General features: G+C 64.2%; 45 protein-coding genes, 1 pseudogene and 1 riboswitch. Of the genes and pseudogenes, 24 read left to right on the forward strand and 22 right to left on the reverse strand.

What is annotated here, in order from left to right; genetic code table 11:
* Positions 1 to 144: 144 nt before the first annotated feature.
* From EOA23_RS03465 to EOA23_RS03480, 4 genes are all read right to left on the reverse strand, one after another.
* On the reverse strand, positions 145 to 1,404 hold the full coding sequence (locus tag EOA23_RS03465; protein WP_127302877.1) for a glycerate kinase: 1,260 nt from the start codon (positions 1,402 to 1,404) through the stop codon (positions 145 to 147).
* Entirely contained in the window at positions 1,401 to 1,904 is a 504-nt protein-coding gene (locus EOA23_RS03470) for a heme-degrading domain-containing protein (RefSeq protein ID WP_127302878.1), read from the reverse strand. The genes EOA23_RS03465 and EOA23_RS03470 overlap by 4 nt, the downstream gene beginning before the upstream one ends.
* Before the next feature lie 217 nt (positions 1,905 to 2,121).
* Positions 2,122 to 3,438, reverse strand: a complete 1,317-nt coding sequence (gene guaD, locus EOA23_RS03475; protein ID WP_127302879.1) for a guanine deaminase — start codon at positions 3,436 to 3,438, stop codon at positions 2,122 to 2,124.
* Positions 3,439 to 3,440: 2 nt separating this feature from the next.
* Entirely contained in the window at positions 3,441 to 4,667 is a 1,227-nt protein-coding gene (locus tag EOA23_RS03480; protein WP_127302880.1) for a urate hydroxylase PuuD, read from the reverse strand.
* A 144-nt stretch (positions 4,668 to 4,811) separates the two neighbouring features.
* On the opposite strand from EOA23_RS03480, the gene EOA23_RS03485 reads away from it, so the two are divergent.
* From EOA23_RS03485 to EOA23_RS03495, 3 genes are all read left to right on the forward strand, one after another.
* Positions 4,812 to 5,732 carry a LysR family transcriptional regulator gene (locus tag EOA23_RS03485; protein WP_126063139.1) on the forward strand — a complete coding sequence of 307 codons (921 nt, stop codon included), beginning with the start codon at positions 4,812 to 4,814 and terminating at the stop codon, positions 5,730 to 5,732.
* 896 nt (positions 5,733 to 6,628) lie between these two features.
* Entirely contained in the window at positions 6,629 to 7,594 is a 966-nt protein-coding gene (locus tag EOA23_RS03490; protein ID WP_127302881.1) for an LLM class flavin-dependent oxidoreductase, read from the forward strand.
* Positions 7,591 to 8,841, forward strand: a complete 1,251-nt coding sequence (locus EOA23_RS03495; protein WP_127302882.1) for an LLM class flavin-dependent oxidoreductase — start codon at positions 7,591 to 7,593, stop codon at positions 8,839 to 8,841. The genes EOA23_RS03490 and EOA23_RS03495 overlap by 4 nt, the downstream gene beginning before the upstream one ends.
* A gap of 63 nt (positions 8,842 to 8,904) precedes the next feature.
* On the opposite strand, the gene EOA23_RS03500 is transcribed toward EOA23_RS03495, so the two are convergent.
* The 5 genes from EOA23_RS03500 to uraH form a co-directional block, all read right to left on the reverse strand.
* Positions 8,905 to 9,735: a PhzF family phenazine biosynthesis protein gene (locus EOA23_RS03500; protein WP_127302883.1), complete on the reverse strand. Its 831-nt coding sequence runs from the start codon at positions 9,733 to 9,735 to the stop codon at positions 8,905 to 8,907.
* A 471-nt stretch (positions 9,736 to 10,206) separates the two neighbouring features.
* Positions 10,207 to 11,289, reverse strand: a complete 1,083-nt coding sequence (gene xdhC, locus EOA23_RS03505; protein WP_127302884.1) for a xanthine dehydrogenase accessory protein XdhC — start codon at positions 11,287 to 11,289, stop codon at positions 10,207 to 10,209.
* 62 nt (positions 11,290 to 11,351) lie between these two features.
* Entirely contained in the window at positions 11,352 to 13,700 is a 2,349-nt protein-coding gene (gene xdhB / locus EOA23_RS03510; RefSeq protein ID WP_127302885.1) for a xanthine dehydrogenase molybdopterin binding subunit, read from the reverse strand.
* Complete coding sequence (xdhA, locus tag EOA23_RS03515; protein WP_127302886.1) at positions 13,700 to 15,181, reverse strand: xanthine dehydrogenase small subunit; 1,482 nt, start codon at positions 15,179 to 15,181, stop codon at positions 13,700 to 13,702. The genes xdhB and xdhA overlap by 1 nt, the downstream gene beginning before the upstream one ends.
* A gap of 3 nt (positions 15,182 to 15,184) precedes the next feature.
* Complete coding sequence (uraH, locus tag EOA23_RS03520) at positions 15,185 to 15,559, reverse strand: hydroxyisourate hydrolase (protein ID WP_126063147.1); 375 nt, start codon at positions 15,557 to 15,559, stop codon at positions 15,185 to 15,187.
* Between the two features lie 169 nt (positions 15,560 to 15,728).
* Here uraH and puuE point away from each other — a divergent pair, with 169 nt between their 5' ends.
* From puuE to EOA23_RS03540, 4 genes are all read left to right on the forward strand, one after another.
* Positions 15,729 to 17,153 carry an allantoinase PuuE gene (gene puuE / locus EOA23_RS03525; protein WP_127302887.1) on the forward strand — a complete coding sequence of 475 codons (1,425 nt, stop codon included), beginning with the start codon at positions 15,729 to 15,731 and terminating at the stop codon, positions 17,151 to 17,153.
* 93 nt (positions 17,154 to 17,246) lie between these two features.
* Positions 17,247 to 18,137 carry a bifunctional allantoicase/(S)-ureidoglycine aminohydrolase gene (locus EOA23_RS03530; RefSeq protein ID WP_127302888.1) on the forward strand — a complete coding sequence of 297 codons (891 nt, stop codon included), beginning with the start codon at positions 17,247 to 17,249 and terminating at the stop codon, positions 18,135 to 18,137.
* A complete protein-coding gene (locus EOA23_RS03535; RefSeq protein WP_127302889.1) occupies positions 18,134 to 18,625 on the forward strand; it encodes an ureidoglycolate lyase in 492 nt (163 codons plus the stop codon). Before EOA23_RS03530 ends, EOA23_RS03535 begins: the two co-directional genes overlap by 4 nt.
* Positions 18,626 to 18,636: 11 nt before the next feature.
* Positions 18,637 to 19,230, forward strand: a complete 594-nt coding sequence (locus EOA23_RS03540; protein ID WP_127302890.1) for a nucleoside deaminase — start codon at positions 18,637 to 18,639, stop codon at positions 19,228 to 19,230.
* 10 nt (positions 19,231 to 19,240) lie between these two features.
* Here EOA23_RS03540 and EOA23_RS03545 read toward each other — a convergent pair whose 3' ends face one another.
* Both EOA23_RS03545 and EOA23_RS03550 read right to left on the reverse strand, forming a co-directional pair.
* A complete protein-coding gene (locus EOA23_RS03545) occupies positions 19,241 to 19,546 on the reverse strand; it encodes a BrnA antitoxin family protein (protein WP_127302891.1) in 306 nt (101 codons plus the stop codon).
* Positions 19,533 to 19,787, reverse strand: a complete 255-nt coding sequence (locus EOA23_RS03550) for a BrnT family toxin (protein ID WP_127302892.1) — start codon at positions 19,785 to 19,787, stop codon at positions 19,533 to 19,535. The genes EOA23_RS03545 and EOA23_RS03550 overlap by 14 nt, the downstream gene beginning before the upstream one ends.
* A gap of 185 nt (positions 19,788 to 19,972) precedes the next feature.
* Here EOA23_RS03550 and EOA23_RS03555 point away from each other — a divergent pair.
* The 9 genes and pseudogenes from EOA23_RS03555 to EOA23_RS03595 all read left to right on the forward strand — a co-directional run bounded on the left by EOA23_RS03555 (position 19,973) and on the right by EOA23_RS03595 (position 31,231).
* Positions 19,973 to 21,958: pseudogene (locus tag EOA23_RS03555) on the forward strand (CocE/NonD family hydrolase).
* A gap of 148 nt (positions 21,959 to 22,106) precedes the next feature.
* Positions 22,107 to 23,696 (forward strand): ABC transporter substrate-binding protein, encoded by a 1,590-nt coding sequence (locus tag EOA23_RS03560; protein ID WP_127302893.1) that lies wholly within the window; start codon positions 22,107 to 22,109, stop codon positions 23,694 to 23,696.
* Between the two features lie 97 nt (positions 23,697 to 23,793).
* Positions 23,794 to 24,753, forward strand: coding sequence for an ABC transporter permease (locus EOA23_RS03565; RefSeq protein ID WP_042645241.1), 960 nt, complete (start codon positions 23,794 to 23,796; stop codon positions 24,751 to 24,753).
* Between the two features lie 75 nt (positions 24,754 to 24,828).
* Positions 24,829 to 25,650 carry an ABC transporter permease gene (locus EOA23_RS03570; protein WP_126079911.1) on the forward strand — a complete coding sequence of 274 codons (822 nt, stop codon included), beginning with the start codon at positions 24,829 to 24,831 and terminating at the stop codon, positions 25,648 to 25,650.
* Positions 25,650 to 27,305: an ABC transporter ATP-binding protein gene (locus tag EOA23_RS03575; protein ID WP_127302894.1), complete on the forward strand. Its 1,656-nt coding sequence runs from the start codon at positions 25,650 to 25,652 to the stop codon at positions 27,303 to 27,305. Before EOA23_RS03570 ends, EOA23_RS03575 begins: the two co-directional genes overlap by 1 nt.
* A 100-nt stretch (positions 27,306 to 27,405) precedes the next feature.
* Entirely contained in the window at positions 27,406 to 28,245 is an 840-nt protein-coding gene (locus tag EOA23_RS03580) for an alkaline phosphatase family protein (protein ID WP_127302895.1), read from the forward strand.
* Positions 28,246 to 28,525: 280 nt separating this feature from the next.
* Positions 28,526 to 29,092, forward strand: a complete 567-nt coding sequence (locus EOA23_RS03585) for a sigma-70 family RNA polymerase sigma factor (protein ID WP_127302896.1) — start codon at positions 28,526 to 28,528, stop codon at positions 29,090 to 29,092.
* Positions 29,089 to 29,754 carry an anti-sigma factor gene (locus EOA23_RS03590; RefSeq protein WP_127302897.1) on the forward strand — a complete coding sequence of 222 codons (666 nt, stop codon included), beginning with the start codon at positions 29,089 to 29,091 and terminating at the stop codon, positions 29,752 to 29,754. Before EOA23_RS03585 ends, EOA23_RS03590 begins: the two co-directional genes overlap by 4 nt.
* Positions 29,744 to 31,231, forward strand: a complete 1,488-nt coding sequence (locus EOA23_RS03595) for a S8 family serine peptidase (RefSeq protein WP_127302898.1) — start codon at positions 29,744 to 29,746, stop codon at positions 31,229 to 31,231. Before EOA23_RS03590 ends, EOA23_RS03595 begins: the two co-directional genes overlap by 11 nt.
* A gap of 539 nt (positions 31,232 to 31,770) precedes the next feature.
* Here the strand turns inward: EOA23_RS03595 and EOA23_RS03600 are convergent.
* Both EOA23_RS03600 and EOA23_RS03605 read right to left on the reverse strand, forming a co-directional pair.
* Positions 31,771 to 33,117, reverse strand: a complete 1,347-nt coding sequence (locus tag EOA23_RS03600) for an FAD-binding oxidoreductase (RefSeq protein ID WP_127302899.1) — start codon at positions 33,115 to 33,117, stop codon at positions 31,771 to 31,773.
* 144 nt (positions 33,118 to 33,261) lie between these two features.
* Positions 33,262 to 34,284 (reverse strand): substrate-binding domain-containing protein, encoded by a 1,023-nt coding sequence (locus EOA23_RS03605; protein WP_126063160.1) that lies wholly within the window; start codon positions 34,282 to 34,284, stop codon positions 33,262 to 33,264.
* 358 nt (positions 34,285 to 34,642) lie between these two features.
* On the opposite strand from EOA23_RS03605, the gene EOA23_RS03610 reads away from it, so the two are divergent.
* The 5 genes from EOA23_RS03610 (at position 34,643) to ugpC (ending at position 41,175) form a co-directional block, all read left to right on the forward strand.
* Positions 34,643 to 35,998: an ABC transporter substrate-binding protein gene (locus tag EOA23_RS03610; RefSeq protein WP_126063161.1), complete on the forward strand. Its 1,356-nt coding sequence runs from the start codon at positions 34,643 to 34,645 to the stop codon at positions 35,996 to 35,998.
* 191 nt (positions 35,999 to 36,189) lie between these two features.
* Positions 36,190 to 37,203 (forward strand): sugar ABC transporter permease, encoded by a 1,014-nt coding sequence (locus EOA23_RS03615; protein WP_042637357.1) that lies wholly within the window; start codon positions 36,190 to 36,192, stop codon positions 37,201 to 37,203.
* Position 37,204: 1 nt separating this feature from the next.
* Positions 37,205 to 38,359 (forward strand): carbohydrate ABC transporter permease, encoded by a 1,155-nt coding sequence (locus EOA23_RS03620; protein ID WP_127302900.1) that lies wholly within the window; start codon positions 37,205 to 37,207, stop codon positions 38,357 to 38,359.
* Positions 38,360 to 38,363: 4 nt separating this feature from the next.
* Positions 38,364 to 40,028, forward strand: a complete 1,665-nt coding sequence (locus EOA23_RS03625) for an alpha-glucosidase (RefSeq protein ID WP_127302901.1) — start codon at positions 38,364 to 38,366, stop codon at positions 40,026 to 40,028.
* A 34-nt stretch (positions 40,029 to 40,062) separates the two neighbouring features.
* Positions 40,063 to 41,175 (forward strand): sn-glycerol-3-phosphate ABC transporter ATP-binding protein UgpC, encoded by a 1,113-nt coding sequence (gene ugpC, locus EOA23_RS03630; RefSeq protein WP_127302902.1) that lies wholly within the window; start codon positions 40,063 to 40,065, stop codon positions 41,173 to 41,175.
* Between the two features lie 75 nt (positions 41,176 to 41,250).
* On the opposite strand, the gene EOA23_RS03635 is transcribed toward ugpC, so the two are convergent.
* Positions 41,251 to 41,484, reverse strand: coding sequence for a DUF680 domain-containing protein (locus EOA23_RS03635; RefSeq protein ID WP_127302903.1), 234 nt, complete (start codon positions 41,482 to 41,484; stop codon positions 41,251 to 41,253).
* Between the two features lie 69 nt (positions 41,485 to 41,553).
* On the reverse strand, positions 41,554 to 41,760 hold the full coding sequence (locus EOA23_RS03640) for a DUF680 domain-containing protein (protein WP_042637362.1): 207 nt from the start codon (positions 41,758 to 41,760) through the stop codon (positions 41,554 to 41,556).
* A 489-nt stretch (positions 41,761 to 42,249) separates the two neighbouring features.
* Positions 42,250 to 42,452, forward strand: a riboswitch (cobalamin riboswitch).
* Positions 42,453 to 42,560: 108 nt separating this feature from the next.
* On the opposite strand from EOA23_RS03640, the gene EOA23_RS03645 reads away from it, so the two are divergent.
* The gene (locus EOA23_RS03645) at positions 42,561 to 43,808 is read left to right on the forward strand and encodes an aromatic ring-hydroxylating dioxygenase subunit alpha (protein ID WP_127302904.1); all 1,248 of its coding nucleotides are present in this window, start codon (positions 42,561 to 42,563) and stop codon (positions 43,806 to 43,808) included.
* Positions 43,809 to 43,828: 20 nt separating this feature from the next.
* Complete coding sequence (locus EOA23_RS03650; protein ID WP_127302905.1) at positions 43,829 to 44,929, forward strand: hybrid-cluster NAD(P)-dependent oxidoreductase; 1,101 nt, start codon at positions 43,829 to 43,831, stop codon at positions 44,927 to 44,929.
* Between the two features lie 57 nt (positions 44,930 to 44,986).
* Here the strand turns inward: EOA23_RS03650 and EOA23_RS03655 are convergent, their stop codons facing one another.
* From EOA23_RS03655 to EOA23_RS03680, 6 genes are all read right to left on the reverse strand, one after another.
* Complete coding sequence (locus tag EOA23_RS03655) at positions 44,987 to 45,733, reverse strand: ferredoxin reductase (RefSeq protein WP_127302906.1); 747 nt, start codon at positions 45,731 to 45,733, stop codon at positions 44,987 to 44,989.
* 39 nt (positions 45,734 to 45,772) lie between these two features.
* Positions 45,773 to 46,384, reverse strand: a complete 612-nt coding sequence (locus tag EOA23_RS03660) for a molybdopterin-dependent oxidoreductase (protein WP_127302907.1) — start codon at positions 46,382 to 46,384, stop codon at positions 45,773 to 45,775.
* 124 nt (positions 46,385 to 46,508) lie between these two features.
* Positions 46,509 to 48,053 (reverse strand): DegQ family serine endoprotease, encoded by a 1,545-nt coding sequence (locus EOA23_RS03665; protein WP_127302908.1) that lies wholly within the window; start codon positions 48,051 to 48,053, stop codon positions 46,509 to 46,511.
* Between the two features lie 186 nt (positions 48,054 to 48,239).
* Complete coding sequence (locus EOA23_RS03670) at positions 48,240 to 48,986, reverse strand: MBL fold metallo-hydrolase (protein WP_127302909.1); 747 nt, start codon at positions 48,984 to 48,986, stop codon at positions 48,240 to 48,242.
* 11 nt (positions 48,987 to 48,997) lie between these two features.
* The gene (locus tag EOA23_RS03675; RefSeq protein WP_127302910.1) at positions 48,998 to 50,164 is read right to left on the reverse strand and encodes a diphosphate--fructose-6-phosphate 1-phosphotransferase; all 1,167 of its coding nucleotides are present in this window, start codon (positions 50,162 to 50,164) and stop codon (positions 48,998 to 49,000) included.
* Positions 50,165 to 50,277: 113 nt separating this feature from the next.
* The gene (locus EOA23_RS03680) at positions 50,278 to 51,039 is read right to left on the reverse strand and encodes a L,D-transpeptidase (protein ID WP_127302911.1); all 762 of its coding nucleotides are present in this window, start codon (positions 51,037 to 51,039) and stop codon (positions 50,278 to 50,280) included.
* A 243-nt stretch (positions 51,040 to 51,282) separates the two neighbouring features.
* On the opposite strand from EOA23_RS03680, the gene EOA23_RS03685 reads away from it, so the two are divergent.
* Positions 51,283 to 51,906, forward strand: a complete 624-nt coding sequence (locus tag EOA23_RS03685) for a LysE family translocator (RefSeq protein WP_126079933.1) — start codon at positions 51,283 to 51,285, stop codon at positions 51,904 to 51,906.
* 33 nt (positions 51,907 to 51,939) lie between these two features.
* Here the strand turns inward: EOA23_RS03685 and EOA23_RS03690 are convergent.
* Positions 51,940 to 52,969: autotransporter outer membrane beta-barrel domain-containing protein (locus tag EOA23_RS03690; protein ID WP_127302912.1), on the reverse strand; the 1,030-nt coding region annotated here is incomplete at its 5' end.

A 52,969-nucleotide genomic window follows, 5' to 3' on the forward strand; every position in this document is an offset into this window, starting at 1 on the left:
GTAACCCTTGTTGGTCAGCGGTCATCGAAATCGACCGCACTAAAGGCCGAATACATGACCGCTCCAGACTTACGCCGTCGTCGTCATTTTGCCTCTTGCCCAAGAGGGGCCGTCCATACATGACGACCTCTGTGGAGTTCCGCGCTACCTAACCAGAATCGCCCTCAGATCATTCACATTCGTGCCGGTTGGCCCCGGCACGAAGAGGTCGTCGACGGCATTGAAGGCCGTCCAGGCGTTGTTGCCGGCGAGCATTGCCTTGGCATCGACGCCTGCCGCACGCATGCGCGCCACGGTCGAGCCGTCAGCAAAGGCGCCTGCATTGTTCTCCGAACCATCTATGCCGTCGGTGTCGGCAGCAATGGCATGAATGCCATCGACGCCATCGATGCCGATGGCGAAAGCGAGGAGGAATTCCGAGTTGCGGCCGCCTTTGCCCTTGGCCCGCAGCGTCACGGTCGTCTCGCCGCCGGACAGGATCAGCACGGGCTTGGCGAAAGGCCGGTTGCGGGTGGCTACCTCGCGGGCGATCGCGGCGTGGACGCCGCCGACCTCGCGGGCCTCGCCCTCGATCGCGTCCGACAGGATAACGGCCTCGATGCCTTGCCGCTTGGCTTCGGCGGCCGCAGCCTCCAGCGACACACCAGCCGAGGCGGTCAGATGCACTTCGTTGCCGGCAAAGCGCGGATCGTCGGGACGCGGTGCGTCGGCGGCGGGCGACTGGATATGCGCCATGACCGAGGCCGGCAGCTTCATGCCATAAGCGGCGATCGAGGCCAGAGCATCCTGACGGCTGCCGGTATCGGGAACCGTCGGTCCCGAGGCAACCAGCGCCGGATTGTCGCCTGGGATGTCGGAGACGACCAGCGACACGACCCGCGCCGGGTGCGCGGCCGCGGCAAGCCGTCCGCCCTTGATGGTCGAGACATGCTTGCGGATGGTGTTCATCGCCGCGATCGGCGCGCCGGAGGCAAGCAGCGCCTCGTTGACGGCGATCTCGTCGGCCAGGGTCAACCCGGGTGCGGGCGACGGCAGCAGCGCCGAACCCCCACCGGAAATCAGCGCCACCACCAAATCGTCGGAGGTCAGGCCCCGCACCTTCTCCAGCAGCCGGCGCGAGGCTTCGAGGCCGGCGGCGTCCGGCACCGGATGCGCCGCCTCGATGATCTCGATGCGCTCGCATCTGGCGCCATAGCCATAGCGCGTGACGACCAGGCCGTCGACCGGACCGTCCCAGACCTTCTCGAAGGCCGCCGCCATCTGCGCCGAGCCTTTTCCCGCGCCGATGACGATGGTGCGGCCCTTGGCCTTCGCCGGCAAATGATTGCGGATCGTCTTTTCCGGGTCGGCGGCGGCGACGGCGGCGTTGAAGATCGAGGTGAGGAAGGTTTTTGGATCGGTCATTTGTCTTCCGGCGGCAATCTGAGCTTGCTCGCATCGACGCCGAGATGCGCGCAGATCGCATCGACCACGACGCCGTGGTCCTCGCGCTCCGGCAGGCCCGAAACGGCGATGACCCCGATGACGCCGGCGCCCTTCACGGTGACCGGAAAGCCGCCGCCGGCCAGCACATAATCGGCGATGTCGAGCGCTTCGCCGACCTTGAACGTGCGGTCGGGCCGCTGCTGCTCCAGCACAAGGCGATAGGTGCTTCTGAGATACCGCTTCACGACGTTGATCTTGCGCCGCGCCCAGTCCGGATTGGAGGCGTTGGAGCCCGGCATCGCGGCATAGAAGAGCGGCCGGTCGAAGGTCCTGATGTCGACGATGATCGGCAGGTCTTCCTTCAGCGCCCGATCCCTGATGGCGGAACCGATCTTGAAGGCGACGGCCTCGTCGAAGGCCGGGAAGACCAGCGTGGCTTCCTGTTTCTTGATCAGAGCGATGTCGTCGGCGGTGGCCATGTCTCTTTCTCCGAAATCCCACCGTCGTTTGTACGACAAGCTCCGTGTGGTCAAGCATCCATCGCGGACGCCCCCTCATCCGGCCGCTTCGCGGCCACCTTCTCCCCGAGGGGAGAAGAGACTGGCGCCAACGCCGGCTCACTCCTCTCCCCTCGGGGAGAGGTCGGATTGCCCCGAATTGCCCCTCGCAATTCGGTCGGCAATCCGGGTGAGGGGGTCACCCTGGGACAATCGCGCTTTTCGCCGGACGGCCCGCCAGATAGACCTCGCGCACAACCCGATCGTCGCCCAGCGTCTGCAAGAGGAACAGCTCCTCTGCCAGCGTCTCGACCGTCTCCATCCTGAGCCGCATGCCCGGCGTGGCATGGGCATCGAGCACGACGATGTCGGCATCGGTGCCCTCCTCCAGCGTGCCGACCTTGTCGGCCACCGACAGCGCCTCGGCGTTGCCGCGCGTCAATTGCCAGAAGGACTGGAACGGGTTCAGCTTCTCGCCGTTCAGTGCGATCACCTTGTAGCCCTCGTCCATGGTGCGCAGCATCGAATAATTGGTGCCGCCGCCGACATCGGTGGCGGCGGCGATCCGCACACTTTTTTCGCGCCGACGATAGCGCTGGTAGTCGAACAGGCCGGATCCGAGGAAAAGATTGGAGGTCGGGCAGAATACCGCGACCGAGCCCGAGTGCGACAGCGCATCCGCCTCGCGCTCCGACAAATGGATGCAGTGGCCGAACAGGCTCTTTTTGCCGAGCAGGCCGTAATGCTCATAGACGTCGGTGTAGTCGTGCGACCAGGGGTAAAGCTCCTGGGTGAAGGCGATCTCGGCGTGGTTCTCCGACAGATGCGTCTGCATGTGCAGGTCGGGATGCTCGCGGCAGAGCGCGCCGGCCATCTCCATCTGCTCGGGCGTAGACGTAATGGCGAAGCGCGGCGTGATGGCATAGAGCTGGCGGCCCTTGCCGTGCCATTCGGCAATCAGCGCCTTGCTGTCGTCGTAACCAGTTTGCGGCGTGTCGAGCACGCCATCCGGCGCGTTCCGGTCCATCATCACCTTGCCGGCGATGTTGAGCATGTTGCGCTCATGCGACTCGGCGAAGAAGGCTTCGGCGGAAGATTTGTGCACGGAGCAGTAGGCGGCGACCGTGGTCGTGCCGTGCCGCAGCATCTCGTCGAGGAACAGCCGCGCGATGCGGCGGCCATGCTGGGCGTTCTCGAATTTCGACTCCTCTGGAAAGGTGTATTTGTTCAGCCAGTCGAGCAACTCGGCGCCGTAGGAGGCGATGATCTGCATCTGCGGCACATGGACATGGGCGTCGAGGAAGCCCGGCAGGATCAGATGCGGACGATGGTCGATCGTCTCGACGCCGGCGCCCGCCTTCTTCGAGACATCCGCATAGGCGCCGGCGGCGACGATCCTGCCATCGTCAATCAGCAGCGCGCCATCCTCCTCGTAGCGCCAGGCGGAATGGTCGTCGATCGTTTCGGGCCAGCGCAGGAAGGAGAGCGTGCGGCCGCGCAGAATTTTCGCTGTCATGCTTACTTTCCGGCGCCTTCGAACCAGGCGACCAGAAGGGCCCGTTCCTGGTCGGTGATCTGGGTGACGTTGGCGGGCGGCATGGCATGCGCCCGGCCGGCCTGGATGTATATCTCGCGCGCATGCTCGGCGATGCGCTCGTCGGTGTCGAGCAGCACGCCCTTCGGCGCATGGTAGATGCCTTCATAGACCGGCTCTTCCGTGTGGCACATGGAGCAGCGGCCAAGCACGGTGTCGCGCACGGCCGGGAAATGGGCCGAGGCGATATAGACCTGAGAGGCGGCGGAGGCGGCCGAGGTCTTCGGCTCGCCGGTCAGCACCTTCGGCACGGTCGACAGCCAGATGATGATCATGAACAGCACGGCAGCACCCAGCCATGTCCAGGTGGGGTTGCCTTTGCGCGCATGGACCGTGTTGAAATAGTGCCGGATCAGCACGCCGATGATGAAGACCAGCGAAGCGATGACCCAGTTGAACTGCGTGCCGAAGGCCAGCGGGTAGTGGTTCGACAGCATTAGGAACAGGACCGGCAAGGTCAGGTAGTTGTTGTGCAGCGAGCGCTGCTTGGCGATCTTGCCGTATTTCGGGTCCGGCTTGCGGCCGGCGATCAGATCGGCGACGACGATCTTCTGGTTCGGGATGATGACCATGAAGACGTTGGCCGACATGATCGTGGCGGTGATGGCGCCGAGATGCAGGAAGGCGGCGCGGCCGGTGAAGAGATGGGTGAGCCCCCAGGCGATAAAGACCAGCACGCCGTAAAGCACCAGCATCAGCCCGGTATCGCTTTTGCCGAGCGGCGAGCGGCACAGAAGATCGTAGACGATCCAGCCGACGCCGATGGTGGCCAGCGACAGAAGAATGCCGACCGGCGCCGAGATGTTGAGCACGTTGGGGTCGATCAGGAACAGATCGGCGCCGGCATAATAGACCACGCAGAGCATGGCGAAGCCCGACAGCCAGGTGGCGTAGGACTCCCATTTGAACCAGGTGAGGTGTTCCGGCATCTCGGCCGGCGCCACCAGGTATTTCTGGATGTGGTAGAAGCCGCCGCCATGCACCTGCCATTCCTCGCCGAAGGCGCCGGCGGGCAGGCCGGGGCGCTGGCGCAGGCCAAGGTCGAGCGCGACGAAATAGAAGGACGAGCCGATCCAGGCGATGCCGGTGATGACATGCAGCCAGCGGACGGCGAAGCTCAGCCAGTCCCAGAAAATCGCGAAATCCATCATTGTGTCGCCCCTGGGAAATCGTCCCTGCCGATGAGAGCGACTTTACGGTGTGCAGCGCAAACGAAAAGAGGCGAGGCGCGCGATGACTTTCAAAAAAAAATGTAAAATACTAGGCTTACCTTTATAGCCGTTTGAGAGCCACGCATGGCCTATCTCGACAACATCGCCGTCTTCGTCCGTGTCGTCGAGCTCGGCAATCTGTCGGCGGCGGGGCGTGACATGCGCATTTCGCCGGCCGTCGCCTCCAACCGCATCAAGGAACTGGAAAAGCATCTGGGGGTGCGGCTGTTCAACCGCACGACCCGTCAATTGATGCCGACCGAGCACGGCACGGTGTTCTACACCGGCGCCAAGCAGGTGCTGGACGCCATCACCGAGGCGGAAGCGGCGGTCGCAGCGCTTTCCGGCCAGCCGCGCGGGACCATCAGGGTTACGGCGCCGCTCGGCCTCGGACGGCGGCTGATCGCCTCGGGCATCCCGGATTTCCACGACAAATATCCCGATATCGAGGTGCGGCTCAGGCTCTCCGACCACAATGTCGACATCATGAAGGAAGGCATCGACGTCGCCTTCCGCCTCGGCATCATCGAGGATTCGAGCCTTCGGATGCGCGGCATCATGGAATGCGAGCGCGTGCTGGTGGCGGCGCCGAAATATCTGGAAGCGCGCGGCGAGCCCGCCGAACCGCAGGAACTGGTCGGCAGGAAGCACGACTGCCTGATGCTGCGCTATGCCGGCGCGCGCGAATATGTCTGGACGCTGCAGACGCCGAGCGGCCAGCAGAAGTTCGAGGTGCACGGCCCTTACGACACAGACGATGGCGACGTGCTGACCGGCTGGGCGCTTTCGGGGCGCGGCATCATCAACAAGCCGCGTTTCGAGGTCGAGCCCTTCATCCGCGACCGCCGGCTGAAGGTGATCCTGCCCCAGACGCCGCCGACGCCGGTGCAGTTTGCCGCCGTCTATCCGCACAAGAAGCTGCAGGACCCGAAGGTGCGGCTGCTGCTCGATTTCATGGCCGAGCGCTGCCAGCGGCTGATCAAGGATATTTTGGCGGGGAAGTAGCGGTGGCTTGTCTAGCGGTTGGCGGAAGCCCGCGAACTTCGTCATCCACGGGCGGAGCGACGCGAAGCGGAGCGCAGACCCGAGGATTCATTCCGTGACCTTAATCGTATGGCGCAGCGGCGCAGAATTCTGCATCGTTGGGCGGCGCCTCGACGTCACGGAATGGATTCTATGGTCTGCGCCGCGTCGCTTCGCTCCTTGCTCCGCCATAGAATGACGACCGCGAGGAGCGTTCACGGCTAATCTCCGAGAGATTGGCCGAAGCCTCCGTGACGTCGTCATCCACGGGCGGAGCGACGCGAAGCGGAGCGTAGACCCGAGGATCCATTCCGTCACTTCATCGTATGGTGCAGCGGCGCAGAATTCTGCACCGTTGGGCGGCGCTTCAACGTCACGGAATGGATTCTATGGTCTGCACCGCGTCGACTTCGCTCCTTGCTCCGCCATAGAATGACGACCGCGAAGGGCGTTCAGGCTAATCGCCGAGGGATTGGCCGAAGCCTCCGTGACGTCGTCATCCACGGGCGGAGCGACGCGAAGCGGCGCGCAGACCCGAGGATCCATTCCGTGACTTAATCATATGGCGCAGCGGCGCAGAATTCTGCATCGTTGGGCGGCACTTCGAAGTCACGGAATGGATTCTATGGTCTGCGCCGCGTCGCTTCGCTCCTTGCTCCGCCATAGAATGACGACCGCGAGGGGCGTTCACGGCTAATCGCCGAAACAAGTGGCCGCCAACATGACATTCGGGCCAAGGCCTCTGCCTCGACGCAGAAGAAGGCTGGCCGGCAAGTGACAGGCTGGTGGCCCACTCGATCCCGTTGCCATGCGCGAAGAGGGGCCTAGGTTGGTGGCCAGACGCCTGCCCGATTTCAGGGCAGCCGAAGGGCCGCACTATGCATCTCGCCATTTCGCTCGACATCGCCGCCGCCAACGGACACGACATCCTGGACCTCGGCCAGATCAGCGCGTTCGTCCGCAAGGCGGAAGCGGCGGGCGTTGACATGGTCATCATTTCCGACTCCGCCGATGAGCCCTCGGCCAGCCCGTTCGAAGCGACCACGCTGCTGGCCGCGCTGGCCACAGTGACGGAGAAGATCGGGCTCGTCGCCAGCGCCTCGACGTTGGCGCACCAGCCCTACAATCTGGCGCGCCGTTTTGCTTCGCTCGACATCATCAGCCATGGCCGTATCGGCTGGAACGCGACGCTGAAACAGAACCCGCGTGAGGCGGCAAACTTCAGCCGGCCGGAAGGGTTCTCCGATGACGATTTTCGCCGTCGTGCGGAAGAGTATATCGGCATCGTCCAGGGGTTATGGCGGGGCTGGGACCCGGATGCCTTGCTGTTCGACAAGGCGGGCGGCCGGTTCCACGATGCTGACAGGATGCATGTGCTCGACCACAAGGGCGAGTTCTTCGCGGTGCGCGGGCCGCTCAATGTCGCGCGTTCGCCGCAGGACACGCCAGTGCTGGTCATGTCGGGTCTGAACGAAACCGATCGCGATTTCGCGAGCCGTGGCGCCGACGTCATTCTGATCGCGGAACAGTCGGCCGAGGCCGCCAATGCTGCGACCGCAGACTTGAGACGCCAGGCGCTTGCCGCCGGCCGCAAACCGGAAGGCGTGAAGGTGCTTCTGACGGTCGCCATTGAATCCGAGCCGCCTGTCGACAGGCTTCGAAGCTTGCTGGCGTCGGCCGGCTGCGACGGCTTCAATCTTGTTTTGCCGGCTGATGTCGCGGCACTTCAGAATTTTACCGACCGTGTCTTGCCGGAGCTCCGGCGCCACGGTCTCGCCGTCGGGGGCCAGCAGGGCGCGACGCTGCGTGCCCGTCTCGGGCTCGGCGAAGGAGGCGCAAAATGAGCACGCGCCAGATGAAGCTCGGCTTGTTCCTGTGGGCGACCGGACACCACGTCGCCGCCTGGCGCCATCCGGACGCGCATGTCACCGCCGGGATCGACATCGACCACTACATACAACTTGCCCGCACGGCTGAAGCGGCGAAGTTCGACATGGTGTTCTGCGAGGATGCCGCCGGCCTGCGCGAGGCCAATGTCAACATTGCCAGCCAGACCTCGCGCTCGATCGGCTTCGAGCCGATCAGCCTGCTTTCGGCGCTGGCCGCGCAGACCGAGCGCATCGGCCTCGTTTCGACGGCATCGACCAGCTACAACGAACCCTATGGGCTGGCGCGTATGTTCGCCTCGCTCGACAATCTGAGCGGCGGCAGGGCCGGCTGGAATCTCGTCACGTCGGCAAGCCCGATCGAAGCGGCGAATTTCGGCGCGACGGGGCTGCGGCCGCATGCCGACCGCTATGCGCGGGCGCGCGAGTTCGCCAGGGTGATCACCGGGCTCTGGCACCGCAAGCCTGCCGGCCATGACGGCGAAAGCTTCTCGGTGCGCGATCCGCTCGACATACCGCCCTCGCCGCAGGGCGCGCCGGTGATGGTGCAAGCCGGAGCCTCGGACGACGGCAAGGATCTGGCCGCGCGCACCGCCGATGTCGTGTTCTCGGCGGCGCAGACCTTCGAGGAGGCCAAGGCCTTCTATGACGATCTCAAAGGGCGGCTCACCGCCTACGGACGCCAGCCGGACGACGTGAAGATCATGCCCGGCGTCGCGCCGATCGTCGCCCCCACGAAGGCCGAGGCACAGGCGAAATACGATGCACTGCAGGAATTGATCCCCGACGATGTCGGCGTGGCGCTGCTCTCCAGCTATCTCAGCATCTCCGATCTTGGGCGCTACCCGATCGACGGACCGCTGCCCGAGCTGCCGGAGAGCGAAGGCATGAAGAGCCGGCAGGCGCTGGTCATCGAGCAGGCGCGCCGCGACGGGCTCTCGATCCGGGAACTGGCGCGATACTTTGCCGGCGCGCGCGGCCATTGGCGGATCGTCGGCACGGCCGGAGAGATTGCCGACGAATTGCAAGCCCGCTTCGAAGGCGGCGCCGCCGACGGATTCAACGTGATGCCGTCCTGGTTCCCGGGCGAGCTCGACGCCTTCGCGACGATGGTCGTGCCGGAGCTGCAGCGGCGCGGCCTGTTCCGCAGGGACTATGAAGGCCGCACGTTGCGCGACCATCTCGGCGTGAAACGGCCGGTTTAAGATTCTTGGTTTCGCAATGCCGGACGGAAAACCGCGGCGCACTTTTCCTGGAATTGCTTCAGCTCAGTCCATTAGCCGCGCTGTTCCAGACACCCGGATCGAGCTGCCAGGCGTCGGCGAAATATCGGCACGGAGCCGCGAGCGCATGCCCATATCCTCGCCCTGGACGATGTCGATGGCGCCGCCATGCGGCCAGCCGAGATCGCGCAGATAGCCGGCAAAGGCCGCGGTCGCCGCCCCCGTCGCCGGGTCCTCATAGACGCCACCGGAAGCGAAGGGATTGCGCGTGTGGAAGAGGCGAGGCGTCTCGGCGTAAGCGAGCAGGATCGTGACAAGACCCTCTCTCCGCATGAAGGACTGGCCCTGCTTCAGATCATAAGCCATGGCGGCCAAGGCATCACGAGAGTTCAGCGCCAGCACGAGATGATCGGCGCCGCCATGGATGAGCGCCGGTGGAATGGTCGGACCGAGATCGCCCGGCTCATAGCCGAACAAGGCGAGTGCCTCGCCTGCCTGTTCCGACGAAGCCGGCCGGCTGCGCGTCGGCGGCGATTGCAGGGCAGCAGCGACGTTGGCGCCGTCGCAAAAACCTTCGACGGTGATGTTCGCCTGATTGAGGATCAGCGTGAAGACCCCGTTGCCAAACTTCCTGACCAGCGCCGCGCCGAGCGCAATGGTGGCATGGCCGCAGAACGGCACTTCCGATTCCGGCGAAAAATAGCGCACGCGCCAGCTTTCGCCTTCGGGCGCCGCGAAGGCGGTTTCCGAAAAGCCGACCTCGGCCGCTACACGCTGCATGTCGGCCGCGTCCGGCAAGGCCTCGCCGATCACCACGCCGGCGGGATTGCCACCGGTGTTGCCGTCCGAAAAGGCTGCTATGCGCAAAACGTCCATGTTTCCTGGCCCCGTTGTCTGTGCGGTGCAACAAACACGTTTCGGGCCGCTTTGAGAAATGAAGAAAACGCTGAGCAGCGGTGAGCGCCAGTCACATCTGCAATCGGGGTCGGGCGCTGTGACTAGCGTGACTGATCAGGCCTCGGCTTGATTGCCACGTGGTTCCCCCAATCCGTCGCTGCTTCGCAGCGCCACCTTTCCCCCCCTCCGGAGGGAAAGGAAGGGAGCGCTGCTGGACGAGCGCTGACGGCAAGAGGGCTTGGCGCCTTTCCTCTACCCCGTCGATCGGGGGAGAGGTGGCTCGGCGAAGCCGAGACGGAGTGGGGGTCGACCAGCGCTGCATTGGACACTGCGCGGGCCAGCTGCCGTGTGCGTTATCGCCAAAGACCAGCCTCTTGGAAATGTGAGCATGTCGTAGCCCACTTGTGGGGGCGAGGGACCCAAGCTTGCCCGCCCACATGGCCGGCTGACTTAGCCGGCCATCGTCTTTTCAGGCGTATCCGAGTTAGCCGGCTGGGCGCGGTGCGATACCAGCGCCGTCATGATCTCGGCGGCGGCGAGCGCGGCAATCACCGGTGGGCGCTTGTCCTTCACGGCACTGCCGCCGATCGGCGATACAAGGCGGTCGAACTCGGCTTCGCTGCCCTCGGCCGACTTCAGGAACCAGCTCCTGAAGGTGGCTTTCTTGGTCTTCGAACCGATCATGCCGACATAGGCGGTGTCGTCGCGCTTCAGCGCCTCGGCGACGATCAGGAAATCCAACGCATGGTCATGGGTGAGGACGGCGAAAGCCGATCCGGCCGGCGCCTCGCGCACCACGGCTTCCGGCATCGGCGTCAGCCGGGTCTCCACCGTTTCCGGCATGCCCTCCAATGCCTCGGATCGGGTTTCGACGACGACCACGTGGATTGGCAGCAGCGCCAGCGACGCGGCCAGCGCCTGGCCGACATGACCGCCGCCGAAGAGATAGACATGCGGACGGTGCGCCTCTTCCGATTGAGCGTTGGCGATCAGCCGCTGTTCCAGCGAGCCGTCGACGAGGCGGATCGACACCTCGACGCGGCCGCCGCAGCATTGGCCGATCTCCGGCCCGAGCGGCACGTTGAGCGTGGCGCAAACTTCATCGACCTCGATGCGGGTTTCCCTCCCCCTTGAGGGGAGGGTGGCGGCGAAGCCGCCCGGTGGGGTCGCCGCGGCAGTGCTCGACGCCTTGGCGGTGCCTTCTGAGGCGGCCCCCTCTGGCCGCTTCGCGGCTGGCCCTTCGCTATGGCTCCGGGCGTTCGTCGCTGAAAAGGCCAAATCATTGGCTTTTTCTCGGCCTTCGGCCGAACGCTTCTCACCCCCCTCACGGGGGGAGAGCATCTGCCGCGCCTTGTCGATCGCCATATATTCGAGCTGGCCGCCGCCAATGGTGCCGAAAATGGCCGATGCCGAGACGAGCATGAAGGCGCCGGCCTCGCGCGGGGTCGAGCCTTTCGTGACCGCGACCTCGACGAGGGCGACCCGGCCGGTTTGGCCAAGGAACGCCTTCATATCTTGCACTTTCGAGTTCATCGTCGGCATTTCCATCCTGGAAATATAGCGTTTTGCGCCTCGATTTGCACGTTTAGGCGTATTCAGGCCGTCTGCGTGGCCTCCCGCTTCAGCCTCTCGATCGCCATCAGGACACGCTCCGGTGTCGCCGGCGCGTCGAGGCGCGGACAGATCCTGTGATCCGCGACGCTCGCGACCGCGTCGGAAAGCGCGTGCAGGACCGACATGCCGAGCGGGAAAGGCGGCTCGCCAACGGCCTTGGAGCGATGCACGGTCGGCTCGTTCGCCTCGGACCAGTCGGCCAGCGTGACGTTGAAGATCTTCGGCCTGTCGGAGGCGAGCGGGATCTTGTAGGTCGACGGCGCATGGGTGCGCAGGCGGCCTTTGTCGTCCCACCACAATTCCTCGGTGGTCAGCCAGCCCATGCCCTGGATGAAGCCGCCCTCGACCTGGCCGAGGTCGATGGCTCGGTTCAGCGAGCGGCCGGTCTCATGCAGGATATCGGTGCGTTCGACCACATATTCGCCGGTCAGCGTGTCGACCGAGACCTCCGAGCAGGACGCACCATAGGCGAAGTAGTAGAACGGGCGACCTTCGCCCTTGTCGCGGTTCCAGTGGATCTTCGGCGTCTTGTAGAAGCCGGCCGCCGACAGCTGGATGCGGGCCATATAGGCCTGCTTGACCAGATCGCCGAAGGGTATCTCCTGATTGCCGATACGGACGCGGTTGGGCAGGAACAGCACCTGGTCGCGCGGTACCTGGTACTTTTCCGAGGCGAAGTTGGTCAGCCGGTCCTTGATCTGACGGGCGGCATTCTGCGCCGCCATGCCGTTGAGGTCGGAACCGGACGAGGCGGCGGTCGCCGAGGTGTTCGGCACCTTGCCGGTGGTCGTCGCGGTGATCTTCACCTGATCGAGGTCGATCTGGAACTCCTCGGCCACCACCTGCGCCACCTTGAGGTAGAGGCCCTGCCCCATCTCGGTGCCGCCATGGTTCAGATGCACCGAACCGTCGGTATAGACATGCACCAGCGCGCCGGCCTGGTTGTAGTGCGTGGCGGTGAAGGAGATGCCGAACTTGACCGGCGTCAGCGCCAGCCCGCGCTTGATGAAGCGGCTGTTGGCGTTGACGGCGCTGATCTCGCGCCGGCGCCGCGCATAGTTCGAGCTCGCCTCCAGCTCGGCGATGATGCGCTGGATGACATTGTCCTCGACCGTCTGGTGGTAGGGCGTGACGTTGCGGTCGCTGGTTCCATAGAAGTTCTTCTTGCGGATCTCGAGCGGATCCTTGCCGAGGGCAAAGGCCACCTCGTCGATGACGCGCTCGGCGCCAATCATGCCTTGTGGGCCGCCGAAGCCGCGGAAGGCGGTGTTCGACACCGTGTTGGTGTAGAGTGGCGCCGACTGGGCGTGCACCGCCGGCCAGAAATAGGCGTTGTCGCAGTGGAACAGCGCGCGGTCGGTGACCGGCCCGGAGAGGTCCGAGGAGAAGCCGCAGCGCGCGGCGAACATGAAGTCGACGCCGAGGATGTTGCCGTCGTCGTCGAAGCCGACCTCGTAGTCGATCAGGAAATCATGCCGCTTGCCGGTCGCGGTCATGTCGTCGTCGCGGTCGGGCCGGATCTTGACCGCGCGATGGTGGCGCTTGGCGGCAATTGCCGCAAGTGCCGCGAACTGATTGCCCTGCGTTTCCTTGCCGCCGAAGCCGCCGCCCATGCGGCGGATTTCCACCGTGATGGCGTTGCTCGGGATGCCCAGCGCATGGCTCACCATATGCTGGACTTCGCTCGGATGCTGGGTCGAGGAATAGATGGTGACGTCGTGGTCCTCGCCGGGCACGGCCATGGCGATATGACCTTCGAGATAGAAATGTTCCTGGCCGCCGAGACGCATCTTGCCCTTGAGCCTGCGGGGCGCTGCCTCGATCGCCGCCGCCGCGTCGCCGCGCCTCAATGTGAGCGGCGGCGTGACAAGCTTGTCCTTGCGCGGGTCGAGCGCGCCGATGTCGGTGACGAAGGGCAGCTGCTCGTACTCGACCCTGGCCAGCCTGGTGGCGCGGCGGGCCTGCTCGCGTGTTTCGGCGATGACGCAGAAGATCGGCTGGCCGTAGAACTCGACCTTGCCATCGGCGAGCACCGGCTCGTCATGACGGCCGGTGGGCGAAATGTCGTTCTCGCCCGGCACGTCCTTTGCCGTCAGCACATCGACGACGCCAGGCGCGGCGCGCACGGCGGAGAGGTCCATCTTCGTGATCGTCGCATGCGTCGCGGCGGACAGACCAAGGCAGCCATGCAGCGTGCCGGCCGGCTCCGGCATGTCGTCGATATAGACCGCCGTGCCGCTGACATGCTTGTGCGCGGAATCGTGCCGCTGGTCGCTGGCGACGCCGCCCGAGATCTTCTGCGCCTTCAGGTTGGGGACATGCTTGGTCATCAGGCCGCCTCGCTGCGCGAAACCTGTAGCGGCGCCTTGGTGCCGGTCGTCTCGACATAAAAGCGCAGCAGAAGGTTCTTCGCCGCCAGCGCCCGATATTCGGCGCTTGCCCGCATGTCGGTGAGCGGCGTGAAGTCACTGGCGTATTCGGCCATAGCCGCCTCCACGGTCGCTTCGCTCCAGACCTTGCCGATCAATGCCTTCTCAACCGCCGCGGCGCGCTTCGGCGTCGCCGCCATGCCGCCATAGGCGATGCGGATATCGGCCACCGTGCCGTCCTTGGCCAACGTCAGGTAAAAAGCCCCGAGCGTCGCGGTGATGTCCTCGTCGCGGCGCTTGGTGACCTTGTAAACGGCAAATTTTTCGCCGCCCGCCGGCACCGGAACATGCACTGCCTCGACAAACTCGCCGGGCTGCCGGTCCTGCTTGCCATAGGCGATGAAGAAGCTTTCGAGCGGGATCGTGCGGCGTTTCTTGCCCTTGCGCAGCGTAAGCTGCGCGCCGAGCGCGATCAGGGGCGGCGGCGTGTCGCCGATCGGCGAGCCGTTGGCGATGTTGCCGCCGATCGTGCCCATGTTGCGCACCTGCTCACCACCGATGCGGTCGACCAGCGGTCCCAAGGCCGGGATGCGCTTCGACAGCGTCTCGAAGGCTTCGGTGTAGGTTACGCCCGCGCCGATGGTGATGACGCCGTCCTTCTCCGAGATGGCGCGCAGGCCGTCGAGAGCGCCGATGAAGATCGCCGGCGAGATGTCGCGCATATGCTTGGTGACCCAGAGGCCGACATCGGTCGAGCCGGCGACGATGGTGGCGCCCGGCACCTTCTCGAGCACGGCGGCGAAGTCGTCGACGCCGGCCGGCACGATCAACCGCGCCTTGCCCGACCCGATCTCGACCCTGGCGCCATCGCGCAATGCCTTCAGACGTGTGGTGATGTCCTTGCGCTCCACCGCCAGCGGATCCTTGGCCGCGTTGCCATAGCTCGAAATGGCATGCGCGGCGCGCATGATCGCCTCATAGCCGGTGCAGCGGCAAAGATTGCCCTGCAGCGCCTTTTCGATCGCGGCGTTGGAGGGATCGGGCGTTTTCATCCAGACCCCGTAGAGCGACATGACGAAGCCCGGCGTGCAGAAGCCGCATTGCGAGCCGTGGAAATCGACCATCGCCTGCTGCACGGGGTGCAACTTACCAGGCTCGCCGCGCAGATGCTCGACGGTGACGACATGGGTGCCGTCGAGCGAGCCCATGAAGCGGATGCAGGCATTGACGCTTTCATAGACCAGGCCGTCGCCGGCAAGCTTGCCGACCAGCACCGTGCAGGCGCCGCAGTCGCCCTCGGCGCAGCCTTCCTTGGTGCCGCGCAGCGAGCGGTTGAGCCGCAGCCAGTCGAGTAGCGTCGCATCGGGCGCGATGTCCTTCAGGGCCACGTCGCCGCCATTCAGGATGAACCGTATCTCGTTGCGGATCTTGGTATCGGCCATGTCTCAGCTCCCCCGATAGGTCGAGTAGCCATAGGGCGAAATCAAGAGCGGGACGTGATAGTGCCGCTCTTCCGCCATGCCGAAGCGGATCGGCACGATGTCGAGGAAAGCAGGCTCAGGCAAGCTGATGCCTTGGCCACGCAGATAGTCGCCGGCGGCGAAGACCAGCTCATATTCGCCGGTGCGGAACTCGGCGCCGGCGAGCAGCGGCCCGTCGCAGCGGCCGTCATCATTGGTGGTGACGGTCTTGAGAAGGGTGCGGCTCTGGCCCTCGATGCGGAAAAGCTCGATCGACAGGCCCTTTGCCGGCCGTCCGGTCGCTGTGTCCAGCACATGGGTGGTCAGGCGCCCGCCATCGGCTTTCGACGTTTCTGCCACTGGCGGCCTCCCGTCTCGGTACAATCTCAGATCAATTGTGCGCCAATTAAAGGCGATGCATAAGCCCTGGTCGAGCGGAGTGCGGCAAAAAGCACTTTCAAAAATTTTCGGGGGAATGCATGCGCACTCCTTTCGATATCTTCATCGCAACCATCGGGCAGGAGCGACAATGCGTTACGATAGGGACATGCGCGGTTACGGGGCCAATCCGCCGGACCCGAAATGGCCTGGCGGCGCGCATGTCGCGGTGCAGTTCGTCGTCAACTACGAGGAAGGCGGCGAGAACTGCGTGCTGCACGGCGACAAGGCCTCGGAAGCCTTCCTGTCCGAGATCGTCGGCGCAGCGCCGTGGGTCGGCCAGCGCCACTGGAACATGGAGTCGATCTATGAATACGGCGCCCGCGCCGGCTTCTGGCGGCTCTACCGGCTGTTCACCGAAGCGCAGGTGCCGGTGACCTGCTACGGCGTCGCCACCGCGCTCGCACGCTCGCCCGATCAGGTCGTCGCCATGCAGGAGGCCGGCTGGGAAATCGCCTCGCACGGCCTGAAATGGATCGACTATCGCGACCATGCGGCCGAGGATGAGAAGCGCGACCTCGATGAGGCGATCCGCCTGCATTACGAGGTGACCGGCGCGCGGCCGACCGGCTGGTATACCGGGCGCACCTCGGTGAACACGGTGCGGCTCGTCGCAGAGGAAGGCGGCTTCGACTATGTCTCCGACACCTATGACGACGAGCTGCCATACTGGTTCGACCGCGATGGGCTGGAGACGCCGCAGCTCATCATCCCCTACACGCTCGACGCCAACGACATGCGCTTCGCGACGCCGCAGGGCTTCAACTCCGGCGACCAGTTCTTCGCCTATCTGAAGGATAGTTTCGACACGCTCTATGCCGAGGGCAAGGCGGGCCGCCCGCGCATGATGAATATCGGCCTGCACTGCCGGTTGGTCGGCCGCCCCGGTCGGGTGGCGGCGCTGAAGCGCTTCGTCGACTATGTGAAGTCGCATGACAAGGTCTGGCTGACCCGGCGCATCGACATCGCCAAGCACTGGCGCGAGACGCATCCCTACCAGGCGCCGGCGCTGCGGCCGTCCAGGATGGAGTTCGAGGAATTCGTGCACGCCTTTGGCGGCGTGTTCGAGCATTCGCCCTGGATTGCCGAGCGCGCCTACGAACTGGAGCTTGGGCCCGCGCATGACAGCGCGGGCGGTCTGCACAACGCGCTCTGCCGGGTCTTCCGCGCGGCGAGCGAAGCCGAGCGGCTTTCGGTGCTCAACGCCCATCCGGACCTTGCCGGCAAGCTGGCGGCGGCCAAGCGGCTGACGCCGGAATCGGCTAGGGAGCAGGCCTCCGCCGGGCTCGACGCGCTGACCGACAAGGAGCGCGAGCTGTTCTCGAAACTCAACGCCGCCTATGTCACCACCTTCGGCTTTCCTTTCATCATCGCTGTCAAGGGCAAGACCAAGGACGAAATCCTGGCGGAGTTCGAGGCGCGGATCGGCAACAGCCGCGGCACCGAGTTGGAAACCGCCTGCAAGCAGGTCGAACGCATCGCGTTGCTTCGCCTGAAAGACATGCTCCCGCTCTGATGTTTGTTTTTACGCAATTCCGGACGGAAGGCTGCGGCGAAGTCGCCGAACCCAGCCCCTTCACACTGGAATTGCTCTGAGGGTCAGGACCCCATGGATATGATCAAGACTGCCGAGCGAACCTATTACGCGCCGCAGGGCGGCCATCCCGGTCAGAACGAGCTTTTGACCGGCCGCGCCGTCTTCACCGAGGCCTATGCGGTCATTCCCAAAGGCGTGATGCAGGACATCGTCACCAGCCCTCTGCCGTTCTGGGACAAGACCAGGGCCTGGATCATCGCAAGGCCGCTTTCGGGCTTCGCCGAGACTTTCTCGCAGTACATCGTCGAGGTCCTGCCGGGCGGCGGCAGCGAGCGGCCGGAACTCGACGCCGCCGCCGAGGGCGTGCTGTTCGTCGTCGAAGGCGAGATCACCGTTTCGCTTGCCGGCAAAAAACACCTGCTTGCCCCCGGCGGCTTTGCCTTCCTGCCGCCGGCGAGTGGCTGGACGGTGCAAAACGAGAGCGGCGCCGCCGCCCGCTTCCACTGGATCCGCAAGGCCTATGAGGCGGTCGACGGGTTGGACGTGCCGGAAGCCTTCTTCTCGAGCGACCAGGACGTCGCGCCGAGCCCGATGCCGGGCACGGAAGGGCGCTGGGCAACGACCCGCTTCGTCGATCCGGCCGATATGCGCCACGACATGCATGTCACCATCGTCACGCTGAAGCCCGGCGCGGTCATCCCGTTCGCCGAAACCCATGTCATGGAGCACGGGCTCTATGTGCTGGAGGGCAAAGCGGTCTACCGGCTGAACCAGGACTGGGTCGAGGTCGAGGCCGGCGACTTCATGTGGCTGCGCGCCTTCTGCCCGCAGGCCTGCTATGCCGGCGGCCCCGGCAATTTCCGCTATCTGCTCTACAAGGACGTCAACCGACACGCCAAGCTTGGCGGTTACCTTGGGGGCGGTTACCTTGGGGGCGGCTATCTTGGAGGCAAGGCGCGGTGAGCCGCATCGTCGCCAAGCCGCTGACCCGCGAGAACTTTGCGCCGTTCGGCGACGTCATCGACATGGGCGGCGACAACCGCTACCCGATCAACGGCGGCAAGGCGATGCGCTATCACGACCTGGCCACGGCGGAAGCGGCCGGCCCGAACGCGCGGGTGCTGATCTCGATGGTGCGCGGCACGCCCTACGAGATGCCGCTGAAGCTCACCATGGTCGAACGCCATCCGCTCGGCAGCCAGGCCTTCATCCCGCTGTCGCCGCGGCCCTTTCTGGTGGTCGTCTGCCATGACACCAAGGACGGCCCGGGTGAGCCGCACGCCTTCCTCGCCGATCCCGGACAAGGCATCAACTACCGCCGCAACCTGTGGCACGGCGTGCTGACGCCGATCGGCGAGGAACAGGATTTTGTCATCGTCGACCGCGCCGGCGACGGGTCCAATCTCGAGGAATTTCACTTCTCGCACCCTTACGAGATCCACCTTTCCTGAAAGCCTTTCCCATGACCGACGTTTCGCTGATCGACCGCCTGCTCGACGTGATCGAGCACGACATCGTGCCGAAGACCGCTGAGGGGGTCGCCCATGGCAACAAACTGTTCGGCGCCGCGATTCTGCGGAAGGACGACCGCTCGCTGGTGCTGGCCGAGACCAACAACGAGATGGAAAACCCGCTCTGGCACGGCGAGGTGCATTGCCTGAAGCGCTTCTACGAGATGCCAAAGGCAGAGCGCGTCGACACCAGGGATGCGCTGTTCGTCGCCACGCACGAACCTTGCTCGCTCTGCCTGTCAGCGATCACCTGGACCGGCTTCGACAATTTCTACTATCTCTTCAGCCACGAGGATTCGCGCGACAGCTTCGCCATTCCGCATGACCTGAAAATCCTGAAGGAGGTCTTCACCCTGGGCCCCGGCGGCTACAATGCCGAGAACGCCTACTGGAAGAGTTTTTCAATCCGCCGACTGGTGCGGGCACTGCCGGAGGCCGAACGTGAGCGGCTGGAGGTGCGCATCGGCAGGATTTCGGAGCGCTATGACGAGCTGTCCGACGCCTATCAGGCGAACAAGGCAGAGAACGACATTCCCTTGAACTGACGCGGATTGCCTATCTTACCTTCGCGTTTTTCAGCACTTCATTTATCCTTGCCTGCCAGCCTTTGCCGGTCGCCTTGAATTTTCGGACGACATCCTGGTCCAGGCGGATCGATATGACTTGCTTTGGTTTCTCCAGGGCCGGCCGGCCGCGGGAACGCCTTATACTCTCGAAAAGCTCCGGGAGCGCTTCCGCGAAAGGCTTGGCTTGCGCCAGCTGTTCGTCAGTCGCCTCCCCATCCTCGGGATCAGCGGCAATCTGTCTTTGAATTTCGGCTTCCTCGGCGTCGGTAAGCCGCCGTGACTTAGTGTTGCTCATACACGGACCTTTCCTTTCGGCTGGCATGACGCATCGAGATCACCGAGATCGCTTCGGAACCAAGCGGCTTGAAGATCACGGCGAGAATGATCTCTCCAAATTCTCCAATCGCCTTCAACCGGCCGGCCTTGGCCGGGAGGACGATTGACGTGGCAAAGAACTCGATATCGAGATCGGCGAAATCAAGACCTCGGTTTTCGAGGTTCGTCACCCGTTTTGGCTCATCCCAAACGATTTTCAGGCGAGATCATCCACTGTGTCTGCGTCGGACCACGTGAATAAACGTAATACATAAATTACCTGGAGGACGCAACAAGAAGCCGGATAGTCGGGGGTGCGTTCACTAACGGCCCAAGTCGCATTTTTTGATGCTCCAGTCGCGAATGGCGATTGAATGTTGCCGTGCCACGGAGCGTTATGCGCCCCATGAAAACCGTCACAGAATTCCCCCGCAAAGTCGTTGAATTTCCCGATATGGGCATCGTCATGCCAGATGGCTGCCGGCTGTCGGCGCGCATCTGGATGCCCGAGGATGCGGCCGACAATCCCGTGCCGGCGATCCTCGAGCATCTGCCCTACCGCAAGCGCGACGGCACCATTTTTCGCGACCAGCTCACCCATCCCTATTTCGCCGGGCACGGTTATGCCTCGATCCGCGTCGACATGCGCGGCAATGGCGATTCCGAAGGGCTGATGGACGATGAATATTCCGAGCAGGAACTGCAGGACGCCTGCGACGTTATCGCCTGGGCGGCGGCGCAGCCCTGGTGCAACGGCAATATCGGCATGATGGGCATCTCCTGGGGCGGTTTCAACTGCCTGCAGGTGGCAGCGAAACAGCCGCCGGCGCTGAAGGCGGTGATCAGCCTGTGCTCGACCGTCGACCGCTATGCCGACGACATCCATTACAAGGGCGGTTGCCTGCTCTTGGAAAATTTCGGCTGGGCCTCGACGATGCTGTCCTACTCGTCGCGGCCGCCGGATCCGGCGATCGTCGGTGGCAACCGTTGGCGCGATTTGTGGCTGAGCCGGCTGGAGAATCAGCCCTTCCTTTAGCCGCTCTGGCTCGGCCACCAGCACCGCGACGCCTATTGGAAGCGCGGCTCGATCTGCGAGGATTTTTCCGCGGTCAAAGCGGCGGTGCTGTCAATCGGCGGCTGGCATGACGGCTACCGCAACACGATCTCCAATCTCGTCACCGGCATCCAGTCGCCGGTCAAGGGCATCGTCGGCCCGTGGATCCACAAATACCCGCACTACGCCGGGCCCAATCCGGCAATCGGCTTCCTGCAGGAAGCGCTGCGCTGGTGGGACCGCTGGTTGAAGGGCGCGGAAACCGGCGTTGAGGCCGATCCGGCTTATCGCGCCTATGTCATGGACAGCGTGCGGCCGGCGCGCTGGCATCCCGAGCGGCCGGGCCGTTGGATCGCGGAGCAGGAATGGCCGTCCTCAAACATCAAGATTGAAGCGATCGAGCTCATTTCGGCAGGCACCAAGCCCTTGATCGTCGCTTCGCCGCAGACCTGCGGCCTCGCCGGCGGCGAGTATTTTCCCTTCACCTTCGGGCCGGAATTGCCCGGCGACCAACGCCCCGACGACGCGCTGTCGGTCTGTTTCGACCAGCCCGAGCTCGGTGAGGCGATCGACATCGTCGGCGCGCCGGAGCTCGCGGTCCGAGTTGCCTCCGATCGGCCGCAGGCCAACATCGCGGTGCGTCTCTGCGACGTGCACCCGGACGGCGCCTCGGAGCTTATCTCCTACGGCGTGCTCAATCTGACCCACCGCGACTCGCATGAGTTCCCGCAGGCCCTGGTTCCCGGCGAGACGGTTTCAGCGCGCGTCGTGCTCGACCAATGCGCCTACCGGGTGCCGGCCGGCCACAAATTGCGCGTCGCCGTTTCGACCGCCTACTGGCCGATGATCTGGCCCTCGCCGGAGCCGGTGCGGCTTGACCTGGGGCAGGCAACGCTGAAACTGCCGGTGCGTCCGCCGGCGAAAGGTGATGAGGTTTCGTTCCCTGAGCCGGAAGGCGCGACACCCTGGGCGACCGAGAGCATCCGGCCGGCGAATTCCGAACGCCATATCGACCGCGACGAGAAGACCGGCCTGGTCACGCTTTCCATCACCGACGATTTCGGCGAGGTGCGCGATCTCGACCACGGATTGGTCAATGGCAGCATCGTGCGCGAGACATGGGCGATCCATCCCGACGATCCGCTGGCGGCCACCGGAGCCACGCATTGGACGCAGACATTGTCGCGCGATGAATGGTCGGTACGGACCGAAACCTTTGCCGACATGCGATCGGACGCCCAGAACTTCATCGTCAGCGCCAGAATCGAAGCCTATGAGGGCGAAAAGCTGGTCTTCGAACGCGATTTCGAGCAAACGATTCCCCGCTCCCTGGTTTGAGCCGAGGCAAGATTGGTCCAAACGCGACGTGCGATTTACGCCACCGCATGTCGCATTCGGCCTTGCCTGCCGCTTTCCCTTACGGTCATTATCTCCTCCAACAGCAAGAAACGACCATAAGGTCGCATACCCAGAGTGAGGAACCATAATGTCCAACGAACTCGACTATCTCAGCCGGCGAGTCGCGGCCGGAAAACTTAGCCGTCGCGACTTTCTCGGTCGCGCCGCCGCGCTCGGCGTCACCGCCACTTTCGCCAACTCGCTGCTCTCCAGCGCCGTGCGCGCTGCCGGCCCGGTCAAGGGCGGCACGCTGAAGGCCGGCCTGCAGGGCGGTGAATCCACCAACAGCCTCGATCCCGCGACTTTCCTCAGCCAGGTTCCGTTCGCCTTCGGCAAGTGCTGGGGCGAAACGCTGGTCGAGCTCGCGCCGGGCGGCGGCGTCGAATATCTCATCGCCGAGGAGATCGGCAGCTCGAAGGACGCCAAGACCTGGACGATGAAGATCCGCAAGGGCGTCCAGTTCCACAACGGCAAGGAAGTGACGCCCGACGACGTGGTGGCGACGCTGAAGCGCCACAGCGACGAAAAATCCAAGTCGGGCGCGCTGGGCGTCCTGAAGAGCATCGACACCATCAAGGCCGATGGCGGCAATGTCGTGGTCACGCTGAAGGACCCAAACGCCGACCTGCCCTACCTGATGGCGGATTATCACCTGATCATCCAGCCGAATGGCGGCAACGATAAGCCGGATGCCGGCATCGGCACCGGCCCGTACAAGGTCACCGTCAACCAACCCGGCGTGAAGCATGGCGGCGAACGCTTCGCCAATTACTGGCAGGCCGACAAATACGGCCATGCCGACCAGGTCGAGATCATCGTCGTCAACGACCCGACGGCCCGCATGGCGGCGCTGCAGGGCGGCCAAGTCAACATGATCAACCGCGTCGAGCCGAAGATCGTCGACCTGGTCAAGCGGCTGCCCGGCGTCACCATCCGCGCCGCCTCGGGCCGCGGCTTCTATCCGTTCAACATGTTCTGCGACACCGCGCCCTTCGACAACAACGACCTTCGCATGGCGCTGAAGCTTGCCATGGACCGCGAGGAGATGTTGACCAAGATCCTGCGCGGCTACGGCGAGGTCGGCAACGACATGCCGGTCAACAAGGCCTATCCGCTGTTCGCAGGCGATTTCGAGCAGCGCAAGTTCGATCCGGAAAAAGCCGCCGCGCTCTACAAGAAGTCGGGCCACAGCGGCTCGATCCTGCTGCGCACCTCCGACGTCGCCTTCCCCGGCGCCGTTGACGCCGCCCAGCTTTACCAGCAGAGCTGCGCCAAGGCCGGCATCAAGATCGAGATCAAGCGCGAGCCGGGCGACGGCTACTGGACGGAAGTCTGGAACAAGCAGCCCTTCTCGCTCTCCTACTGGGGCGGGCGTCCGACGCAGGACCAGATGTATTCGACCGCCTATCTCTCGACCGCCGACTGGAACGACACGCGCTTCAAGCGGCCCGACTTCGACAAGATGGTGCTTGCGGCGCGCGGTGAGCTCGACGAAGCCAAGCGCAAGAAGATCTATCGCGACATGGGCGAGATCATGCGCGACGAAGGCGGCCTGATCGTGCCGTTCTTCAACCAGTTCGTTGACGCGACCGGCAAGGGCGTCGAAGGCTGGGTCGACAACCCGGCGCAGGAACTCAGCAACGGCCACGCGCTGATCGAGTGCTGGCTGCAGGCTTGACGAAGGATAGGAAGGGCCGGCGCGAGCCGGCCCTTCCTGCTTTCATGGCCTGCCTGAAAGGCGGGCACCGTCCCTTCTTCACCATTGCAGGTAGCCGATGTCGTCTCCGATCCTGAGATTGGTCGCTCAGCGTATCTTGCTGGGCCTGGTTCTTCTGTTCGCCGTTTCGGTGCTGATCTTCGCCGGCACGCAGATCCTGCCGGGCGACGTCGCCCAGGCGATCCTCGGCCAGTCGGCAACGCCGGAGGCGCTGGCGAACCTGCGCGAACAGCTCGGGCTCAACGACCCGGCCTGGCTGCGCTACGTGCACTGGCTGTGGGGCATCCTGCATGGCGATTTCGGCACGGCGCAGTCGAGCGGGCTCGATATTGCGAGCTCGATCGGCACCCGGCTGAAGAACACGCTTTTCCTGGCCGCCTGCGCGGCGATCGTCGCGGTGCCGCTGGCGGTCATCCTCGGCCTCATCGCAGTGCGCTATCGCAACGGTTTCGTCGACAAGCTGATCTCTGGCCTGGCGCTCGCCTCGACATCGTTCCCGGAATTCTTCATCGGCTATGTGCTGATCTTCGTGTTTGCGGTGCACTGGCAGATATTCCCGAGCATCTCGACGGTCGACGACTCCACGCCGTTCCTCGAAAGGCTTCAGGCCGTGGTGCTGCCGGCCACGGCGCTGACCCTGGTGGTGCTCGCCCATATGATGCGCATGACGCGCGCGGCGATCCTCAATGTCATGCAGTCGGCCTATATCGAGACGGCCGAGCTTAAGGGGCTGAAACCCTTCGACATCATCCGCAAGCATGCCTTCCCGAACGCGATCGCGCCGGTCGTCAACGTCGTCATGCTCAATCTCGCCTATCTCATCGTCGGCGTCGTCGTGGTGGAGGTGATCTTCGTCTATCCGGGCATGGGACAGTATCTGGTCGACCATGTCGCCAAGCGCGACGTGCCGGTGGTGCAGGCGGTCGGCCTGATCTTCGCCGCGGTCTACATCACGCTCAACATCGTCGCGGATATCGCCGCCATCGTGGCCAATCCGCGGCTTAGACATCCGAAATGATTGGGCATCCGAAGTGACGAGAGCATCCGAAATGACGGGCCGGATGCAGGACGACCAGAGGGGGAACTGAAGCGAATGGCGCTACGACAAATTCCGTTCACCGCCTGGATCGGACTGATCCTGACCGGCTTCTTTGCGTTCTGCGCCATCTTCGCGCCCTGGGTCGCGCCGCACGGTAATGGCGAGATCGTCGGCGACGTGTGGGAGCCGATGTCGGCGGCGCATTGGCTGGGCACCGACAATCTCGGCCGCGACCTCATCTCGCGCATGATCTATGGCGCGCGCATCACCATGGAGATCGCTGTAGCGGCGACGGCGCTGTCCTTCTCGCTGGGCTCGATCCTCGGCTTCACGGCGGCGGTCTTCGGCGGCTGGTTCGACACGCTGCTGTCGCGCTTCGTCGACCTTCTGATGTCGATCCCGACACTGATCTTCGGCCTCGTCGTGCTGTCGGTGCTGCCGACCAACACGCTGACGCTGATCCTGGTCATGGGCATCCTCGATTCCACCCGCGTCTACCGCCTGTCGCGCGCCGTCGCCGTCGACATAAACGTCATGGACTATGTCGAGGCGGCGAAGCTGCGCGGCGAAGGCAAGGCCTGGATCATCTTCCGCGAGATCCTGCCCAATGCGCTGTCGCCGCTGGTGGCGGAGCTCGGCGTGCGCTTCATCTTCGCGGTGCTCTTCCTGTCGGCGCTGTCCTTCCTCGGTCTCGGCGTGCAGCCGCCGGATTCGGACTGGGGCGGCATGGTCAAGGAAAACAAGGACGGCATCGTCTTCGGCATTCCGGCGGCGCTGATCCCGGCGGCCGCGATCGCGGTGCTGGCGATCTCGGTCAACCTCGTCGCCGACTGGGTGCTCAACCGCACGACGAGCCTGAAGGGAGGGCGCGGCTGATGGCCGACACCAAGGCAAATTCAGGCAAGCTCCTCGATATCCGCAATCTGCGCATCGAGGCGACCGTCTACCCGCCGGGCGAAGCGCCGAAGACGATAACGCTGGTCCACGACGTCTCGCTGACCTTGGAAAAGGGCAAGGTGCTCGGCCTGATCGGCGAATCCGGGGCCGGCAAATCGACCATCGGCCTGTCGTCCATGGCCTATGGCCGCGGCGGCGTGCGCATCACCGGCGGCGAAGTGATCCTCAACGGCCGCGACATCCTGAAAGCCGGTCCCAAGGGCGTGCGGGCGCTGCGCGGGCGCGAGGTGTGCTATGTCGCCCAGTCGGCGGCGGCCGCCTTCAATCCGGCTCACAAGCTGATCGACCAGGTGGTCGAGGCGGCCCTCCTGCATGGCACCGCTACCCGGGCGGAGGCCGAGAAGCGCGCCGTCGCCCTGTTCAAGAAACTCAGCCTGCCCAATCCCGAGACGATCGGCGAGCGCTACCCGCACCAGGTGTCCGGCGGCCAGCTGCAGCGAGTGATGACGGCGATGGCGCTCTGCTCGGAGCCGGACCTCATCGTCTTCGACGAGCCGACCACGGCGCTCGACGTGACGACGCAGATAGACGTGCTGGCGGCGATCAAGGACGCCATCCGCGACACGCATGTGGCGGCTCTCTACATCACGCATGACCTTGCCGTCGTCGCCCAGGTCTCGGACGAGATCATGGTGCTGCGGCATGGCCGGCTGGTGGAGTGGGGCGGCACGCGGCAGATCATCAAGGAGCCCCGCCAGGAATACACCAACGCGCTGGTCTCGGTGCATGAGATCGAGCACAAGGAACAGCCGCCCGGCACAACGCCCTTCCTGTCGGTGAAGAATGTCACCGCTGCCTATGGCGGCGGCCATGTCAAGGTGCTGAAGAACGTCTCGGTCGACATTTATCCGGGACAGACGCTGGCGGTGGTCGGCGAGAGCGGTTCCGGCAAGTCGACGCTGGCGCGCGCCATCACCGGCCTTCTGCCGCCCGAGGAGGGCACCGTCACCTTCGACGGCAGGCCGCTGGCCAACAGGCTGGCCGACCGGCCGAAGGAGGACCTGCGGCAGCTGCAGATGATCTACCAGATGGCCGACGTGGCGATGAACCCGCGCCAGACGGTGGGCACCATCATCGGCCGGCCGCTGGAGTTCTATTTCGGCATGAACGGGCGCGAGCGCGACAAGCGCGTCGCCGAGCTGCTCGACGAGATCGAGATGGGCAAGGGTTTCGTCGACCGCTATCCGGCCGAGCTTTCCGGCGGCCAGAAGCAGCGTGTCTGCATCGCGCGCTCGCTCGCCGCCAAGCCGAAGCTGATCATCTGCGACGAGGTGACATCGGCGCTCGACCCGCTGGTCGCCAACGGCATTCTGAAACTGCTGCTCAACCTGCAGCAGCACGAAAAGGTCGCGTATCTCTTCATCACCCATGACCTGGCGACGGTGAAGTCGATCGCCGATTCGATCGCAGTCATGTATCGCGGCGAGGTGGTGCGTTACGGCTCCAAGAGCAAGGTGCTGACGCCGCCTTTCGATGCCTATACGGACCTGCTGCTCTCCTCCGTGCCGGAGATGGAGATCGGCTGGCTGGAGAAGGCGATCAAGGGCCGGCGCATGGAGAGCGCCGGAAATTAGGCCCGGCCCTGTCGTCGCCAATCTGATAGTTCTGAAGCGCCGTGCTGCCCGATGGTCGCACGGCGCCTCTACCTCAACAGCCAGTCCGTATGGAGCTATCGTGGCGCTGAAATCCAAACTGCTGCTCATCATCCTCGACGGCGCGCCCTACCGGAACTGGCGCCGGCTGATGGGCAATCTCGAGGGCTGGGTGCAGTCGGGCGACGCGCAGGTGTGGAAGATGCGCTCGGTGCTGCCCTCGACCTCGGCCTGCTGCTACGCCTCGATCCACACCGGCGTCACGCCGCAGGTGCATGGCATCCTTTCCAACGAGAACCGCTTTCGCGTCACGCAGCCCGACATCTTCTCGGAGGTCAGCAAGGCCGGCGGCAAGACGGGAGCGGTGACCCATTCCTATTGGTCGGAATTCTTCCGCTCGTATCCGTTCGACCTTGTCGAGGACATGGAGTTCGACGACCCAGGCGGACCGATCACGCATGGCCGCTTCCACACCATGACCGGCTACAATCTCAAGAACCAGATGACGCCGAGCGACGTCGACCTGTTCGCGACGCTGACCATGCTGGCGAAGCGCCACGGCATCGACTACGGCATCCTGCACACCTGCACGCTGGATTCGATGGGACATCGCTTCGGCCATGACTGCATCGAGATGGACCATGCCTGCTACGCCATGGACGGCATGCTCGCCGCCTTCCTGCCGCAATGGCGCGAAGCCGGCTATGAAGTGATCGTGACGGCCGACCACGGCCAGACCGACCGCGGCCACCATGGCGGCCATGACGACGAGATGCAGGATTTCGCGCTCTATTATTTCGGGCCCGCGAAAGGCCCCGAGGCCGATACGCTGCTCGACCAGCTGCAGCTCGCGCCGACAGTGCTGAGCCGGCTTGGCGTGGCGATACCGGAGACGATGAAGGCGAAGGTGTTTTTGGGATAAGCGCGGGCCTTCCCTTCTCCCCTTGCGGGAGAAGGTGGATCGGCGCGCAGCGCCGAGACGGATGAGGGGTGTTCCAGCGGAGTGAGACGCTGGCTTTCCCTGGAGCACCCCTCATCCGGCCGCTTCGAGGCCACCTTCCCCCACAAGGGGGGAAGGAAAAGCGCCCCTACTGGCAACGCTCCGTTTCTTCGGTTAGCCTCCGAAAATTCCCCGGCGGAGGGTGAACCTTTTTGGACCGATCAGCGACAGAGCTTCGAGGAGCCAGGCGGCTCGACCGGCCATGAATGCGGCGACGGAAACCGATCGCGCGCTTGTAGACCGGGTCGCGAAGGGCGACCGGGCCGCCGTTCGGCTCCTGTTCATGCGTCACCACGCGCGGATCTACCGCTTCGTGGCGCGCCAGACGGGATCGGAAATGATGGCCGACGATATCGCAAACGAGGTTTTTCTGGAGCTGTGGAAGCAGGCGCCCGGCTTTGAGGGCCGCTCTGAAGTCTCGACCTGGCTGCTCGGCATCGCCCGCTTCAAGGCGCTGTCTTCGCTGCGCAAGAAGAAGGAAGACTGGATCGACGATGATGACGCGGCGCAGGTCCCCGACAGCGCCGACACGCCGGAAGTCGTCACCATGAAGGAAGACAAGGCCGCCGCCTTGCGCCGTTTCGTCGATGCCCTGGCCGAAGAACATCGCACGGTGATCGACCTTGCCTATTACCATGGCCAGTCAGTGACCGAGATCGCCGAGGTGCTCGGCATTCCGGTCGCGACCGTCAAGACCAGGATGTTCTACGCCCGCAAGAAACTCGGCGAAGCCCTCAAGGCCGCCGGTTACGACAGGGGGTGGCCATGAGCGCCGCTGAAAAGATGTCGCGCCGCGACGAGATGGAGACGCTGCTGCCGTTCTACCTGAACGGCTCGCTGGAAGGCGCCGAGTTGGAGGCCGTCGAAGAATGGCTGGCCACTGATCCGGCGGCGATGGCCGCGCTTGGCGAAGCGGAAGCCGAATTCTCCGGCACCGCCGCCGCCAACGAGGCGATCCGCCCGCCGGCCGATGCACTAAGCCGTTTTACCAGGGCGCTCGACGCCGAGGCCGGCCCCGTGCGCGCGCCCGGCCAATCCTGGCTGGCGAAAGTTTTTGGCCGGGTGACGGCGATACCGGCCGGCGTCGCCTGGGCGGCGGCCGCTGCGCTGCTGGCGCTTGTCATCGTGCAGTCCTTCGAACGGCCGGGCGGCAAGGGCAACGACTTCGAGGTGGCCGGCGCCGAGGACGATCTGGCGAAGCTGCCTTTCGCCCTGGTCAAGTTCAAGCCGGATGCCAAGATGGCCGATATCGCCGCCTTCCTCGGCCAGAACGGACTGAAGATCGCCGGCGGCCCGACCGCCGACGGCGTATTCCACCTGACGATCCCAGTCAGCACGGCGGCCGATTACGACAGGCTCGTCGGCCTTGTTGCCGCCCAGCCTTTCGCGGATACTGTGATCCAGGGAAGGAAACCGGCCGATGGCGGCTAACGCAATTCCAGGAAAAGTGCGCCCGTCCCGAATTGCGTCGGGACCAAGGATCATTCTTCGTGCGGCGCTCCTTGCGGCGGCGGCGTTTGTCGCCGCGCCTGCGTTTGCGCAGACCAATGATCCGAACCTGACGCAAAAGCAGGTCGACTGCCTGAATCGCACGACGGCAGCGGGCGGAGGCTGCGACGGCGGCGCCAAGAATGGCGAAGGAACGCCAGGCACTGCGGGCGGCGCGGTGTTCCTGCCGGCGCTGATCGTCGATCTCTTTCCGAACCCACCGGCGGGCGCTGCCCCGCAGATGCCAGCGCCCCCCAACGGCACATCGTCATCGAACGGTTCCGGCAACACGCCGCCACCCGCACCGGCGCCGAGCGGGCCGGTCACGGTGCCGCAAGGCCTTAACCTGGCCGAGCCGCCGCGCGCGATCGCCGGCGAATTCGTGCCCGATGAGGTGCTGGTGACGCTCGACGGCGATGCCGGTGTGGTGCAGCAGATCGCCAGTTCCTTCGGACTGCAGGTGCGCTCGCAACGCCAGTCGCGGCTGCTCGGCTCGACGCTGGTGCGTTTCGGCATCACCGATGGGCGTCCCGTCGGCGTGGTGCTGGCGCAGCTTGCCGCCGACGGCCGCACGCAGCGGCGCGAGCCGAACCATATCTACACGCTGCAACAGGCGGCCGGCATCGTGAACTATGCCTTCGACCGCATCGCGCTCGATTCGAAACAGGCGAGCGGCGAGAATGTGCGCATCGCCGTCATCGACACCGGCATCGACGACACCAACCCGGCGCTCGCCGGCGTCGTTGCCGACCAATATGACGCCATGCCCAATGTGCCGATCGAGAAGCGCGACCACGGCACCTCCGTCGACGGGCTGATTGCCGGCGTCGGTCCGCTGGAAGGCATGGCGCCGGGCGCGAAAATCTATCACGCGCGCGCCTTCGAAGGCGGCAAGTCGACGATGGACGTAATCCTATCGGCGCTCGACTGGGCGGCAGAGCAGAATGTGCGCATCATCAATATGAGCTTCGTCGGCCCGAAGAACGACCTGCTCGGCACCGCCTGCCGCAATGCGCGGGCGCTGGGCATGGTGCTGGTGGCGGCCGCCGGCAACAACGGCCCGAAGGCGCCCTATGGCTATCCGGCCGCCTTCGACGGCGTGATCGCCGTGACCGCGACCGACGCCAAGGACGGGCTGATGCCGCAGGCCAATCGCGGCGCCTATGTCTTCATCTCGGCGCCGGGCGTCGAGATGGTGGCGCCGAGCGGCGCGGGCTCGGACGTGGTGACCGGCACATCCTTCGCTGCCGCCATCGTGTCCGGCGCCATCGCCAACCTGATCCACGCCGCGCCGGAACGCTCGGCCGACGACATCGAGAAGGCACTTGCCGCCACGGCCAAGGATCTCGGGCCCAAGGGGCGGGACAATGATTTCGGCTATGGGTTGATCGATACGAAGGCAGCGGAAGCAGCGAAGTAGTGGCTACCTGTTCTTATCTTATGAATGGTAGCCATACCTTAGACAGAACCCGATAGCCCCCATCAGAAAAAAACTACACAACGTGATCCACGATAGTGGGATCACTTTCTTTTTCCATTCATTTTTAAAGCCAATGGGAACATTCTGATCCTTGAGATCAAGGATATAGCTGAAATCCACGCTCGCGCGGCGTATCTGCCCAAACCGCCATATTTCTTGAGCAGCTTTGTGGATATATATATTCTAGTTATTCCACAAACCAGCAAGATGGCCAGCAAGATGAAAAAAGCTGTCAGAAGCGCTTGCTTACTCATGCCTTGAACTCTCATTGGGAGCAGCTCTTTTCACGAGAACGGCTCTGTGATTATGCCGTCTAACGACGACGAGCGCCAATAATACAATACTCACAACCCTGCTTACTCGCACTCCCTTGCCGAACGGTTAGCCCTGTCGGTGATTTGTCGAAGACCGGCGGGACGCGAAGCAGCAGAGCCAGGCCGACTAAAGAGAAACTCCAGGCTGGATTTCGCACGACCAATTCAAAGCGCCGGCCCTAACCTAACCGGGCTTCCATCGTAGAAGCGCGGCAGCCGGAAGCGGCTGAGGTCGTGGCCGGTGTCGTTTCCCTGGATCATGTCGGAGACGACGCGGCCCATGCCGGGACCGATGCCGAAGCCGTGGCCGCTCATTCCGGTCGCGACGAAAAGACCGCTGATCGCCTGGACCCGATCCACAACGGGGACGACGTCGGGCATGGCGTCGATCATGCCGCCCCAGCCGACCTTCAAGCGCGCTTTTTCGAGCTGGGGAAAAAGCTGTTTGAAATTGCGTTCGATCGCGCGCAGCCGGGCCGGTTCGGGGGCCGGGTTGAGCACCCGCATTCTCTCGAAGGGACTCTCTTCATCCGGCGCCCAATCGCGCGGCGTCGACCAGCCGTCCGGGTAGCCTGACGGCGCGAACGGGAAATAGCGCGCCCCGAACGGATCGTTCCTGAGGGCGGGAATATATTTGGTGGCATGCCGGAACGCGTCGGGGCCCAGGTAGAGCAAGTGGCTGCCGCCGCCAGCGAGCGTGTATCCGCCATCCTGCCTGCGCCTGAAGGCGATGTGGTCGTCAGCGGCCGCGCCCGCATAGATTTCGGGCAAGGGCTCCGTCGCGGCCACGGTGACGCGGACGCTGAGCTGGGGGATGGACACGCCGTGCCGCGCCAGGAACAGGGACGACCAGGCGCCGCCCGCGACCAATACGGTGGAGGTCTCGACATATCCCGTCTCGGTCCACACGCCCTTGATCCTGCCGGCCACGATGTCGAGAGTGCGCGCCGCGCAGTTCTCGACGATCCGGGCACCTTTTCGCGCGGCAAGCCTGGCCAGCGCAGGCACCGCCAGCCAGGGCTCCGCGCGCATGTCGGAGGGCGTCGTCATCGCGCCCTTGAACCTGCGCGACATGCCGGTGATTAGCTTCGCGGTTTCGTCCGCATCAAGCAGCCGCGTGTCGAGCCCATGGATCGCGGCGATCTTCAAGAACGCTTCGAAGCCGGCCATGTCCTTGTCGGTGTTGGCCAGATAGGTCACGCCTGTCTGGGTGAGCCCGATGTCCTCGCCACTTTCCTCGGCCAGTTGCCGCCACAGGCGGATAGCCTCGATGACGATCGGCAGTTCGTCCGCGTCTCGTCCCTGCTTTCTGATCCAGCCCCAATTTCGCGAGGATTGTTCGGCGGCGACGCGGCCCTTTTCCAGCAGCGTCACCGGAATGTTGCGAGCCGCCAAGAAAAGCGCAGTCGTCACGCCGATGATGCCGCCACCGACAATCACCACCTCCGAAGTCTTCGGCTGAGGACCAGGGTACTGGATTGGGTCCGCTTCGGTGAACGGGAATGTGGGCAAATGGCGCACCCTGAAGGATCGGTTGACGGTCCAGGCTTACCGGTTGTCGCCGTCCAAGATCAGGAGCAGGCGAAGGCGGATCGTTGTCCCACGAGGTAAAGACAGCCCGAAAGGCGGCGGCTGGCCAGGCTGTTGGATCCTGCCCTAGACCGGTGCACCCGCCACCGATCCACGCACCACCAGATCCACCGGCCAGACCTCGCCGCGCGCGCCTTCTTCCAGGCCCGATATGCGCGCCGCCAGGCGTTCGGCGACGCGAGCGCCGGCGAGGCGGATCGAGGAGCGTGTCGTCGACAAAGGCACCGGGAAATTCTCGGGTCGGAGCCAGGGGAAGACGTCGTCATGGGCGATCAGCGACAGGTCGCCCGGTATGGTCAGGCCAAGATCGCGCACGGCGCGCACGACGCCCAGCGCCATGATCAGGCTGGAGCAGACGATCGCCGTCGGCGGCTCGGCTTCCTCGAGCAGGCGGCGGGCGGCGCGATAGCCGTTTTCCTCGGTCATGGTCACGGAGCGGATATGGCGCTCGCTGAGCATCAGGCCGCTCGCGGCAAGCGCCCGGCGCATGCCGCGCTCGCGGTGGATGGCGAAGGTCTCGCGCTCATTGCCGTTGATCAGCGCCAGGCGCTTGTGGCCGAGTTGGAGCAGCAGCCGCGCCGCCTCGTGGAAGGCGCCCTCATTGTCGATGTCGAGATAGGGATAATCGAAATCCAGACCTTCGCTGCGGCCATGGGCGATGAAGGGTATGCCCAGCGTATTGACCAGGGCCAGCCGCCGGTCAGCCGGACGCGGCGAGGAGATGTAGACGGCGTCGACCTGCCGGTTGGCGACGATGCGGCGGTAGGTGGTCTCCTCATCGTCGGCATCGGCTGGCGACAGCACGAGGTCGAGCTCGTGCGACCGGGCATAGTCGCCGAGGCCGGAGAGGAACTCGACGAAATGCGGATCGATGTCGACGGCGGCGCCCGTCGGCAGCACATAGCCGATCATGCCGGACTTGCCGGTGGCGAGGCGGCGCGCGCTGGGGTTCGGCCGGTAGCCATGGCGCTTGGCGGCGTCCATCACCCGGCGCCGGGTTTCCTCGCTGACCTCGGGGTAGCCGTTCAATGCCCGGCTGACCGTGGTCTGCGAAAGCGACAGCATGTGCGACAGTTGCTTGAGGTTCATCGTAGGCCTCCAGCCTCAAAGCGCTTTCAATTCTGTTCGATCCGTGATGGCTGGCGCAATTGCCAGACGAAGTGAGCTTAGAGGCGCATCGACCGTGTTTGAAGCCAAAATTGCTGCTGCAGCGCCAAAAAAGCTTGCTGCAATGCACTTTCTTAAGGCAATTGGCATTTTTTAAATCGATTAGCAACATGAGCCTCTTGACTTCGTGACAATTCAATGGCGAGATCAAGTCAGCCAAAGCGCTTTGGAACACTCTTTGAAAGGTTGCGGTTGCCTTCTCGCTGAGTCACAGTTCCGTGGGCGTCGGCGGACGAAATGGAGGTTTCGTCCGAACTGTCTCAACACTGGGAGGACTGCGATGAAGAAAATGCTTCTCTTGGGTGCCGCGTTCGCTGCGCTCACCCTTGGCCTGCCGGCACATGCCGAACTGAAGTTCAAGCCGGGCGAGGATTCGAAATTCCACTGGGCGAACTACGACGACCTCAAGAAAGTCGACCTCAAGGGCGAGACGCTGACGATCTTCGGGCCGTGGCGCGGCGAGGACGAGACGCTTGTGCGTTCGGTTCTCGATTATTTCCAGGAAGCCACCGGCGCGGAGGTGAAATATTCCTCGTCCGAGAATTATGAGCAGCAGATCGTCATCGACACCCAGGCCGGCAGCCCGCCCAACATCGCCGTCCTGCCGCAGCCTGGTCTGATCCAGGACCTTGCTTCCAAGGGCGTGCTGACCCCGCTGGGCGACGACGTCGCCGCCTGGATCAAGGAAAATTATGCCGCCGGCGACTCCTGGGCCAAGCTCGGCACCTATACGGGCAAGGACGGCAAGCCCGGCTTCTACGCCTTCCCCTACAAGATCGACGTGAAGGGTCTGGTCTGGTACTCGCCGGACAATTTCGACGAGGCCGGCTACAAGGTGCCGAAGACCCAGGAAGAACTCGCCGATCTCGAGAAGAAGATCGTCGCCGACGGCGGCAAGCCCTGGTGCATCGGGCTCGGATCCGGCGGCGCCACCGGCTGGCCGGCGACCGACTGGGTCGAGGACATTATGCTCCGGACCCAGCCGCCGGAGGTCTACGACAAGTGGACGAAGAACGAGATTCCGTTCACCGATCCGGCCGTGGTCAACGCCATCGACATCTTCGGCAAGATCGCCACCGACGACAAGATGGTGGACGGCGGCGCCAAGGCGGTCGCGGCGACCGACTTCCGCGACAGTCCGAAGGGCCTCTTCACCGTTCCGCCCAAATGCTACATGCACCATCAGGCGTCGTTCATTCCTTCCTTCTTCCCGGAGAACGTGAAGCTCGGGCAGGATGCGGACTTCTTCCCTTATCCGCCCTACGCCTCCAAGCCGGAGCTGGGCACGCCGCTGGAAGTGGCCGGAACGCTGGTGATGATCACCAAGGACTCCAAGGCCTCGCGCGAGTTCATCAAGTTCCTTCAGATGCCGCTCGCGCATGAATTGTGGATGGCGCAGAAGAGCTTCGTCACCCCGTTCAAGGCGGCCAACAAGGACGCCTATGGCAGCGACGCGCTGAAGAAGCAGGGCGAGATCCTGGTCGGGGCCACCACGGTGCGGTTCGACGGCTCTGACCTGATGCCCGGCAAGGTCGGCGCGGGCTCGTTCTGGACCGGCATGATCGACCTGGTCGGCGGCAAGTCCGCGCAGGACGTCGCCGCCGACATCCAGAAAAGCTGGGATGCCATCAAGTAGCCATCCGGCAAACGGGCCGCCGCGCGCGGCCTGATATTTTCCTCATCCTCCACCAGGATCCGGGCTACGGCCCGGATCCGACCGGCGGTCCACGCCGGAAGCCTTCGCGTTTCGATCGTTCCGAATAACCGAAAGTCGGTGCATCCGACCGCCAGCCCCGGCTGGCCGGTCATGCGCAGGGAGAGGGACCCATGGCGGCTCAGATTTTCTCGGCCATATTCGTCATCATCATCGGCGTCGGCGGCTGTGTCGCCTATTTCTGGGGCGCCAACAAACTGCTCGATCTCGTTTTCCCGTCGCGCGGCGTCTCAGGCACGGCAGCCGTCGACAATCTGCGCCGGCAGGGCCTGGTGCGACCCTGGCTGTTCGTCGGTCCGGCGATGATCATCCTCACCATCTATCTGATCTACCCGGTGATCGAGACGCTGCGGCTCTCCTTCCTCGATCGCGGCGGCGAGAATTTCGTCGGCCTCGCCAATTACGAGTGGGCGTTCGGCGACCATGATTTCCGCAACTCGATCCTCAACAACATCCTGTGGCTGGCGGTGGTGCCGGCGGCCTGCACCTTCCTCGGGCTGATCATCGCCGTGCTCACCGACAAGATCTGGTGGGGCACGATCGCCAAGAGCCTGATCTTCCTGCCGCTGGCCATCTCATTCGTCGGCGCCAGCGTGATATGGAAGTTCATCTACGAGTACCGCGGCGAGGGCCAGGTGCAGATCGGCCTGCTCAACGCCATCATCCAGTATTTCGGCGGCCAGCCGCAGGTGTGGATATCGCTGCCGTTCTGGAACAATTTCTTCCTCATGGTGATCCTGATCTGGATCCAGACAGGTTTTGCGATGGTCATCCTTTCGTCGGCGCTGCGCGGCATTCCGGAAGAGACGCTCGAGGCTGCGGTCATCGACGGCGCCAACCCGTTCCAGATCTTCTGGAAAATCATGGTGCCGCAGATCTGGGGCACGATCGCGGTGGTGTGGACCACCATCACCATACTGGTGCTCAAAGTGTTCGACATCGTGCTGACCATGACCAACGGCCAATGGAACAGCCAGGTGCTGGCCAATCTGATGTTCGACTGGATGTTCCGCGGCGGCGGCGATTTCGGCCGCGGCGCGACCATCGCCATCATCATCATGATCGCGGTGATTCCGATCATGGTCTGGAACATCCGGCAGGCCAACAAAGAGACGGGAGGGCATTGAGATGGCCGCGTCCACCGGAAAGTCCTTCGTCAGCCGCTTCGGCGTTCATATCGCCGTGCTGGTCTTCGTCGTCATCTGGACCATCCCCACGCTCGGCATTCTCGTCTCGTCGCTGCGAGACAAGGACCAGATCATCGCATCGGGCTGGTGGAATTCCTTCGCCAGCTCCAGCCAGACCGAGGCCGGGCGGCTGCCGGCCGCCTCGGCGCAGACGCAGAAGGACGGCAAATATGTCATCGAAGGCAACGTCTTCGGCGACGGCGCCAAGCGCGACATCAGCGCCTTTGGCGTCAAGGCAGCGGCGCCGACGCAATACAAGGCCGGCACGGCGGCTGATCTCGGCGACGGCGTCGCCTTGCAGGTAAACGCGGATGGCAGCTTCGTGCTCGCCTCGCCGAAGGCATTCGAAGGCGACCGCGGTCAGCGCGTCTATTTCGCCTCCTCGGCGCCGCCGAAATTCACCACCGCGAACTACGATGCGGTGCTGTTTTCCGAAGGCATCGGCCGCTCGTTCATGAACTCGCTGACCGTGACCATTCCGGCGACGATCATCCCTATCCTGATCGCGGCCTTCGCGGCCTATGCGCTTGCCTGGATGCGCTTTCCGGGACGAGCGCTGCTGATCGCCGTCATCATCGGCCTGCTGGTCGTGCCGCTGCAGATGTCGCTGATCCCGCTGCTCAAGCTCTATAACGGCGTCGGCACCTTCTTCGGCGTGCCGTCGAAGACCTATCTCGGCATCTGGCTGGCGCATACCGGCTTCGGCCTGCCCTTCGCCATCTATCTGCTGAGGAGCTACATCGCCGGCCTGCCGCGCGAGATCATGGAATCGGCGCGCATCGACGGCGCCAGCGATTTCGAGATCTTCGTCAAGATCGTGCTGCCGCTGTCGTTCCCGGTGCTTGCCTCCTTCGCCATCTTCCAGTTCCTGTGGGTATGGAACGATCTTCTGGTGGCGATGGTTTTCCTCGGCACGGCGCCCGATCAGATCGTGCTGACGGCCAAGCTCAACGCGCTGCTCGGCTCACGCGGCGGCAATTGGGAAATCCTCACGACATCGGCATTCATCACCATCATCGTGCCGCTGATCGTGTTCTTCTCGCTGCAGCGCTATTTCGTCCGCGGGCTGCTTGCCGGCTCGGTGAAAGGAGGTTGAAGACATGCAATCGGCTTTGAAGGCGACTTCGAGACCAGACCCTGCGATCGACCGCGACTGGTGGCGGGGCGCGGTGATCTATCAGATCTATCCGCGCTCCTACCAGGACTCCAACGACGACGGCATCGGCGATCTGAAGGGCATCGTTCAGCGTCTGCCCTACATCGCTTCGCTCGGCGTCGATGCCATCTGGATCTCGCCCTTCTTCAAATCGCCGATGAAGGATTTCGGCTATGACGTCTCGGACTACTGCGATGTCGACCCGATGTTCGGCACGCTCGCCGATTTCGACGCGCTGGTGGCGGAGGCCCATCGCTTGGGCCTCAAGGTGATGATCGACGAGGTGCTGTCGCACACCGCCGACATCCACCCGTGGTTCAAGGAAAGCCGCTCCAGCCGCAGCAATCCAAAGGCTGACTGGTATGTGTGGGCCGACGCCAAGCCGGACGGCACGCCGCCCAACAACTGGCTGTCGATCTTCGGCGGTTCGGCCTGGCAGTGGGACACCAGCCGCCAGCAATACTACATGCACAATTTCCTGGCCGAGCAGCCCGATCTCAACTTCCACAACCGGGAAGTCCAGGACGCGCTGCTCGACATCACCCGCTTCTGGCTGGAACGCGGGGTCGACGGCTTCCGGCTGGATACGATCAATTTCTATTTCCACAGCCAGGGGCTGGAGGACAACCCGCCGCTGCCGCCGGAACAGCGCAACGACCAGACCGCACCCGCGGTCAATCCCTACAACTACCAGGACCATATCTACGACAAGAGCCGGCCGGAGAATCTCGGTTTCCTCGAGCGCTTCCGCGCGCTTCTGGACGAATATCCGGCACAGGCCGCCGTCGGCGAGGTCGGCGACTCTCAGCGCGGCCTGGAAGTGGTCGCCGCCTACACCGCCGACGGCAAGCGCGTGCACATGTGCTATTCCTTCGACTTCCTGGCGCCGGAGAAGATCAGCGCGGCGAAAGTGCGCGCGGTGCTGGAAGCCTTCGGCCGGGTCGCCAGCGACGGCTGGTCGTGCTGGGCCTTCTCCAACCATGACGTGATGCGGGTCGCCTCGCGCTGGGCCGCCAACGAGATGGACCCGACCGCCTATCTGAAGGTGATCTCGGCGCTTCTGATGTCGCTGCGCGGCTCGGTATGCATCTACCAGGGCGAAGAACTCGGCCTTGGCGAAGCAGAGCTGAAGTTCGAGGATCTGCAGGACCCCTACGGCATCCGCTTCTGGCCGGAGTTCAAGGGCCGCGACGGCTGCCGCACGCCGATGGTGTGGGAGGCCGCGGCCAAGAATGGCGGGTTCTCGACCGCCAAGCCCTGGCTGCCGGTGCCAGGCAGGCACCTGTCCCAGGCCGTCAACGTGCAGCAGGGCGACGCAAGCTCGCTGCTCGAGCATTACCGCCGCTTCCTCGCCTTCCGGCGCCAGCATCCGGCGCTGGGCAAGGGCGATATCGACTTCATCGAAAGCGATGGCGATACCGTCGCCTTCACGCGCCGCGAGGGCAATGAGCGGATCGTCTGCGCCTTCAACCTCGGCGGCAAGCCCGCCGAGATCGATCTCGGCCAAGGCGCGCTGCAGCCCTTGCCCGGACATGGCTTTTCGGGACAGACTGGCAGCGGGCCGGTCCGCCTCGGCGGATACGGCGCCTGGTTCGGGCGCATCGACTGAACTTGCAGACAAAGATCAACGGGAGAGGACAAACATGGCCGATGTCACGCTGAACCAGGTGAAGAAATCATACGGCAACCTTAACATCCTCCACGGCATCGACCTCGACATTAAATCCGGCGAGTTCATCGTCTTCGTCGGACCGTCGGGATGCGGCAAGTCCACCTTGCTGCGGTCGATCGCCGGGCTCGAGGAGATCACCGGGGGCGAACTGAAGATCGACGGCGAGGTGGTGAACGACGTGCCGCCGTCGAAGCGGGGCATCGCCATGGTGTTCCAGTCCTATGCGCTCTATCCGCACATGACCGTCTACGACAACATGGCCTTCTCGATGAAGATCGGCAAGGAAAGCAAGGCCGAGATCGACAAGCGGGTGCGGCAGGCCGCGGAAATCCTGCAGCTCACCAAATATCTCGACCGCCTGCCCAAGGCGATGTCGGGCGGCCAGCGCCAGCGCGTCGCCATCGGCCGCGCCATCGTGCGCAACCCGAAAGTGTTCCTGTTCGACGAGCCGCTGTCGAACCTCGACGCCGCATTGCGCGTCGCCACCCGCATCGAGATCGCCAAGCTCAAGGAATCGATGCCGAACACCACCATGATCTATGTGACGCACGACCAGGTCGAGGCGATGACGCTGGCGGACCGCATCGTGGTGCTGAAGGACGGCCGGGTCGAGCAGGTCGGCACGCCGATGGAACTCTACAAGCGTCCGGGCAATCTGTTCGTCGCCCAGTTCATCGGCTCGCCGGCGATGAACATATTGCCGGCAAAGATCGAGAAGGCCGGCAATCCGACCGTGGTCAGCCATGTCGGCGACCGCAAGGCGACGGTGCCGATCGCGACGCCTGCCTCGGCGAATGGCGCGGCGGTCAGCTTCGGCGTGCGGCCGGAGGATCTCGCGATCGCCACCGGTTCCGACTACCTTTTCGAGGGCAAGGTCGACTATATCGAGCAACTCGGCGAGGTTCAGCTCGTCTATATCGATATCGGCCGCGCAGACCTGCCGCTGGTCGCCAAGCTGCCGGGCAATATCGAGGTCAAGCGCGGTGAGACACTGCGGCTCAACGCAAGCGCCGGCGATCTGCATATTTTCGACGCCGACGGCCATTCCTTCACGCTGCATCGCGAAGAAGCGAAGGCGGCCTGAGCGCAGAGCCGCTGCGGCAAAGAAAAAGCGGCGGGCCTCGGCCCGCCGCTCCTGTTTTCAAATCACGGTCGGCTGTTAACGATTGCCGAAGTGGTCGCGGTCGGCGCCCTGCGGAGCCGACTTCTGCCCGTCGCGCGACGAATTCAGCAGCTTGTAGACCGGCGAGTCGGTGCCGATCGACGAGGTGCGGGTCGTATCCACGGCGGGAGCCGGCTGGTTGACGCCGCTGTTGCCGTAATTGTCGCTGCCCGCGAAAGCAGCCGAGGAAACCGCCATGAGAGCCGCGGTGGCAAGAATGATCTTTTTCATCTCAGTACTCCTGAATTTACTGATCCGACCGAGGCGACGGGCAAACCCGTCGCCGTTCGAAGTCGGCTGTCAGTTGTTACCGAAAAGGTTGCGGTCGGCGCCCGTGGTGACAGGCTTCTGTTCAGCCGGTTCGGACTTGCGGACCGAGGCTGTGTAAGAAGAGTCGACCGTGGCGGCCGGCGGGTTGGCCGCCTGCGCGTTGTAATTGTCGCTACCGGCAAAGGCGCTGCCGGAAATTGCCAGAAGGGCGGCGGCAGTGAGAACAATCTTTTTCATTTTTGCTACTCCAGTATTTTTATTCAGTCCGTCTAGCGGCGTGTCTTGGGAATGAAATCGCGTCGTTCGGACAGCGCTGATTTGGGTGAGCCGATCGCCGGATTCCAATCACGAAGTTTTTTCGTCTGGACCATGAATCCGCATCTTGAAGTTTTCATAAGCATGCCTATGACTATATTTTTATCGAGTTTAATCAAGGACTTATGTGAGTTCGGCAGTTGGCTCACCAAGTGTGTCGGAGCGCCAACGTTCACAGCATCCTGTACGCACCGTCAACAGAAACGAACCGTTCGGTTCGATTTTAGAATCTGCTAATAGTCACTTTTTGATACTGTTAACCATCGGAGCCTTCCTGAAGCTCGTCCCGAGGAGTTCTGGAAGCCGAGGCATGGCGCAAGGACGAGACTCAGCACCGTCAATATGCCGCCCATTGTCGCGCCGCATGGATGCGATGTCGTTTTCATGCCGACGGGAAACCGGCTGTCGTGGTTAGATCAGGCCATCTCAGGTGCCGCTTCGTCGCGACGAGGCGGAGAATTGGGAAGCCGGTCGAAATCCGGCGCTGCCCCCGCAACGGTGGTGGAGTGAGGTCGCAACGGGAGACCACTGGGCCATGGGCCTGGGAAGGTGTTGCGACCGCCCGCGAGGGCAACTCCAAAGCCCGGAAACCAGCCAGAGACATTTTGAACTCGACTGATCGCGGTGGGCGGTCAAGAGGCGGACGGCGCGTGCCCGGCCCTGCCGGTGGCGGTCGTTCTTCTCCATCACCACCAGTTCAGTCCTTGATGCGAGGACAGGACATGGATGCGCGCAACGACATGCTGAGGCTCCTGCAGAGCCGCAAGCCGGGCTACTCGCTTGAGCAGCCCTTCTACACCGATCCCGACTATTTCAAGCTCGATATGGAGCTGATCTGGTATCGTGACTGGTTGTTCATCGGCCATGATTGCGAGCTGCCGAAACCAGGCAGCTACATCACCGTTCAGATCGGCGATTATCCGGTGGTGCTGGTCCGCGACCAGAAGGGAAGGATCAACGCTTTCCACAACTCCTGCCGGCATCGCGGCAGCCGCGTGTGCAACACCGACAAGGGCACCGCCGCCAAGCTGGTCTGTCCCTACCATCAGTGGACTTACGAGCTCGACGGGCGGCTGCTGTTCGCGCGCCAGATGGCGGAAGGATTCGACAAGAGCCAGTTCGGCCTGAAGCCGGTCGCCTGCGAGAGCGTCGGCGGCTACATCTTCATTTGCCTGGCAAAAGAGCCGGCCGACTTCGCGCCGATGCGCGCCATGATCGAACCCTATCTCCTGCCGCACCGGCTGAGCGAGGCGAAGGTCGCGTTCGAATCGACGATCGTCGAAAAGGGCAACTGGAAGCTCGTCTGGGAAAACAACCGCGAGTGCTATCATTGCGCCGGCAACCATCCGGAACTGTGCAAGACCTTCCCGGAAGCGCCGACGGTCACCGGTGTGCAAGGCGCCGACAGCGATCCGGAAATGCTTGCGCACTGGGCGAAATGCGAGGCGGCGGGTCTGCCGAGCCGGTTCCGGATCGACCCGGCCGGGCAATACCGCGCGACGCGCGCGCCGCTGCTGCGCGACGCCGTCAGCTACACGATGAGCGGCAAGCGCGCCGTGGCGAACAACCTGTCCGCCAGCGTCGCCGCCGACCGCATCGGCACGTTGATGCACTACCATTACCCGACCACGTGGAACCACATCCTCATCGATCACGCCGTCACCTTCCGTGTGCTGCCGATCAGCGCCACCGAGACCGCGGTGACGACGAAATGGCTGGTCCACAAGGACGCGGTGGAAGGCGTCGACTACGATCTGGCAGAACTCACCCATGTCTGGACCGAGACCAACGATCAGGACCGCCGCATCGTCGAGGAAAACGCGCTCGGAATCCTGTCGCCGGCTTACGAGCCCGGTCCCTATTCCGAGTTGCATGAGGGCGGCGTCATCCAGTTCGTCGAGTGGTACACCTCCTTCATCGGTCCGCGCCTCGCCGAAGGCGGTCGCCCGGCGCTGCGCAGCGTCGCCTGAAGGCTGAGGAGATGAACGCGATGACGGATCTCGGCCTCTATCGCCATCTCGACGAGATGGCGCCCTGGAACGACAGGCTGCAGGTGCTGGAAGTGATCGGCGTCAGCGACGAGGCGCCGCAGGTGAAGACGTTCACCTTCCGCTCCGACAATCAGACCTGGTTCCGCTACAAACCCGGGCAGTTCGTGACGCTGGAATTGCCGACGGCAGACGGGCCGCTGATGCGGACCTACACGCTGTCGTCCTCGCCGTCGCGGCCGTTCTCGATCGCGGTGACGGTGAAAGCGCAAGCCGACAGCGTCGGCACGCGCTGGATGTTCGACAATCTGAAGCCCGGCGTCCATGTGAAGGCCTACGGGCCGGCCGGCGATTTCTCGCTGCACAGCCATCCGGCGGCCAAATATCTGTTCATTTCGGCCGGGTCCGGCGTCACGCCGATGATGTCGATGCTGCGCTGGCTGAACGACTGCGCGCCCTGGACCGATGTCGGCTTCGTCAACTGCGCGCGGCGGCCGGAAGAGATCATCTTCCGCAAGGAGCTCGAACTGCTCGGCAGCCGCATGCCCGGCCTGTCGCTCGGCTTCATGATCGAGGAGCGATCGAGCCGCGAGGGCTGGTTCGGCCATATGGGCCGCATCGACGCGATCCGGCTGCCGCTCCTGGCACCCGACTTCCGCGAGCGGGAGATCTTCTGCTGCGGGCCCGACCCCTTCATGCGCGCCGTGCGCCAGATGCTGGAGGCCGCCGGCTTTGACATGAGCCGCTACCATCAGGAGAGCTTCGCCGCGCCGGCCCTGGAAGAAGTCCCCGCGCCGTTCGCTATGCCGGCCGGCGACGACGCCATGCCGCTCGCGGAGGCGGTGACCCCGGTCCGCTTTTCGCTCTCAAATGTCGATGCGGAATGCGTCGCCGGACAGACCGTGCTGCAGACGGCGCGCGCTTCGGGCGTCAGGATCCCGGCGGCCTGCGAATTCGGTCTCTGCGGAACCTGCAAGGTGAAAAAGGTCTCGGGCGAGGTCTCGATGAGCCACAATGGCGGCATTCTCGATCACGAGATCGATGACGGCTATATCCTGGCCTGCTGTTCGAGGCCATTGTCAGCGCTGGACATCGAGGCCTGAAGGCTTGTCGGTCGAGGCGAGGACCGTTGCGGGATCATCGTCGTCGGGATCATGCTCCTAAACCCCGTAGCGCTCGGTCCGGATGATCCCCGCCGGGACACCGGCGCCGATCAAGGCGTCGGCGGCGGCTGACACGAACGCATTCGAGCCGCAGACATAGGCGAGCTTCGGCGCCTTGGGCAGGCGCTCGACGGCCTGCGCCATCATGCGGGCGTCGACGCGCCGGGAATAATCGGAGGGGCGCCTCGCCGGCTCGCGGGTCAGCGTCAGCACCAGATCGAACCCGTCGCGACGGTCGTCCAAGCCGATCAGCTCGTCGCGAAAAATCACCTCGTCCCAGATCCGCGCCGAAAACACCAGCGCAACGGGCGTCGCCTTGTTGCGCAGCGTGCGATGGCGCACCATCGCCATCAGCGGCACGACGCCGGAGCCGCCGCCGACCAGAAGGATCGGCCCGCCGTCGCTCTCCTCCCAGATGAAATGGCCGCCCAGCGGTCCGCGCAGCTCGATCTCGTCGCCGACGGCGGCCACGTCGTGGAAGAAGGGCGAGACCTCGCCGTCGTCGAGCCGCTCGATCGCCAGCTCGACGCCGCCGCTTGCTTCCGGCGCCGAGGCGATGGAATAGGAGCGGCGCGCCTGATAGCCGTCCGGCGCCGTCAGCCTGATGTCGACATGCTGTCCGGCAAGGTGAGCGAAAGGCCGCGACGGCTGGAACCAGAAGCTGGTGACGCGCGGCGTGCGCTTTTCGATGCGGGTGATCGTGGCTGCCTGCCAGGGCGATTGCGGCGACGGCTCGGCGCTCATTGATCACCCCTCACGGAATCGCCCCTCACGGGTCGCCCCTTATGGATCGCTTGAATAGCGCTGCTCGCGCCAGGGGTCGCCATACATGTGATAGCCGCGAAGTTCCCAGAAGCCTGGTTCGTCGCGCTCGGTGAACTGCAGCCCGTTCACCCATTTGGCCGACTTCCAGAAATAGAGATGCGGCACCAATAGCCGCGCCGGCCCGCCATGATCCGGCGTGATCGGCTTGCCTTCATAGAGCAGCGCCACCATCGCCTTACCGGTGACGAGGTCCTTGGTCGGCACATTGGTGGAATAGCCGTCAAAGGACAGAGCCAGCGTGTAGGCGGTCGGCGGCTCGATGCCGGCGTCGGCGAGGATGTCGTCGATCATGACGCCCTGCCAGGGCGTGTTGAATTTTGTCCAGGCCGTCACACAATGGATGTCGCGCGTCATCTTGCTTTGCGTCAGGGCGTTGAACTCGGCCCAGTTCCATTTCTTGATCGGCTTCGGCCCCTGCTTGAGGGTGAAAGACCAATCCTCCGTGCGCACGCGCGGCGTCGGCCCCGCCGAAAGCACGGGAAAACCCTGCTCCAGATACTGGCCGGGCGGAATGCGCGCATCGGTGTCGGAAGGGGGACGCCGTCCGGAAAAGAAGCCGCGCGTGACCATCAACACATCCCTCGTGCCGGATTTGATCGACCGTAGGGAGTGTTCTCGAATACGCCTCGGGGGGCAACAGAAATCTTGAGGCAGAGCCCGCCGGAGATACCGGCAGGCCCTGCCGAAGCGCTTCTCAGCCGGCGGCGAAAGGCACGGCGACGAAGATCTGCGCGTCGCCGCGATCGATCAGCAGGAGAACCGACTTCTTGCCGGATTTGCCGGCCTCGGCGATCGCCTGATTGGCCTGCCTGGCCGTCCTTACCGGCGTCTGGTCGACGCCGACGATGACATCGCCCGGCTGGATGCCAGCGGCCGAAGCCGCCTTGTCCGGATTGACCCGCTCGACCACCGCGCCGCGCTGGTTGCCGGCAAGGTTGAGCTGGTCGCGGATATCGGGCGTGAGGTCGGTCAGGCCGAGGCCGAGCGAGGGAACGCGCAAGCCCTGTTCGGCCGACGGGCTGCGGCCTTCATTGCCGTTCGAAGCCGTCTTCTGATCTTCGGCGTTGCGGCCGACATCGGCGGAGATCTGCATCGCCTTGCCCTTGCGCCAGATGTTGACGGTCTCTTTGGCGCCGGGCGACACGTCGGCGACGGCGCGCGACAGATCCTTGGGGTCCTTGATTTCCTGGCCGCCGAAGCCGGTGATGACATCGCCGGTTTCGATGCCGGCCTTGGCCGCCGGCGACCCGTCGGTGACCTGGGAAACCAGGGCGCCGCCCGGATGGTCGAGGCCGATGGCGCTGGCGACATCCGGCGTGACCGGCTGGATCTGCACGCCGAGATAGCCGTATTCGATGTCGCCGCCCTTCATCAGCTTGGCGACGACCTTCTCAGCCTGGTCCGACGGGATGGCAAAACCGACGCCGACGCTGCCGCCATTGGGCGAATAGATGGCGGTGTTGATGCCGATGACATTGCCGTTGACGTCGACCAGCGGACCGCCGGAATTGCCGTGGTTGATCGGCGCGTCGATCTGGATGAAATCGTCGAACGGCCCGCTGTGCAGGTCGCGGCCGCGCGCCGAGACGATCCCGGCGGTGACGGTGGTGCCGATGCCGAACGGATTGCCGATCGCCAGCACCTGGTCGCCGGTCATCAGCTTGCTGGAATCGCCCCATTTGACGGTTGGCAGCGGCTTGTCGGCCTTGATCTTGAGCACAGCGAGATCGTTCTTGGCGTCATGGCCGACGAGCTTGGCAGGAAGCTCGGTGCCGTCGTCGAGCGTCACCTTGATGGAGCTCGCGCCATCGATAACGTGATTGTTGGTGACGATGGTGCCGTCGGCGCCGACGATGAAGCCGGAGCCGAGCGCCTCGGCGCGCTGCCCCTGCTGCTGCGGCGGCGTGCGCGGCATCGGCATGCCCTGGTCGCCGAAGAACTGCTGGAAGAACTGGTCGAACGGCACATTGCCGCCGAGGGGCGAACCGTCATCACCCACCTGTGGCTGCGCCTTCATGATCGAGGTGATGGTGACGACCGCCGGCTTGGTGACGGCGATGACCGGGGCGAAAGAGCCGTTCGGGGCCGTGATGCCGGCGACCGGGGTCTGGGTCGTGGCGGCCACGGTGCTGAGGCTTGCATTGTTCTGGGCAAAGGAGACGACGACGGGAGAAATGATCAGCGCGGCGCCCAGCAGGGCGGCGACGCGATGTCTGCGAAGAATGCTTGATGGTGACATGGTCGTTCTGTCCGGGCGAGAGGTTGATCCAGCGCCGCAGGCGCTTCTGGAGGAGCGCCCGTCGACGTGTCGGCGACCGGGAATGCCTGCCTCGCCGCACATGGCAGCCGGCCGGATCGACCATCAAGATTTAGGACGCGGAATGGCCCGAATCAGGGCCTTTGGGTGACCTTACAAAGATTTAATTCAGAGGCCGCTCACGAAACGCTGCCGCCGGCGCAGATAAGAGGAAGCGATTTCGTGCATTCTGGCGCGGTCGAAACTCGGGCCGTGGCCGCCATGGCCGATGCGGATCGGCAGGTCGAGCAGGCGCTGCATGGTGCGGCAATAGGCCGTGCGGTCGGAATCCGGCAGGTCGTCGATCAGCATGCCGTCATAGATGGCGTCGCCGGCAAAGAATAGGCCATCGGCCTCGTCGAAGAGCGCGATGGAGTCCGGCGAATGCCCGGGCAGATGCAGCACGCGGAATTTCCGGTCGCCGAGATCGACGACATCGCCCTCGTCGAGCGCGCGGGTCAGCGGCGCGGAAGGAATGCGATAGTCGGCTGCCTTCCAGTCCGGCGCCGGCAGTTTCGAGACGGCGCCGTCGAGATTGTGGAACATGTAGGCGTAGGTGACGGTATCATCCATGCCGTCGAACTGCGCCGCGCTCACCTTCGGTCCCATCCTGAGAGGAAATTCGTGCAGCGAGCCGACATGGTCGAGATGGATGTGGGTGGCGACGACGATGAGCGGCTTGCCGGGCGGCGTGTCGATCTCAGGCGCCAGCGGACGGATGCCCATGCCGGTGTCTACCAGGAGGTCGGCGTCGCGGCCCTTCAAATGCCAGATGTTGGCGCGCACGAAATCATGCACGAAGGGCTCGGTCAGCATCGTCGTGCCGGCATCGACTGTCGCCTTGCCGAACCAGTCGCCGACCTCAAGCTCGGGCATCGGACCGCCCATCAGACGAACGGCTTCCCGACCTTGTACTTTTCCGGCACGAGACGCTTCAGATAGGCCATGCCGGCTTCCGAAAGCTGGTTGGCGTCCGGCTGCATGAAATCGTCGGGCATATGGCGCGTCTTGCCGGCCACCGCCTTCAGCGGCACCTTTTTCAGCACGGTCTTCGACCCGTCATATTGGATCGCCACCGAACCGCCGCCTTCCCCTGCGACGGCGACGGCGAAGGCGCCGGCGTCGAAGGCCTCCTGGGCGTCGACGGCGCTGATGGCGCCGACATAGCCGCGGGGCATATAGCCTAAAGCATCGACGCGTGCGCGCTTGCCGGGCAGGCCTTCGGCCAGCGCTCGTTCCAGCGCCGCCGGCAGGTCGCTGCCCGACAGCTTGACGTTGCCGTGCTGGTCGCGCTCAAGCTTCTCGGGCGGCACCAGGCTTTCGACCAGCGCCTTGCCGTCGGCGGTGCTGACGCCTTCCGAGACGGCGACGATGCAGCGCTTGTGGCGATCCAGCTTTTCGCGCACTTCATCGATGAAGCGCTTCGCCGAGAAGGCGCGTTCCGGCACATAGACCAGGTGCGGGCCGCTGTCGGGGTCGAGCTGCCAGGCGGCCGCGGCGGCGGTGAGGAAGCCGGCATGGCGGCCCATGACGATGCCGACATAGATGCCGGGCAAGGCGCGGAAATCAAGGTCGACGGAGAGAAAGGCGCCGGCGACGAACTCGGCCGCCGAGATGAAGCCCGGCGTGTGGTCGTTCTCCTCGAGGTCGTTGTCGATGGTCTTGGGCGCATGCACGAAGGCGATCGAACCGCCGGCGGCATCGGTCAGGATCTGCTGCGTGCCCGAAGTGTCGTTGCCGCCAATATAGATGAAGGCGTCGGCGCCGACCTTCTTCAGGCCGTTGAGGATGACCTCGCAATAGGCGGCGTCAGGCTTGTCGCGGGTCGAGCCCAGCGCCGCGCTCGGCGTCCCGGCGACCAGCCGCAGCCGGTCCTCGGGGATGGCGGAGAGATCGACATAGTTGCCGTCGCGGATGCCGCGTACGCCGTGGATCGAACCCAGCACCCTGGCGCCGGGATGACGCTTGCGGATTTCCAGCGTGGCGCCGACGACCGTCTGGTTGATGACAGCGGTCGGGCCGCCGCCCTGCGCGATGACGAAGGTTCCAGCCATGCTCGTTCTCTCCCGAAGCGAAGGTTTTCAGGGCACCTTCGCCTGTCTTGCGGCATCGCGCAACGGAAGAAACGGTATCGTGGGGAGGCGGCCGAATGGCCGCCTCGAAAAGATCAGACCACGACGACCGGGTTCTTCTTGGAAACGCGGCTGTAGAGGTCGATGATGTCCTGGTTGATCAGGCGCACGCAGCCCGAGGACATCGCCTGGCCGATGCTCCACCATTCGGGCGAGCCGTGGATGCGGTAGCCGGTGTCCTTCCCGTTCTGGTAGATGTAGAGCGCCCGGGCTCCGAGCGGATTGGTGAGGCCGCCGGGCTGGCCGCCTTGCCATTTCATCAGTTCCGGCTTGCGCTGGATCATCTCCGGCGGCGGTGTCCAGACCGGCCATTCGCGGCCATACTGGATGTTGGCGCGGCCCGACCAGCGGAAGCCGTCCTTGCCGATGCCGACGCCATAGCGGATGGCATCGCCACCCGGCTGGACGAGATAAAGCATGCGCTCCTGCAGGTGGACAACGATGGTGCCGGGCGCCTCGCCCGTCTTGTCGACGACGATCTGGCGGCGGAACTGCGGCTTGACCTTCTGCCACGGCACGGCCGGCACCTCGAAACCGCCATCGGTGAGCGAGGCGTACATGACGTCGGGGCCGGTGATGTTCTTGTCGACGCTGATCGCCGGGCGCATGGGCGGCACGGAACCGGTGACGGTGTTGTCGAGCTGCATCTGCGGCAGGTCGAGCGTGTCGGTGGTGCTGCAGCCGGCAAGGCCGAGCAGCGCCATGGCGCCGGCGCCCGAAAGCACAGCGCGGCGGGAAAGCTGAATTTCGGTATCGATTGCGCCCTTGGAAGGCGGACTTTGCGGCAACTCGCGCATACACCAAACCCTACGCTGCCGGCGGGAAGCACGGTCCGGCCGGATGACGGCATTTTCGTCACTCATGGTTGAAAAAGGGTGAAAGACCGCTGGTTCGGCTTAACCCTAACGGATCGTCGCGCCGGCTGATGGGGCTACCGGTCGAGGCGTTGAAGATTTTTGCTGAAGATTTTTCCGGCGGCCCCTTTACATTCCCGACGACCCCAGGATTTATCCTTTTCTTTGCGCTCAAGGAGCAGGGAAATGTCCTTCGAAAACTGGGCTGCCTTCGCCGCCGCCTCTTCCATCCTTCTCGTCATTCCGGGCCCGACGATCCTTTTGGTCGTCTCCTATGCGCTGGGCCAGGGCTGGCGCACCGCGCTGCCGATGGCGGTGGGCGTGGCGCTGGGCGACTTCACCGCCATGACGCTGTCGATGCTCGGCATCGGCGCGCTGCTCGCGGCTTCGGCCACCGTGTTCACCATCTTGAAGGTGATCGGCGCCGGCTACCTTATCTATCTCGGCATAAAACTGTTCCGCGCCGGCGGCGCGCTGAAGGCCGAGCCGCGCACCGACGCGGTTTCGGCGGCAAGGATGATGGCGCATGCCTGGCTGGTGACGGCGCTCAATCCGAAGAGCATCACCTTCTTCGTCGCCTTCCTGCCGCAGTTCCTCGACCGGCACGCCGACTTCTGGACGCAGATGCTGATCTTTGAGACGACTTTCCTGACCTTGGCCTTCGCCAACGCCTTCGGCTACGCGCTGGTCGCATCGAGGGCGCGCGCCATCGTGCGCAACCCGAAGGCCATCCGCATCTTCAACCGCACCGGCGGCACGCTGCTGGTCGGCGCCGGCATCGCAACGGTGGCGATGCGCTCGGGGAATTGAGGCCAGCCGGGCAAATGGTAAGGCCTGTTGGCCTTACCATTTAACACTCACGCCCAGATTGCCTTCCAGCACGCGGCGCTTGTCGCCGGCGAGATTGGTGGTGTAGTCGCCGGTGGCGAAGACACTGACCGTGTCGCTCACTTTGGCGACCACGCCGCCGCCGAACTCGAACGAAGTGGACCGGCTCTGGGTCGAGATGCCGGTGCCCTCGAAGTCGACGCGGTCGGTGCCGCCGAAATCGTGCCAGAGATTGGCCTTGAGATAGGGCTGCAGCGGCATCCCATCGAGGACCGTCTCGCCCTGCAGCCTCAATCCGATCCTGCCGGTGACGTCATCGTCGGAATCGAACGATACCGAGGAGAACCTGTCCCTGGCGTCGTCGAGCGACAGATGCTGCCAGACCAGTTGCGCCTGCGGCTCCAGGGTCCAGCCTTGCCCGAGCGCGACCGGATAGCCGCCTTCGAGCGAAGCGGTGACACCGGTTCCGCCGACATCGATGCCGATGTCGCGCGAGGATGAGGCCGAGCCGCCGAAGAAGGTCGCCATCAGCACGCCGTCCAGATACCAGCCGGACTTGCCGATACGGGTCCAGTAGCCGCCGACGCTGGTGCCGCTGACGTCGAGGCTGCCGACCGCAAGACCATCCTGACCCAGCGCCTGGCCGCGCAGGTCGCCGTTCATGCTGCCATAGGCAAGGAACAGGCCGGCGCGGTCGAGGGAGCCGGAGGCGGTTTCACGGCCGATAAGGTCGAACCCGGCCTGAAGCCCGAACAAAGTGCCGTCGAAGGAGGGCGAGACCGTTCCCGACCAGCCTAGCGTGGCGTCCTGGCCGAAGATACGGCCCCAGACGGGCTGCAGATCGGTGTCCGACGACAACAGGCTCTGCTCGCCACGGCGTTCGTGGAAGGTGCCGAGCGTCGCCATCGTCAGATGCTGCGCGACCGGTGGCACGGCCGAATAGACCGGCACCTCGATGCGGTAGAGCAGGATTTCCTGGCCCGCTGCCGGCGTCGGCAGATCGGGCACGGCGGTCCGCACCGGCGGCGGCGGCCGCGGCGGGTCC

It is taken from the genome of Mesorhizobium sp. M2A.F.Ca.ET.042.01.1.1 (assembly GCF_003997405.1).
Classification (GTDB): Bacteria; Pseudomonadota; Alphaproteobacteria; order Rhizobiales; family Rhizobiaceae; genus Mesorhizobium.

Coding starts and splice junctions, on each gene's coding strand:
- EOA23_RS03465 (WP_127302877.1), bottom strand. CDS start 1,404: ATGACCGATCCAAAAACCTTCCTCACCTCGATCTTCAACGCCGCCGTC.
- EOA23_RS03470 (WP_127302878.1), bottom strand. CDS start 1,904: ATGGCCACCGCCGACGACATCGCTCTGATCAAGAAACAGGAAGCCACG.
- guaD (WP_127302879.1), bottom strand. CDS start 3,438: ATGACAGCGAAAATTCTGCGCGGCCGCACGCTCTCCTTCCTGCGCTGG.
- EOA23_RS03480 (WP_127302880.1), bottom strand. CDS start 4,667: ATGATGGATTTCGCGATTTTCTGGGACTGGCTGAGCTTCGCCGTCCGC.
- EOA23_RS03485 (WP_126063139.1), top strand. CDS start 4,812: ATGGCCTATCTCGACAACATCGCCGTCTTCGTCCGTGTCGTCGAGCTC.
- EOA23_RS03490 (WP_127302881.1), top strand. CDS start 6,629: ATGCATCTCGCCATTTCGCTCGACATCGCCGCCGCCAACGGACACGAC.
- EOA23_RS03495 (WP_127302882.1), top strand. CDS start 7,591: ATGAGCACGCGCCAGATGAAGCTCGGCTTGTTCCTGTGGGCGACCGGA.
- EOA23_RS03500 (WP_127302883.1), bottom strand. CDS start 9,735: ATGGACGTTTTGCGCATAGCAGCCTTTTCGGACGGCAACACCGGTGGC.
- xdhC (WP_127302884.1), bottom strand. CDS start 11,289: ATGAACTCGAAAGTGCAAGATATGAAGGCGTTCCTTGGCCAAACCGGC.
- xdhB (WP_127302885.1), bottom strand. CDS start 13,700: ATGACCAAGCATGTCCCCAACCTGAAGGCGCAGAAGATCTCGGGCGGC.
- xdhA (WP_127302886.1), bottom strand. CDS start 15,181: ATGGCCGATACCAAGATCCGCAACGAGATACGGTTCATCCTGAATGGC.
- puuE (WP_127302887.1), top strand. CDS start 15,729: ATGCGTTACGATAGGGACATGCGCGGTTACGGGGCCAATCCGCCGGAC.
- EOA23_RS03530 (WP_127302888.1), top strand. CDS start 17,247: ATGGATATGATCAAGACTGCCGAGCGAACCTATTACGCGCCGCAGGGC.
- EOA23_RS03540 (WP_127302890.1), top strand. CDS start 18,637: ATGACCGACGTTTCGCTGATCGACCGCCTGCTCGACGTGATCGAGCAC.
- EOA23_RS03545 (WP_127302891.1), bottom strand. CDS start 19,546: ATGAGCAACACTAAGTCACGGCGGCTTACCGACGCCGAGGAAGCCGAA.
- EOA23_RS03560 (WP_127302893.1), top strand. CDS start 22,107: ATGTCCAACGAACTCGACTATCTCAGCCGGCGAGTCGCGGCCGGAAAA.
- EOA23_RS03565 (WP_042645241.1), top strand. CDS start 23,794: ATGTCGTCTCCGATCCTGAGATTGGTCGCTCAGCGTATCTTGCTGGGC.
- EOA23_RS03570 (WP_126079911.1), top strand. CDS start 24,829: ATGGCGCTACGACAAATTCCGTTCACCGCCTGGATCGGACTGATCCTG.
- EOA23_RS03575 (WP_127302894.1), top strand. CDS start 25,650: ATGGCCGACACCAAGGCAAATTCAGGCAAGCTCCTCGATATCCGCAAT.
- EOA23_RS03585 (WP_127302896.1), top strand. CDS start 28,526: ATGAATGCGGCGACGGAAACCGATCGCGCGCTTGTAGACCGGGTCGCG.
- EOA23_RS03590 (WP_127302897.1), top strand. CDS start 29,089: ATGAGCGCCGCTGAAAAGATGTCGCGCCGCGACGAGATGGAGACGCTG.
- EOA23_RS03595 (WP_127302898.1), top strand. CDS start 29,744: ATGGCGGCTAACGCAATTCCAGGAAAAGTGCGCCCGTCCCGAATTGCG.
- EOA23_RS03605 (WP_126063160.1), bottom strand. CDS start 34,284: ATGAACCTCAAGCAACTGTCGCACATGCTGTCGCTTTCGCAGACCACG.
- EOA23_RS03610 (WP_126063161.1), top strand. CDS start 34,643: ATGAAGAAAATGCTTCTCTTGGGTGCCGCGTTCGCTGCGCTCACCCTT.
- EOA23_RS03615 (WP_042637357.1), top strand. CDS start 36,190: ATGGCGGCTCAGATTTTCTCGGCCATATTCGTCATCATCATCGGCGTC.
- EOA23_RS03620 (WP_127302900.1), top strand. CDS start 37,205: ATGGCCGCGTCCACCGGAAAGTCCTTCGTCAGCCGCTTCGGCGTTCAT.
- EOA23_RS03625 (WP_127302901.1), top strand. CDS start 38,364: ATGCAATCGGCTTTGAAGGCGACTTCGAGACCAGACCCTGCGATCGAC.
- ugpC (WP_127302902.1), top strand. CDS start 40,063: ATGGCCGATGTCACGCTGAACCAGGTGAAGAAATCATACGGCAACCTT.
- EOA23_RS03635 (WP_127302903.1), bottom strand. CDS start 41,484: ATGAAAAAGATCATTCTTGCCACCGCGGCTCTCATGGCGGTTTCCTCG.
- EOA23_RS03640 (WP_042637362.1), bottom strand. CDS start 41,760: ATGAAAAAGATTGTTCTCACTGCCGCCGCCCTTCTGGCAATTTCCGGC.
- EOA23_RS03645 (WP_127302904.1), top strand. CDS start 42,561: ATGGATGCGCGCAACGACATGCTGAGGCTCCTGCAGAGCCGCAAGCCG.
- EOA23_RS03650 (WP_127302905.1), top strand. CDS start 43,829: ATGACGGATCTCGGCCTCTATCGCCATCTCGACGAGATGGCGCCCTGG.
- EOA23_RS03655 (WP_127302906.1), bottom strand. CDS start 45,733: ATGAGCGCCGAGCCGTCGCCGCAATCGCCCTGGCAGGCAGCCACGATC.
- EOA23_RS03660 (WP_127302907.1), bottom strand. CDS start 46,384: ATGGTCACGCGCGGCTTCTTTTCCGGACGGCGTCCCCCTTCCGACACC.
- EOA23_RS03665 (WP_127302908.1), bottom strand. CDS start 48,053: ATGTCACCATCAAGCATTCTTCGCAGACATCGCGTCGCCGCCCTGCTG.
- EOA23_RS03670 (WP_127302909.1), bottom strand. CDS start 48,986: ATGCCCGAGCTTGAGGTCGGCGACTGGTTCGGCAAGGCGACAGTCGAT.
- EOA23_RS03675 (WP_127302910.1), bottom strand. CDS start 50,164: ATGGCTGGAACCTTCGTCATCGCGCAGGGCGGCGGCCCGACCGCTGTC.
- EOA23_RS03680 (WP_127302911.1), bottom strand. CDS start 51,039: ATGCGCGAGTTGCCGCAAAGTCCGCCTTCCAAGGGCGCAATCGATACC.
- EOA23_RS03685 (WP_126079933.1), top strand. CDS start 51,283: ATGTCCTTCGAAAACTGGGCTGCCTTCGCCGCCGCCTCTTCCATCCTT.